The following is a 55,632-nucleotide window of genomic DNA, read 5'->3' as shown; positions in this document are numbered from 1 at the left end:
CGCCACGGCCCCCGCGGCCAGCGCCAGCAGCAGCCCGCCGACGAGCCACCGCGACACCGGGGCCTCGGCGGGCGCGGGCACGCGGGGCGCCTCCGCCTCCAGGTCCGTCACCAGCAGCGCGCGCGTCTCCTCCGAGGACAGCGTGCGCGCCGGCCCGGGCGCCTCCACCCCGGACAGCTCCAGCGCGCCGGCCGCGTCCACCACGGCGCGCAGCGCGTCCAGCACCGCGTCCATGGACGCGAAGCGGTGCTCGGGCCGCTTCTCCAGGCAACAGCGCACCAGCGCCTCCAGCGGCGCGGGGATGGCCAGGTCGGGCCGCAGCGCCCGGAAGTGCGGCGGCAGCTCCTTGTGGTGCGCGAACACGAGCTCCAGCGGGTCGGTGGCCACGAAGGGCACCCGGCCCACCAGCATCTGGTAGACGACGATGCCCAGCGAGTAGACGTCGCTGCGCGCGTCCGCCGCGCCCCGCGCCTGCTCCGGCGCCCGGTACGCGTGGGAGCCGGGCAGCGTGCCCGACTGGGTGATGTCCGGAACCGACAGCCGCCCCTGCTCCGACAGGACGGGCGCCCCACGCCCGAAGCCCCGCACCTTCACGTGCTCGTGCCCGCCGTCCGCGTCCCGGGAGACGAGGACGCTCTCCGGGGTGAGCGCGTGGTGCACCACCCCCGCCCGGTGCGCCGCCCGCAGCGACCGCGCGATGCCCCGCGCCAGCTCCACCGCGCGCGGCCACGCCACCGCCCCGGCCTCCAGCCGCTGCCCCAGGGTGACCCCCTCCACCAGCTCCGTGGCCAGGTAGACGGCGCCGTCCTCCATGCGCCCGAAGTCGATGACGGTGACGGTGTTCGGGTGGTGCAGCCGCGCGGTGGCCCGCGCCTCCGCCAGCAGGCGCTGCTGGAGCGCCGCGTCCGCGTCCGCGCCCACCACCTCCAACGACACCACCCGCTCCAGCGGCAACTGCACCGCCCGGTACGCCCGCCCCTGGCCGCCCTGGCGCAGGGGCGCCAGCACCTGGAAGCGGCCCTGGAGCACCTGGCCGACCCGCGGGTCTCCTCCGGCCACGCCGGTGGAGGAAGGATGAGAAGTCTGCGTCTGCATGAAGAAACCTCGGCCGGACCGTCCCATGGGGCCGTCACGGCGGCGTCGAGCCCCCGTCACGGGGCCGACAACACGGGGCAACAGCTCGACACTCGTGCCCCATCGACTCACGCCCCCAGCGGCTGACCACCCCGAGGGCACTCCCAGTACGTGAACTCGCAAACCTCCCGCGCCTCGTCGCAGGGCACCTTCGCCACCGTCATCAGGTGGCACGGGTGATGCGGCCCCTCGGGGCCACCCGCCTCCTGCGCCTCGGGCGCCACCCCGTCCCGAGCCAGCGGCGCCGCGCCCACCCGCGGTGACGTGTCCCGGAAGACACCCGGCGACGACCGCTCGACTCCGACAGGTGCCCCGTCCGACAGCCCCGCGCCTCCCGGCAGCAGTCCCGGCAGGGTGCCCAGCACCGCGCCCAGGACGTACAGCTTCTTGTTCATGAAACCCCCTTGCCGGAGGGACCCCGCCGGCCACGCCCGAGAGCGCGCGCCAGTACCGGTTCCGCGGCAGGGACGTCACTAGCCGGGGGGTCTGACATTCCCCGCGCTTCCGGACAGGGTGGCCAACGGACCCGCCCTCCAGGAGGGGTGAAGCGTCGGGTATCGGAGTGTCACCACATGCGGCTAGGATGGCGCGCCTTCGGAGCCGTCACCGCCCATGCCATTCCAGATCAACGTTCACGCGCAGGACCACATCCTCGAGGTCGTCTATCCCCCGCAGGTCACCTCGGAGGACCTGGCCGAGTACCTGGCGGAGGTGAAGAAGGCCATCGTCGGCTTCGGCGGCGAGTGGTCCGCGCTCGTGGACCAGTCCCAGTTGCGGGTGATGCCTCCGGACGTGGTGGGCGCCATGGCGACCCTCAACGCCTATGCCCAGCTGCACGGCATGAAGCGCTCCGCGCGCATCGTCACCGACGCCCCCTCCGGCCTCCAGGCCTGGCGCATGACGAAGCGGGCCATGCTCACCATCCCCACCCGGACCTTCGAGACCCGGGCGGACGCGCTGGAGTGGCTCCGCAATCCGGACGCCGACTGACGCCTTGCACCGAAGTCGAGGCTTCCGTGTTCCACGGGCCGACTTCACTTATAGTCCGCCCTCCGTCCCCCGGGGCGCACCCCTCTTCACCACCAGGAGTCGTCTCTTCATGTCCCCCACCCGGAATGGCGCCGCCCGGCTGTTTGGCGCGCTGCTTTGCACCTTCACGTTCGCCGCCTGTCAACCCGCCCCGGAGAGCACCTCCGGCGAGCCCACGCCCCCGGAGACCGGTGAGTCGGAGAACCCGGTCATCTACGGCACCGACAACCGCACGGACGTGTACGCGCACACGGACGCCACGCTGCGCGCCCGCGCGGAGCAGGCCACCGTCGCGCTGATGAGCCCGTCGGGCTTCAACGCCACGAACCCCGACAACGTCACCTTCAACGGCTCCAACCTGGGCACGTACGAGAACCTCTGCACCGACCAGCGCTTCCGCTCCGACCCGACGGCGGCGTGGTGCTCCGGTACGCTCATCGACGACGACCTGGTGCTCACGGCGGGCCACTGCGTCACCAGCGCCGCGGAGTGCTCGGGCACGCGCTTCGTCTTCAACTACTACCGCACGTCCGCCAACGCCCTGAAGACGGTGACGACGGCGGACATCTTCTCCTGCCAGTCCATCGTCGCGCGCCGGCAGTCGACGTCGGGCGGTCGCAACCTGGACTACGCCATCCTCAAGCTGGACCGCTCGGCCGCGCCGCGCTTCACGCCCGCCCCCATCCGTCCGGGCAACACGGCGATGACCGCGGGCGCCAACGTGGCCGTCATCGGCTCCGGCAGCGGCATCCCGTTCAAGATCGACTCGGGCGGCTCCGTGCGCAACGCGCGCGCCAGCACCCTGGACTTCTTCGTCGCCAGCACGGACACCTTCGCCGGCAACTCCGGCTCCGGCGTGTACGAGACGGCGACCTACACCGTGGCCGGCATCCTGGTGCGCGGCGAGACGGACTACATCGCCCGCGGCAGCTGCAACATCGTCAACACCTGCTCGGAGTCGGGCACGGACTGCGACGGCGAGGAGATCACCTACGTGCGCCCGGCCATCGACGCCCTGTGCGCCGTGGTCAGCAACGAGCGCCTGTGCGGCACGACGAACCCGCCGACGGGTGGCACCTCGTACGCGTACTCCGCCAGCAACACCAACAGCGCGTCCATCAACACCGTCAACAAGACGGTGGCCCTGACGGCCGGGCAGAAGATCACCGTGGGCACCTGCGGCGTGACGGGCGCCTCCGTCACGGGTGACTCCTACCTGCGCTTCTTCGGACCGGCGGGCACGGAGCTCGCCTCCAACGACGACGAGTGCGGTGGCAACGGCTCCAAGCTGAGCTACACGGCGACGGCGGCGGGCAACTACGAGATCCGCGCGGGCTGCTACTCCACGGGCGCCTGCTCCGGCACGGTGGCCTGGGTCATCGAGACCGGCACGACCAACCCCACGAGCGGCTCGTTCACCTTCTCCGCCTCCAACACCAGCAGCGCGCAGGCCAACACCGTCAACCGCGACGTCGTCGTCGCCGCGGGCCAGCGGCTGTCCTTCGGCACCTGCTCGGTGACGGGCGCCTCCGGCTCCGGTGACACCTTCCTGCGGCTGTACAACGTGGCCACGGGCCAGCAGGTCGTCTCCAACGACGACTCGGCCTCGTGCGGCACGCTGTCCTACGCGACGTACTCGGCCACCACCGCCGGCACCTACCAGATCCGCGCGGGCTGCTACGACAACACCTCGTGCAACGGCACCGTGGCCTGGACGCTCCAGTAACGCACGCCGCCGGCAGAACCGCAGTCCCTTCCGCGGGCGGCCTGGAGACGGGCCGCCCGCAGTCGTTTTCCCACCCTCCGGGCCCGCCGGTCCGCGCCTTCCCACGAGCCGGCGACACCCCGCTTCCCCGCCTCGAACCCCGCGCTTGACAGCCTGGGGGCCGGGGTCTAACGCACAGCGACATGAGCACAGCCCGGTTCCCGCCGTCCCCGACGCGTCCCATCCTGAACGAGGGTCCGTTCCGCGCCCTGCTGCTGGAGAACATCCACCCGTCGGCCTCGGAGCTGCTCGCGGCGGAGGGCTTCCAGGTCGAGCGGACCTCGTCCGCGCTCAAGCCCGCCGAGCTGGCGGAGAAGCTCAAGGGCGTCCACCTGCTGGGCATCCGCAGCAAGACGAACGTGCCCCCGGAGGCGCTCGTCCACGCGGACGACCTGCTGGCCATCGGGGCGTTCTGCATCGGCACGAACCAGATCGACCTGCCGGCGGCGAACACGCACGGCATCCCGGTGTTCAATGCGCCGTTCAGCAACACGCGCAGCGTGGCGGAGATGGTGGTGGCGGAGGTCATCGCGCTGACGCGGCAGCTGTTCGACCGCAGCCGCGAGGTGCACACGGGCCAGTGGCGCAAGGTGGCCACCGGCAGCCACGAGGTGCGCGGCAAGACGCTGGGCATCGTCGGCTATGGCCACATCGGCTCGCAGCTGGGCGTGCTGGCGGAGTCGCTGGGCATGCGCGTGCTCTACCACGACGTGATGACCAAGCTGCCGCTGGGCAACTCGCGCGCGGTGGACACGCTGGACGAGCTGCTGGCGAACTCGGACTTCGTCACGCTGCACGTGCCGGCGCTGCAGTCCACGCACATGATGATGGGCGCCGAGCAGCTGGCGAAGATGAAGAAGGGCGCGTGCCTCATCAACGCCAGCCGTGGCACGGTGGTGGACATCGCCGCGCTGGCGGCGGCGCTGCGCTCCAAGCACCTGGGCGGCGCGGCGGTGGACGTCTACCCGGAGGAGCCGGAGGGCAACTCGGACGGCTTCGTCACGGAGCTGCAGAACCTGCCCAACGTCATCCTCACGCCGCACATCGGCGGGTCCACGGAGGAGGCGCAGGCGTCCATCGGCAAGGAGGTGGCCACCAGCCTCTCCAAGTTCTTCCGCACGGGCGCGACGACGGGCGCGGTCAACTTCCCCATGGTGGAGGTGCCGCTCATCCCCGGCACGCACCGCATCCTCAACGTCCACCGCAACATCCCGGGCGTGCTGCGCGACATCAACCGCATCGTCTCCGACCTGAACGCGAACATCCACGCGCAGGTGCTCAGCACGGACGCCAACATCGGCTACCTGGTGATGGACCTGGACCAGGACGTGTCGCGCCAGGTGTGTGACGCCATCGCCGGGCTGAAGACGGACATCAAGACGCGCATCGTGTCCTGACGTCCGCCGGGCCCGCGCGCCTCACGCGTCCAATATCTTCCCGGGGTTGAGCACGCCCCGGGGGTCCAGCGTGCGCTTGAGCACGCGCAGCAGGGCCAGCTCCGCCTCGGAGCGCGAGTAGCCCAGGTAGTCCTTCTTCAACAAACCCACGCCGTGCTCCGCGGAGATGCTGCCGGCGTGCTTGCGCACCAGCTCGAACATGGTGGGGTCCGCGCCCTTCGTGTGGGCGAGGAACTCCGCCTTGTCCATCTCGTCCGGCTTCATCACGTTGACGTGCAGGTTGCCGTCGCCGATGTGGCCGAAGAGGCAGATCTCCCAGCCCGGGTAGCGCGCGCTGAAGACGGACTCCAGCTCCGCGCAGAAGGCCTCCAGTCCCGCCACCGGCAGGGAGATGTCGTTCTTGTGCGGCAGGCCCGTGGCGGACAGGGACTCGCTGATGCTCTCGCGCAGGGCCCACAGCTCCGCGGCCTGCGTCGCGCTCTGCGCCTGGGTGCCGTCCGTCACCAGGCCCCGCTCGAACAGCGACCCCAGCCAGGCCTCCACCGCCGCCGCGTCCCGCGACTCGGCCTCCAGCAGCACGTAGCAGCCGCTCCCGGCCTCGAAGGGTGAGCGCAGCTTGCGGTGGCGCTGCACACGCGCCAGGCACCGGTCCGTGAAGAACTCGTAGGCGGAGATGAGGAAGGTCGTCTGCTGGCGCGCGTCGCGGAACAGCCGCAGCACCGCCGCCACGTCCGGCACGGCGAAGAGGAACACGTCCTGCCTGCCTGGGAGCTGCGTCAGCTTGAGGGTGGCCTCGGTGATGACGCCCAGGGTGCCCTCGCTGCCGATGAACAGCTGGCGCAGGTCCAGGCCGGTGTTGTTCTTCTCCAACGCGCCGTTGAGCTCCAGCACCGTCCCGTCGGCCGTCACCACCTGGAGCCCCAGCACCCACTGGCGGGTGAGGCCGTAGCGGATGACCTTCACCCCGCCCGCGTTGGTGGCGATGTTGCCGCCCACGGTGCTCGAGCCCTTCGAGGCGAAGTCCACCGGCCACGTCAGGCCGTGCTCGGCGCAGTGGCGGTGGACGGCCTCCGTCACCGCGCCCGCCTGCACGCGCACGGTGTTGCCGAGCAGGTCCACCGGCCCCATGCGGGACATGCGCTGCAGCGACAACACCACCTCGCCCTTCGCCGCCACGGCGCCGCCCGCAAGCCCCGTGCGCCCGCCGGAGGGCACCACCGCGACGCCGTGCCGGTGGCACAGGGCGAGCAGCCGGGAGACCTCGTCCGTGGTCCGGGGCAGCGCCACGGCGCTCGGGGCCGGGGCGTACACCTTCGTCCAGTCGCGGCCGTACTCCTTCAGCTCGTCCGGCTCCCGCGTGAGGAAGTCGGACGGGAAGCCCTCGGCGAGGGCCTGGAGGAAGTCGACGGGGAGCGCGGCGGTGGACATGTCCCAGGCGTATTGCAGGTGGACCGCCGTGACAAGGTGCGGCGAAGCCCCGCTCGCTCGGGCGGTCGCGAGAAAACGCCGGGGCATCGCCAGGAAAAGGACCTCGGTGCGTCTACAGGCCGACGCTCCTCCCGGGAGCCGTCCCCGTGGGTATCCCACCCCGGTGCCCGTGCCTGGAGCCCTCGCGATGACGTCGCGCCGAATGGTCCGCGTCCTGTCCGCCCTGCTCACCCTCACGCTGCCTCCCGTGGCGCTCGCCGCCGTGGAGGCACCGCAGCTGAACAAGCCGTACAAGTTCGTGACGGTGGACAGCTTCCTGGTGCGCGACGCGACCAACGTGGAGCTCACCGGCATCCTGGAAGGGGAGAGCACTCCTCGGACGATCCGCTTCTACTACGCCTCCGGCAACAGCAGCACCGACTCCAGCCAGCACATGAGCCGGTGTGACCGGATGGCCCTGCTGGCCATGAACAAGCCGGGCCTCTATCTCCTGGAGCTGGTCCAGTTGGACTACACCCCCAACCAGACCACCTGTCGGCTGACCCGGCGCGCGGCGACGCAGGCGCCCTGAGGCCCGGGAAGGACCATCCCCATGCGTGTGATGCGAACCTGCTGGCGCGCCCTCGCGCTGGCCCTGGTGGCACTGGTGTGCGCGTGCGGCGACGCGCACGGACCTCCCACCGAACCCGCGCCGCCGGACGCGGATGGCGACGGACATCCGGACCGCGCGGACTGCGCGCCCACGGACGCGAGTCGCTGGAGGCTCGTGGGCGGCCTGTATCCAGATGCGGACGGCGATGGCGCCACGGGCCCTGGAGGTCCGGTCGAGGCGTGCGTGGGCGCGACCCTCACGGGCTACCGCGAGTCCGAGGGCCCCGCCGACTGTGACGACCACGACGCCACCACCCGGCGGACCCTCACGTACTGGAGGGACGTGGACGGAGACGGCGTGGGCGCGGACACGAGCCTCGACCTCTGCGAGGGCAGGCCCGTGCCCACGGGCTACGTGCTCGCCATGGCGGACTGCGCGCCCGAGGACGCGACGAGGTCCGTCCTCCGGGGGTACACGTTCCGCGACCTGGACGGGGATGGCCACTCCGTCCCCGGGGTGGGGCTGGTGTGCTCGCCGCCGGGTTCGCTCCCGCCGGGCTACCAGCTCACGCCCGCGCCGGGCGAGCCGGATTGCGACGACGCGGACCCGCGGACCTGGAACCCGGTGGTCCTCTACGTCGACACGGACCGGGACGGCTACGGGACGGGGGACGCGAAGTCGATGTGCATGGGAGAGACGCTGCCACCGGACCACGCGCTCCAGGGCGGCGACTGCGCCCCGGAGGACCCCGCCACCTGGCAGTGGCTCGCCTTCGACCACCGCGACGTCGACGGGGACGGGCACACGACCCCATCGTCCGGGAGGTGGTGCAGCGGCGCCACGCTTCCTCCAGGGTTCCTCGTGAATCCCTCCGGTGACGACTGCGACGACCACGACGCGACCGTCCAGAAGCGCTGGGCCGTCTTCGTCGACACGGATGGCGACGGCGTGGGCGCGGGCGGGCAGCGCTCGCTCTGCGCGACCACCACCCTGCCCCAGGGCCATGCCCTGACGGGGACGGACTGCGCGCCCACCGACCCGCTCCGCTGGCAGGTGCTGGCGTATTCGCACCGGGACGGCGATGGCGACGGCCACACCATCCCCGCGCAGGGCGCGCTGTGCGCGGGGGACTCGCTCCCCGCCGGCTACGCCACCAGCCCCCAGGGCCAGGACTGCGACGACACCCGGGCCACCGTGCACACCGCCCTGCGGGTCTGGAGCGACGTGGACGGCGACGGCGTGGGCGCGGGAGAACCCCGACTGCTCTGCACCAACGGCACCCCGCCGCCGACCTACTCGACCGAGGGGACGGACTGCGCGGAGGAGGACGCGACCCGCTGGCGCGTGCACACCTACTTCCACGTGGACCGGGACGGGGATGGGGCCACCACGCCGGAGCGCGGCCAGCTCTGCGCGCAAGAGACCCTCCTCGCGCCCTACTTCACCTCCGCCACCGGCGCGGACTGCGACGACACGGACGCCTCGCTGACACACTGGGACGTGCTGTACCCGGACCAGGACGGCGATGGCGTCGGAGCGGAGCCCCGGAGGGTGATGTGTATCGGCGGCGCCCTCCCGCCGGGATTGTCGCAACGCGGTGACGACAGTGACGACATGGACCCAGCCGTGACGGAGGACCCGGACGACGACCTGCTGCTGGAGGTCATCCTGGATTCGTGAGCTCGCCGCCCGGTCGGCATCCCCACCGACCGGGCGCCTCACAGACAGCCCCCGCAGTGCGCCATGAGACAGACTCAATTCATGGCTTGCGTTCAGACACATCCGAGGCCATTGTGTTCGACGGCGTGGGACACCACGCCTTCCATGACCTCTTCTCTCTGATTGCCTCTCGCGTCATGACGCGACCTCGCTCCCGCCCATCCCTGACACAGGGGATGACTGGATGAGCGATATCCCGTGAGCGTCCGCGAAGCAGGCAACCCACCAGACCTCGACCCCACGTCCGCTCGCGCGCCACCGCGCGTGTGACGGCGTGTCTCCAGTCCTCACCACGCGCCCTGGCGCGGAGCGCTCCTCGTGTGCGCGGTGAGGTCCACGCGAATCCTTTGCTCGCAGAGACCTGTATGCATTCCCAGAAGCGCAAGCTCACGTATCACGTCGCCACCACCCTCGATGGCTTCATCGCCCGCGAGGATGACTCCTTCGACTGCTTCTCCAACGTGGGAGACCACGTCACGGACTACCTCACCATGCTGCGTGCCTATGGCGCCGTGGTGATGGGCCGGAGGACGTATGAGATCGGCTTGAAGTTCAACGTGACGGACCCGTACCCGTTCCTGGACACGTATGTCGTCTCCCGGAGCCTGAAGGAGGCTCCGAATCCCCGGGTGAACCTCATCTCCGGAGACGTCGTCGGCGCCGTTCGCGCGCTGAAGGCGCAGGAGGGCAAGGACATCTACCTCGCGGGAGGCGGCGACCTGGCCACGCAGTTGCTCACGGCGGGGCTCGTCGACGAGGTGCTCATCAAGCTCAACCCGCTCGTGCTCGGCACCGGCATCCCCCTGGTGACGCGGCTGCCGTCGCACGTCCCGCTGGAGCTGCTCTCGACCAAGGTCTACCGGACCGGCGTCCTGCTGCTCCAGTACGCCGTCAATCCTTGAACCCAGTCCCGAGGACCGGGGACTCCGAATCCCCGGTCCTCACGTGCCGCGCGGAGGACCTCCTTCCCCCGAGTCGGGAGCGGCGGGCCAGGCGCGCAGGATGTATCCGGCGCGCGTCTGCGAGAACCACTCCACCTTGCCGGTGAGTGTCTGGGTTCCCCGCGTGATGCGAAGGCGCCTCCACACGGGGACATCCCGGTGGAGCCGCGCGTCCTTCGCGGACCACCACGTTCCGCCCGCGGCGGCCACCACGCGCGCCATGCACCGGTCCACCTCCGCCGGTGACAACCAGCGCAGTTGCTCGAGGATCCACAGGGGCCGCATGGGCACGGAGGCCTTCTGTCCGGTCACGGCCTCGAACACCTGGCGGCCGTCTACCTCGGGGACGAACCAGACGCCCGAGGGCCGCAGCACGGCATGCCCCGCGTACGTGTGACGCCCCTCTCGGGATTCGGCCGGGTAGATGACCACGTCCTCCGTGAGGACACCGGCCCGGGCGGCCCCCGCCAAGGGCGGCAGCCCATGCAGCGCGACCAGGGTGATGACACGCTCACCGTCTCCCTGGTGGCGCAATCGAAGCCGGCGCTCGCCCTCCACCCGTACCGTCCGGAGCAGCGACGTCAGGTGGAGCGACTCGGGCCGGAGGGAGGACAGCGACAGCTCCACCGTCTCGCCGACCCTGGGCTTCCAGATGAGCCGCTCGCTGGTGAGCCGCACCTGACCGGAGCGCGAGACGAGCGCGACGAACGTGCCCGAAAGCCCCAGGAACAGCCCGGCCGAGAGGACGTCCGGTGAGCCCGTCCCCGGAGCCGCCCGCAGCGTGAACAGCACGAAGAGGCCGTGGGCCAGGCAGGCGAGGAGCGCCACCAGCGCCCAATGCACCGGGGGCCACGCCCTCAACGGCAGCGTCTCGTAGACGACCACCTCCCGCTCCGCGAGCGCGAACGAGGACTGTCGACACACCAGGCCGTCCAACCGCGCCAGCTCCTCGTCGAGCACCGGCGCTCCCGACACGGGCGCGAGCGACGCCAGCCGGCGACGGACCAGCGCCTCCAGCCGGGCCCGCCGGTCGAGCAGCTCGCGCACGACGACCAGGATGCGCGTCTCTCCGGGCCACCCCTCCGACTCCGCGCGGCGGCGCGTACGCTCCAGCGCCTCGGCCACCTCCGGCGCGCTCCGCGCGCGCTCCGCGACCAGCTCCGGGTGCGCCCGCAGCCGCGACTTCCAACGCCCCCCGCGCAGCACGCCCTCCAACAAGGCCTCCCGCGCCAGGGCCCCCTCCAGGACCTCCGCGCGCCCCTCGAGTTGGAGGCGGACCGCTTCAGCCGACTGGGCCTGGGCTTCCCGGAGCATCCTCTATCTCCAACCGTTCACGATGCGCGCGGTGGCATCTCGCTCGCCGGGCGGCACCGGGCCCGCGATGACTTCCTCGCCGTGCGTGAGGTGGAGCTGCTGCTCCAGCGGGACGGTCCGGTCGACACGCGTGCCCTCCGCGGGCCAGACCGCGCCCCCCAGCGCGTTCGCCACCCCCACCAGCATCGCGTCCAGCTCCACCTCCGTCTGCCAGAGCAGGCCTTCCAACACCCAGTCCAACGGGACGGGCCCCCCGTCCAGGTCCCGCTTCGCCACGTTGCGGAGGAGCGTGCGCCCCGCCTGGTCTCCCGGGAAGAAGTAGACCCCGCGATGCAGCAGCACGACCTGCCCCTCGCTCCAGGCGCCATGGCGACGCAGCATGGCCGGGAAGACACAGGCCACCACGGGCAACGAGACGCGGGCCGCCTGCTCGCGAAGCTCCGGCGCGGAGAACAGGGTCAACAGCACCCGCAGGCGCTCCGCTTGTCTGCGCGAGGGACGCGGCAGTTGGACCTGCTGCCCATCCACCAGCGACAACTCCACCCGTCGCCCATCCACCAGCCGCGCGCTCTCCGGGCGGACGTCCTCCAGGCGCAGCGCAACGGCATGCCTGCCGCCACGGGGAATCCACACCAGCCGCGAGGGGGTGATCCACATCGAGGTGGAGGCCACCGCGGAGGACCAGAAGGCCGCGAACAGGACGGACACGACCAGCCCGGGAACCAGCGTCTGACTGACCGCGAAGGAGAGCCCGGTGGTGAACAGGACACCCTCGAGGAGCAGCCACACCAGCGTGGGCACGACCATGCGTCCCCAATGCAACGTGGACTCATCCCGCCCGTCGATGCGGAGCGAGAAGGGCTCGGTCGGCTCGCGTCGCAGGTCGGGCTCCTCTTGGTGGAGCTGCTCCAACAAGCGCAGGCGCTGCTCGAGCGACGCCTCGGAGGGCAGGAGGTACGAGAGCGACTCCAGCCGCCCGGTCACCTGCCGCGCCAGCCGCTCACGTCGGAGTCGCAGGGTCCGGATGACCTTCAGGATGGGCGCGTCCTTCGGCCAGCCCTCCAACTGCGCGCGGCGCTCCGTGCGCTCCAGCGCCTCCGGTAGCGCGGCCTCCCGCTCCAGCAGCCCGGTGACGAGGGAATGCTGCTGGAACAACCGCCATCGCCAGTCCTTGGGGCGGAGCAACGCCTCCAGCTCGCGCGTCTCGCGCAGGACGGACTCGATGAGCTCCACCCGGCCTTCCAACTGACGACGCGCGGACGCCTCGTCGGTCAGGACCTCCACCACCACCGGCTGGACTCTCGAGCGCTCGGCCATCGCCAGACAGCATAGCGGGGGTGGCCACTCTCTCGGGAGCCGCGCGGGCGGAGCCGGACCTTCGGGACGTGGCGTCCGCCGCCGCGCCCAGCCCCGTGCCCAGCACGTACAGCGCGACGGCGGCGAAGACGAGCAGGACCACGATGATGTGGACGGGCCTCAGCTCGGGCATGACCCCCGCGTCCCCCTCTTCCGACGTGCGCCTCGGCCCCTGGCTCGCGCCTCCCCCGGTCGCGAGCGATTGACTCCGCCCCTCACTCGCCCCGCTGCTCGCGCTCCAGCCGCCGCTGTCGCTCCCAGAGCTGGATCTCCATGGCCATGTCCCGGACCTCGTCCGACGTCGGTCGCGGCGACTCCGGCCACAGCCCCATCCCCCCGTCTCCCGAGGAGAGGGCCGCCACCTCTTCCAGCTCCGGGAACAGCGTCCGCGTCGGCGGCGGGATGTACAGCGGCCGCGGCGCCACGGAGGGCGCGGGCCAACCGGGCGCGACGTCGGGAGGCTCGGCGCCTTGGTCGACCGCCGCGGCGCTGCTCGGGGTGGGCGCCACCATGGGTGGCGGCAGGGTCGACACGGGCCCGTGCACGCGCTCCTGGGCGCTCGGCGGGAGCTCGGAGGTCGGCAGCGTGACGATGCCCAGGGTGGTGAGGATCTTCCTCCCCAGCTCCTGACGCCGCTCCACGATGGCCTGGGTCACGGACAGGCCCCGAGGCAGCACGGCCAGGGAACTCACCAGCTCACGGGTCGCGTCGTCCAGCGGTGGCGCGCACACCTCGGATGGGGACATGCGCTCGGACGCCGATTCTTCCTTCGGGGCCGCGGAGCCACCCACCTGGGGAACGGGCTCCGGTCCCTGCGCAGCGGGCGGAGGCGCCTTGGCGACGGCCCGCCGTGGCGGACCGTCGATGGAGGCGGCCTTCGATGACGCCAGCGCCGAGGAGTCCGGGACGGCCCCGATCGGCCAGGACGGCGTCATCCTCCCAGGAGGAACCCACACGTCGCCCAACACCCGCCCTGGCGGAGAGATGCGCCGAGGCGAGACCGCGGGGAGGCCGTCCCTGCGCCCACGCGACGCGGGCCGGGCGGCGATGGGCCGGCACGCCAGGGGTGATGGCCCGCGCGAGGTGGACGCCGCGTCCGGCCCCCGGGCCGCGCCGCGCACGTCCGGACGCGCGGGCCCGTCTCCCACGAGGTGCGGCGCCACCTTGCGCACGCGGGCGCCCCAGTCCACCGGAGGGGCTGCGCCGCCGCGCGCCTGGGCGTCCCGCGACCAGGACGCCGGCGGCGGGGACACGATGCACGGCGCCGTCAGGCTCACCGGAGTCGCCGGCCGCGGCTCGAGCGGCGGTGCCTTCACCGGGCCGGTGACGAAGCGAGACTCCGCGAGGGCCGCGGCGAAGTCACTCTCCTCCTCGGAGAACACGGACCGCGCCCAGGCCTTCATCCGTCCGGCGAGCGTGCGCAGCCAGGCGAGCCGCGGAGCGGTGTCGGAGCGCTCAGCCACGGGAGATGGCCCCGAAGACCAACGTGAGGGAGTCGATGGCGATCTGCTGCCCGAGCTCGTCCAGGGGCGAGGCGCGCCACGTCTTCGGCCAGGCCTCGCCCAGGTCCCAGCGCCGCCGCTCCGTCCGACCATCCGACGCCAGCAGGAGGACGGAGACGTTCTTGCGCAGGGGCGCGCCATTCATCGACGCGAGGAACCAGCGCCACAGCTCCGACGACCGGGTGACGCCATGGCGCAGCGTCAGGTCCCCCAGCGCCTCCGGCGGGAGCGCGCACCGCGCCTGGGCGTCCGGGGGCCTCGGCCCGACGTCCGGGGCGGAGCACCGCGTGAAGTGCCCCTCGTTCACCCCGTCGATGGACAGCTTGACGCTGTACGCGCGGAACGGGTCCACCCGCGCGCCCGTGTCCTGCTCCAGCGCCGCGACAGCGGCACGGGCCTCAGCCATGGGACACCTCCTCCACCTCCGCGCCTCCGGCACGCTGACCGACGCGGAGGACGATGAACTCCGCCGGCTTCACCGCCGCCAGTCCGACGACGGCGATGGGCTGTCCGGCGTCGATGCGCTCCCGGGTGTGGGGCCGCGCGTCGCAGCGCACGAAGAACGCCTCCTCCGGCGTGCGCCCCATCAGCGCGCCGTCGCGCCACAGCCGCAGCAGGAAGGCGTGGATGTCCCGGCGGACGGCCTCCCACAGCAGGGGCCCGTTGGGTTCGAACGCCGTCCAGCGGGTGCCCCGCGCGATGGAGGCCTCCACGAAGTTGACGAGGCGTCGCACGTTGACGTGGCGCCACTCGCTGGAGACCTCCGCCACGGTGCGCGCGCCCCACACGCGAAAGCCTCCGCGCGGGAAGGGGAGGATGCAGTTGATGCCCACCCGGGCCAGCACCCCCTGCTCCTCCGACGACACGTCGCGCACCACCCGGAGGACGCCGCGCACCAGCTCGTTGACGGGGGCCTTGTGCACGCCCCGGGTGACGTCCGTGCGCGCGTAGACACCGGCGACGTGGCCGGACGGAGGGACGTCGACCAGCGTCCTGCCGTCGCCGAACGGGTCGACCAGGGTGAGGAACGGGAAGTAGGTGGCGCCCGCGCCGGCGTCGGAAGCGCGGACACGCAGGCCCCGGGCGAGCCGCTCGACGTCGTCCAGGTCCCCGGGGGCGTCGAGGATGGCGACGCGGTCGCGCATCTTCTCGCAATGGGACAGCAGCACGTCCCAGGACGCCAGGTCGGTGAAGCCGGGCGCGGCGACCATCGCGACCTCCCCCACCTCCTCGAGCACACGCAGGCCTCGGAGCTCGCGCGCCTCGCCGATGTTGACGATGAAGCAGCGCCGGCCGCCGTTCTCGAAGAAGCCATGGACGGCGCGCCCGAGCGCGGTGCCCGCGGAGCCCGGGGGCGCGTACTCGCGGACGAACTGGGCCCAGCCGTTGACGGGCACGGCCTGGTGGAGTCGCGCCCCACGGACCGGCGCACACCCCACGAAGGCGGCGGTGGTCGTGGCCACGGCGTGGATGGAGCGGGTGGCGCCCGGGACCTCCTCCCCGTGGATGCCCGGCGTCAGGTCGTGGGGCACGTCACTCCTCCTTCGGCGGCAGGCGGATGAGCAAGGGCTGCGGCTCCGCGGCGAGCGCCTCCGGGGCCAGCGCCAGGAGCGCGCCGTTGGCGCGCACCTCCAGCCGCCCCAGCGCGTCCACCGGCGGCACGCGGGGGAAGCGGAAGCAGCCCTGGTCGTCCGTGCGGGTGGTGAGGCGCAGCGCGGGCAGCTCCACCAGCGCGCCGGGAATGGGCACGTCGCCCGGGCCCACGACGCAGCCGAGCAGCGCCTCGGCGGGCCCCGCCTGCGCGACGACGGGGAGGCGCACGGGCTGGAGGACGGGCCCGGGCCGCTCGCGGCGCACGGGCACGCGGACGCGGAAGGCGGGACGCGGCGCGACGCGCAGCCCCGTCCACACGGAGGTGGCCACGGGGGTCAGGTCCACCTCGAAGTCCGGCTCCTCCATCGCGGCGAAGACCAGCTCACCCAGCAGGCGGTGCGCCGCCTCGGGCGACGCGGCCCCCGCGGTGACGAGGTAGCAGACGGAGATCTGCAGCGGCGTGCGCCGGCCCGCCCGGGCCTGGGGCGCGGGCCCCAGCTCGAGCAGGTACAGACACACGCCCCGCTCGAGCGAGTCGCGGTCCGGGACGCCGAGGAACACGGGCGTCCCGCCGGCGATGCGGCCCACCCAGGCTTTCAAACGTTGATCGACCTCGTCGATCATCCGGGCCCCCCGCGTTCTCTGTGGGCCGGTGCTCACACGGGCGCGGGGCGCGCCACGCGTGAAGTCCGGGGGAGCAAGGTGGCATTGGCGGTGGATCGCCGGAAGTGGCCCTGGGGAGCGAGCGCGAGTCCACGCCTCAACACGCCTCGACAGTGGACACGGCATCCGTCACACGGCGCACACCTCCGCCGCGCCAGGTGCTCGTCGCGCACACCTCGCGCGTGGGCAGGCGGCCTCGTGATTCCCGTGTGGCGGGATAGCTCCAGTGCCGCCACCGTGAGCCCCCTTCCCATGCGGGACACGGGGCGGCGCGGCAACACCGTCACCTGGTGCACACCCGTCGCGCGGCACGCCCGGCCGTGGACAGTGGACTCGGCGCACTCCTGGAAAGTCCCGTGGGACCTGGGGGCGGCTTGCGCCGGGCTCGTCATTTTCGACGTCGTGGCTTCCGTTTCCGCCCCGGGCGCCGAATGATGGTCGCCGGGCCGGAACATCCTCCGTGGAACACCTCATGAAGATGGCGACACCTTCGACAAGACGCCGCACGACAGTCTTCCGACATGGTCCGGCGCTCGCCGGGCTCCTGGCGCTCGGCGCCGTCACCTCCGCGCATGCCCAGGAGGGCGGCGCGGAACCCTACCGCTTCGGGGTGCTGCTGGACGCGGGCGCGCCGCACGGCGTGGGGCTGTCCGCGGTGCTCAAGCCCCTGCCGTGGCTGCGGGTGCACGCGGGGCCCACCACCAACACGCTCAGCCTGGGCGTGCGCGGCGGCGTCAGCATCCTGCCGCTGCAGACCTTCATCGCGCCCTCGCTCAACGCGGAGGTCGGCCACTCCTTCGGCGCGGACTACAAGGAGGTCGTCGACTGGCTGGGCGCCACGCCCAACCGCAACTACGACTCCATCCGCGACGTCAGCTACGACTACGTCGCCGGCACGGTGGGCCTGGAGGTGGGCGCGGCCAGCCGCTTCAACTTCTACCTCCACCTGGGCCTGAGCTACGTGCGGATGGGCGTGGACGACGCGAGCGCGCTCCTCCAGGACGCCACGGACGACCCGGACGTCACCGCCCGGAACCTCACCATCCGCGCCACCGTCCCCTCCGTGAAGGTGGGCTTCATCTTCTACTTCTTCTGAGTCCGGAGCCCGACACCCATGAGAACGAACGCCTTCCGCGCCGCCCTGCTCGGCGCCCTCGCGCTCCTCACCACCGGCTGTGAGTCCCTCTTCTTCATCGAGGCCGAGGCCGAGGAGATCTGCAAGACGCAACCGAACGTCGACTTCCCCGGGGCGCCGCCCCTCACCCTGAGCCTCGAGCACACCCTGGAGTTCCCGCTGGGTGACGTCGACGCGCCGCTGCCCGAGGACGCCGACGTGGAGACGGAGCTGAAGCTCAAGGTCTTCGAGGTGACGGCCAGCACGGACCTGAGCGGCATCGAGCGCGCCAGCGTCTCCGTGCGCAAGCCCGGCTCCTCCGAGGAGATATTGCTGGGCGAGTTCCACCGCACCAGCACCGCGCCCACGCGGACGCTGCGGCTGACCAGCAGCGGCGCCGTGGACCTGCTGGACCTGTCGCGCGAGGACTCGCTCGACTTCGTCTTCGAGGCGCGCGGCTCGCTGCCCACCGAGGACTGGTCCGCGAAGCTGCAGGCGTGCGCGGGCGTGCGCGCCAAGGCGAACTACTTCGACCTCGTCTTCTAGCCACGCGCCGTCCACCGGCCCCGGAGGCGACGCTCCGGGGCCCGCCGTCCTTCCATCCCGCTGCACGCTCCCGGACACTCCGGAGGGCGCGCCCCACGCCTGCGCGACACATCCCGCGCGACGTGCCGCCCCGGGGCATTGTCGGAGGCCGACGCCGGCACTACCACGCCGGGCACACGCCCTCTTCCCGGAGCAGTGCCCCTCATGATCGTCGGCCGGAGACTCTCCTGGCGCATCCTCCTGCGTTACACGGGCCGGCCCGTGGCGATACACGTGCTCTTCGCCCTGGTCGTCGTCTCCGGCTACCGGCTGTTCGCCGCGGACTGGCTGGCGATGCCCGCGCTGCCGGTCACCCTGCTCGCCGCGGCGCTGGGGGTGCTGCTCGGCTTCCGCAACAACTCCGCCTATGACCGCTGGTGGGAGGCGCGCTCGCTGTGGGGCGGCGTGGTGAACTGGTCGCGCACGTTCGCGCGGCAGGTGCTCACGCTGCTGCCCCGCCCCAACCCGGAGCGCAACCTGCCCCTGACGGAGGAGGCCCTGGGCCTGGTGAGTTCACGCCTGCTGCGCACCGCGGTGGAGCTGCCCAGCCCGCTGCTGACGGCCACGGGGAGCCGGGCCAGCGACGGCGCGGTGAGGGATCGCTCCGGCCGGGCGCGGATGCCCTCCCGGGACGCGGCGCCGCCCCCCGCGAAGGTCTCCGCGGTGGACACCACCCCGGACGCCCAGGCCATGCCCCGGGGCGTCATCACCGGCATGGTGGAGGACATCACCGAGGACGCGCGCGAGCTGATCTACGCGCAGATGGGGTTCGTCAACGCCCTGCGCTGCCACCTGCGCCGGCAGGACCCGCTGCCGGAGATCATCGCCTTCTTCCGCCCCCCGGTCCTCGAGGCCCTGCGCGAGGAGCAGAACGTCCCGGCCGCCATCCTCCTGTGGATGGCCACCCGCGTGCGCCGCATCTACGGCCAGGTGTCCGACGCGCAGCAGGTGCTCTTCCTCCACGTCACCCTGGACAAGACGCTGTCGGAGCTGACCAACCTGCTGGGCGCCTGCGAGCGCATCAAGAACACGCCCCTGCCGCGGCAGTACGACAGCCTGCTGTTCGCCATGACGCGCGCCTACCTCGTCCTGCTGCCGCTGGGCGTGGTGGAGGACCTGGGCTGGCTGACGCCCGCGGTCACCGCCATCATCGCGTTCCTCTTCGTGGGCCTGGACGAGGTGGGCCGCGACGTGGAGACGCCCTTCGAGGACGACGTCAGCGACACGCCCATGACCGCGCTGTGCCGCACCATCGAAATCAACCTGCGGCAGATGCTGGGAGAGCCCCAGCTCCCCCAACCCGTCCAGCCCCAGCGGGGCCTGCTCTACTGAGCGTGAGCGACGACCGGCGCCACCGCGGCCGCGGGCTGAACGCCCAGGTACTCACGCCGCGTGCCCAGCAGGTTGTCGAAGAGCGGGTGCGTCACGCACCAGTTGGCGTTCTGGTCCCGGCCCATGTGGTGGTCGTAGTGCCAGGGCAGGTGCTCCTTGGCCCACTGCGGGTCCAGATGCGCGCGGCGGTGCACGCGGTAGTAGTTGACCGCGCAGGCCCAGAGGGTGCCCACGAAGAAGGGCGCCACCGGGAACAGCGGCGCGTGCGCGAGCGCCAGCGCCATCAGGCCCACCACCTCCTTGGCCTTCGCGGACCACGTCCACAGCGAGCGCATGTACTCCTCGTCCACCATGTCGTGCTTGCGCGACGCCGCGTGGTGTTCGCTCCAGTGGAAGTGCCAGAAGCTGTCCTGCTTGCGGCCCATGCCGTGGAGCACGTACCGGTGGAGCGCCCATTCCCCGAAATTGGAGTACGCCCAGCCCAAAGGAATGCCGATCATCGTTGCCTCCAGCAGGGCATCCGGCCGACGCCCCGCCCCCAATAATGACGATGTGGTCACTCTTTTTCTATCACGCAACGTGTCGGAGCGCATGATGACGAGCCGAGGAGAGACTCGGGGCAAGGGAGCGGACACACGCCCGGAGGCAGCCCGGCGTCCGGGACCGCCCGGTGGTCGCCGCGAGACACACCGGCGAGAGCGGACGAAGGAGCTGGAGGACGCGGCGCTGCGGCTGTTCGTGGAGCGCGGGCTGGACCTCGTCACCATCGACGACATCACCCAGGCGACGGGTGTGGCCAAGGGGACGTTCTACCGCTACTTCGAGGACAAGGCGGCGCTGGTGGACGCGCTCCTGGCGCCGGTGCGAGGCGAGCTGCTCGAGGGGTTGGAGGCCTGCGGGCGGGCGCTCGAGGTGGCGCGCGACGTGGAGGCGATGTTCGAGGCGTACCGCGCGGTGGCGGCCGTCATCGCCAGCGCGCTCTTGCAGTACCCGGGGGTGGTGCGCCTGTATCTCCAGGAGAGCCGGGGCCCCGCGGTGGGCGCGCGCACGAAGGTGGCGGAGCTGTCGAAGCTGGTGGCCCGCCACGCGGTGGACATCACCCAGAAGGCGCACACCCATGGCCTCCTGCGGCCGGTGCGCGCGGCGGTGAGCGGGCTCGCCGTGGTGGGCGCGGTGGAGCGGCTGCTCCTGGCGGTGCTGAGCGAGGAGGACATCGGCAATCCGCTGGACCTGCCGGACGCGCTCACCACGCTGGTGCTGGACGGACTGCGAGTGCCTCCGGGGGCACGTCCCGCGCGCCGGAAGTTGGACGGGGGGCCCAAGCGCCCTTAAGGGTGGGGCGTGGCGCGCAAGCGGGCCCAGGGCGGCTTCAGCATTCCGTGGTGGGCATGGCTGGCGGTGGCCGTGCTCGTGCCCGTGGTGCTGCTCAACGCGGCCGTCTCCTGGTTGGGGGACACGCACGTGGCGCCGCTGTCGCTGAACTTCATGGAGATGAAGGTGAACGCGCTGCGCAGCTACGCGGCGCACCGCACGTCGTGCCTGTTGGACGGGCACGAGGAGCTGGAGCCCCTCATCGACGCGGCCGAGCGGCGACACCGGCTCCCTCCGGGCCTGCTGCACGCGCTGGTGCAGGTGGAGTCCGAGGGGCGCGTGCATCGCATCTCACCCGCCGGGGCCATGGGGCCCGGGCAGCTCATGCCGACCACGGCCGCGATGCTGGGCGTCAAGGACCCGTTCGACCCGGAGCCCGCGCTGGACGCGAGCGCGCGTTACCTGGCCGAGCAGTTGCGCCGCTTCCGCGACGTGCGGCTCGCGGTGGCCGCGTACAACGCGGGGCCGGGCGCGGTGAACGGCCGCGTGCCCCGCAACGGCGAGACGGAGTACTACGTGCCCAAGGTGCTCGCGGCGTGGGAGCGTACGAAGCCACCCGCGCCCGCGCCGCGCCCCGCGAACGTCGCGCGTCCCGTGCTCGCGAGCGTCGCGAAGTCCGCCCGCGCCCCGGAGGAGGCTCCGGTGGCGACGAAGCCCTCCAGGCCCGCGCGCCCCCCGGTCCAGGCGAAGCCGTCGGAGCCTGTCCGGCCGCTGGCGAGCGCCTCGCGACCCGCCGCCGCGAAGTCGCCATCTCCGGTTCGCCCTGGTGCTGGAGCGAAGCCCGTCACGGCGTCACGCCCGGTGACTGCCCCCGCGAAGGCTTCGCCCCCGGTTCGGCCCGCGACTGGAGCACCGTCCGCCGTGGCATCACGCGCGGGCGCGCAGACGGCGGCCCCCGCGAAGGCTTCGCCCCCGGTTCAGCCGAGCGCCGGAGCCGAAGCCCCCGTGGCATCACACGGGAGTGCGCGGGCGACGCTCCCCACGACGGCTTCGCCACGGGCCCGGCCCGCCACCGGAGCAACGTCCGCCATGACGTCACGCCTGGGGCCCCAGACGGCAGCTCGCTGAAGCCTCGCCTCGCTCACCCCGAGGATGGGGGAAGGCGCCCCGTTGGCGTGCATCACGTCCGGGCCACGCCCAGGAAACGGCCTCCGCGCTCGACCTGCCCTTCGGGGGTCGAACAGGATTCCTCCTCGCCCCCTCTCAAACGCCCTGCTGCGCATCACGACGTTCATCGTCGTGTCGGCGCTCGCCGCGGCGGCGTGGTTCGCGGATGACATCCGCAAGATGCTCGGCCGCGCCACCGGGGAGTGCCGTATGAACTCCCCGATTCGCCGTGACGGCGGCGCCCATTCGCGCCACGCGAGGACCGCATCGGTCGGATGACCGACCTCCTCCCGATGACCGACCTCGGACGGATGACGGACGCGCAAGGCCAGACAATCGTGAGACGAGGGGACATTCCGCCACACCCCGCGAGGTCTCAATGAGCAAGCGATTGCGATTCATCCTCGGCGCAGCCCTGACGTTCCTCATGCTCGCCGCCGCGGGCCTGACGCTGTTCGGCGACAACATCCGCAAGCTGTTCGGCCAGAGCAGCTCCTCGCTCGCGGGCAACTCCGACGCCGCGCCCGTCGCCTACGGCAGCGCCTTCCAGCGCAAGAAGATGTCCAGCTTCGGGTCGAATACCGACGGGGACCCGCCGCCCCAGTCCCGAGAGCCCGCGCCGCCGCCCAACACCTTCACGCTCACCGCGACGGAGACCCAGTCCACCTTCGCCGTGGACGTGGACACCGCGTCCTATGCCCTCTTCCGGCGCACCCTCCGCGAGGGGCAACGGCCTCCCCCCTCCCAGGTCCGCGTCGAGGAGTGGGTGAACTACTTCGGCTACCGCGTCCCGGAGCCCACGCCCGAGGAGGGCGCCTTCCACGTCGCGCTGGAGGCCGCGCCCTCGCCCTTCTCCCCCAAGCAGCACATCCTCAAGATCGGCCTCCAGGGCCGCCACATCTCCCCCGCGCAGCGCAAGCCCACGCACCTGGTCTTCCTGGTCGACACCAGCGGCTCCATGGGCGGCGCCGACCGGCTCGGGCTCGCGAAGACGGCCATGAAGCTGGCGGTCTCCAACCTCAACCCCGCCGACACGGTGACCATCAGCACCTATGCGGGCGACGTGCGCACCGTGATGGAGACCACGCCGGCGCGGAGGCGCGAGGACATCGAGCGGGCCATCGACGCGCTGAACACCGGGGGCGGCACCGCCATGGGTGACGGCCTGGAGCTGGCCTACCGCCACGCCGCGACCCTGGCCGGACCGAACCGCGTCGCGCGGGTGGTGGTCCTCACCGACGGCGACACCAACCTGGGCCGCAACCTCACCGCCAGCACCATGCTGGAGGCCGTGAGCGGCTACGTGAAGGAGGGCGTCACCCTCTCCACCATCGGCTTCGGCATGGGCAACTACCGCGACGACCTGATGGAGAAGCTGGCGAACAAGGGCAACGGCAACTGCTTCTACATCGACTCGGAGAAGGAGGCCCGGCGCGTCTTCCAGCAGCAACTGGCCGGAACGCTGGAGGTCATCGCCCAGGACGTGAAGGTGCAGGTGGAGTTCGACCCCGCGGCGGTGCGCGGCTATCGCCTGCTGGGCTACGAGAACCGCGCCATCGCGAACTCGGACTTCCGCAACGACCGGGTGGACGCGGGCGAGATTGGCGCGGGCCACACCGTCACCGCGCTGTACGAGGTGGAGCTGACCGGCGAGGGCGAGCACGTCGCCACCGTGCGCGTGCGCTCGAAGCGTCCGGGCGGCACCGAGGGCGCCGAGCAGCGCTTCTCGCTCGAGCGCGCCCAGGTGCACGAGACGCTGGGCCAGGCCTCCTCCGACCTGCGCTTCGCCGTCGCGGTGGCGGGCGCCGCGGACCTGATGCGCGGGGTCGGCACCGAGGACGAGGACCGGGGCTTCTCCCGCGTCCAGTCGCTCGCCGAGGACGCCACCGACGGCCGGCCGGACCGCGAGGAGTTCGTCTCCCTGCTGCGTCAGGCCCGCACGCTGACCGCCCAACGCGTCGCCACGACGCCCTACTGAAGCGCGCGCGCCGCCGCCGCGTCCAACCACACCTCCGCGTCGCGGTGGAGCTGGAGGAAGGACGCGGGGCAGCGCGGCGTGACGGGCCCCTGCACCATCGCGCGCACCGCCTCCGCCTTGCCCTCACCGAAGGCCAGCAGCACCGCGCGCCCGGCCTGGAGCAGCGCGCCCATGCCCAGCGTCAGCGCCTCCATGGGCACGCGGCCCGGGTCGTCCCCGAACAACATCAGGTTCGCCACCCGCGTCTCGCGGCTCAGCCGCGTGCGGTGACACGCCGCCACCAGCGACTCCCCGGGCTCGTTGAAGGCGAGGTGTCCGTTGGCGCCGATGCCCAGGAGCACCAGCCCCAAGCCCCCCGCCCGGACCAGCGCGGCGTCGTAGCGCGCGCACTCCGCCTCCAGGTCCTCCGCCACGCCGTCGAGGAAGTGGATGTTGCCGGGCGCCAGGTCCACGTGCCGGAAGAAGTGCCGGTCCATGTACGCGCGGAAGCTCCCACCGTCGGTCGCGGGCACGCCCACGAACTCGTCCAGGTTGAACGTCCGCACACCCGACAGCGCCAACGCGCCTCGCCCATGCAGCGCCACCAGCTCGCGGTACACGTGGAGCGGCGTGCGGCCGGTGGGCAGGCCGAGCACCAGCGAGGGCCGGGCACGGACCGCCTCGGCGAGGCGCGTGGCGCATGCGGCGGCGGCCTGTTGTTCGGAGTCGAAGACGCGGATGTTCACGACCAGCCCTTCCCCTGCACGCCTCGCGGCGTCCGCGAAGATAGGGCGTCCCCACGCCGATGCGAGCCCTCGCGCACCGCCCCTTCACCGCGTCGTGACATGCCTCCCTCTCCGTCCATCGCCACCCCACGCATTGTTCCACTAGTACACGGATGCGGCGCGTCATCGCGCAGGAGATGCCATGCGGGCTCGCAGGAGGGCACGCGCGCGCGCGATAGAGTCGAGACATGGACCCCTTCGTCAGCCTCGACGCCACCGCCCAGGCCGAGCTCGTCCGCCGCCGGGAGGTCACCCCGCTGGAGCTCGTGGACGCGGCCATCGCCCGCATCGAGCGCTGCAACCCGAAGCTCAACGCCGTGGTCCAGACCCAGTTCGACACCGCGCGCGAGCGGGCCCGGGGGCCGCTGCCCGAGGGCCCCTTCACCGGCGTGCCCTTCCTGCTCAAGGACTTGATCGCCGCGCAGCGGGGCCAGCCCCTCACGGGGGGCTCGCGCTTCATGAAGGACTTCGTGCCCGACCACGACAGCGAGCTGGTGAAGCGCCACCTGCGCGCCGGGCTGGTGGTGCTGGGCAAGACGAACACGCCGGAGCTGGGCCTCCTGCCCACGACGGAGGGCGCGCTGTTCGGGCCCTGTCGCAACCCGTGGGACGTGGCGCGCTCCGCGGGTGGCTCCAGCGGCGGGGCGGCCGCGGCGGTCGCCAGCGGCATGGTGCCCTTCGCGCACGCGTCGGACGGGGGCGGCTCCATCCGCATCCCCGCGTCGAACTGCGGCCTGTTCGGCCTCAAGCCCACGCGGGGCCGCAACCCCACCGGCCCCGACCTGGGTGACGCGTACCACTGGATGATGGCCGAGCACGCCGTCACGCGGACGGTGCGCGACAGCGCCGCGCTGCTCGACGCCACCGAGGGTCCCGACCTGGGCGCGCCCTCGCTCGCGCCGCCCAGGAACCGCCCCTTCCTGATGGAGGTCGGCGCGCCCCCGGGCCGCCTGCGCATCGGGCTGTCGCTGCGCAACGCGGTGGGCGCGCCCGTCCACCCCGAGTGCCTGGCCGCCGTGGTCGCCGCCGCGCGGAGGCTGGAGGGCCTGGGTCACTCCGTCATCGAGGCCACCCTCCAGGTGCCGGGCGAGGAGGAGCTGGGCCAGCACTTCATGACGACCTGGGCCGCGGGCGTCGTCTACGGGCTCGACGCCATGGCCCGGCGCCAGGGCCGCGCCGTGGAGCCGTCCGACGTCGAACCCTTCACCTGGGCGCTGTATCGATATGGCCTGTCCCAGGGGCTCGCCGCGTATCTCCAGGCCGGAGCGGAGCTGCAACGCTTCAGCCGGGCCTTCGCCCACCGGTTCGACGAGGTGGACGCGTGGCTCCTGCCCACCGTCACCGAGCCCGCCCCGCTGCTGGGCTCCTTCGAGGCCCCCGCGGACGAGCCGCTCCAGCCGCTGTTCCGCGCGGCGGCCTTCACGCCCTACTGCCCCATGGCCAACATCGCGGGCAACCCGGCGATGAGCGTCCCGCTCCACTGGAGCCCGGAGGGCCTGCCGGTGGGCGTCCAGTTCATCGGGCGCTCCGGCGACGAGGCCACGCTGTTCCGGCTGGCCGCGCAGTTGGAGGCCGCACACCCGTGGACGCACCGGCGGCCCGCCGTGTCCGCCTGAACCACCCACCGTCGCGTCCGACGGCGAGCACGTTGACTGTTTTACCAAGGGCCCGGCGCGTCTTCCGTCGGGCGTTCGAGCAAACTTCCGCGCACGCGCGGGCGGCGTCGCGATACAACTTCTCCTCATGAAAGTCGCCGTGCTCACCGGCGGGGGAGACTGCCCCGGCCTCAACGCCGTGATTCGCGCCATCGTCCGCCGTGCCTCCGCCCATGGGTTCGAGATGATGGGCCTGAGGGATGGATGGAAGGGCCTGTTGGAGGACAACCACTTCCGCCTCACCCGTGAGACCACCTCCGGCATCCTCCACCGGGGTGGCACCATCCTCGGCACCTCCCGCGTCAACCCCTTCAAGGTGGAGAACGGCCTGGAGCGCGTGAAGCGCGCCGTGGAGCGCAATGGCATCCACGCCATCATCGCCATCGGCGGCGAGGGCACGCTGTCCGCCGCCACCCGCATGTCGCAGGAGGGCCTGCGCGTGGTGGGCGTGCCGAAGACCATCGACAACGACCTGAACGGCACCGACTTCACCTTCGGCTTCGACACCGCGGTGGCCATCGCCACGGAGGCGGTGGACCGGCTGCACTCCACCGCCGAGTCCCACAAGCGCGTCATCGTCTGCGAGGTGATGGGCCGCCACGTGGGGTGGATCGCCACCTACGCGGGCATCGCCGGCGGCGCGGACGTCATCCTCGTGCCGGAGGTGCCCGCGGACCTGGAGCGCGTGGCCGAGCACATCCAGCGCCGCCACGCCGGCGGCCGCAGCTTCTCCATCGTCGTGGTGGCCGAGGGCACGCGCATCAAGACGTCCCCGGACCAGAACGAGCAGTTGGTCACCAGCGGCGCGCTGGACGAGGCGGGCCGGCCGCGCCTGGGCGGCGTGGGCAACATCGTCGCGCAGGAGATCGAACGGCGCACCGGCTTCGAGACGCGCGTGTCCGTGCTCGGCCACATCCAGCGCGGCGGCGCCCCCACGGCACACGACCGCGTGCTCGCCACCCGGTACGGCGTGCATGCGTGCGACATGGTCGCCCGCGGCGAGTTCGGGAAGATGGCCGCGCTGCGCGGCAACGAAATCGTCAGCGTGGAGCTGTCCGCGGCCACCAAGGAACTCAAGAAGGTCCCTCGCGAGTTCTTCGAGGTCGCCCAGGTCTTCTTCGGCTGACGCAGTGCACCATCCCGAACATCGAGGGCAGGCGAGCCTCGGTGGTCGGCGCGCATCCGGTAGCATCGGCTCCCTCTTCTTCCTCCGCGAAAGGGATGGTGCCGATGCTTCCAGGCCGCATGATGGACTTCCCGCTCACGCTGACCCACTTCCTGGAGCGCGCCCGCACGTACTACCCGCGCTCGGAGATCGTCAGCCGCAACCCGGACAAGTCGATGCATCGCTACACGTACGCGGACTTCGTCCGGCGCACGTGCCAGTTGATGAACGCGCTGAAGCGGCTGGGGGTGAAGCCCGGGGACCGGGTGGCGACGTTGAGCTGGAACCACTTCCGGCACCTGGAGGCGTACTTCGGGATTCCGTCGATGGGCGCGGTGGTGCACACGCTCAACCTGCGGCTTCACCCGAACGACCTGGGCTACATCGCGCGGCACGCGGAGGACACCGTGGTGTTGGTGGACCGCTCGCTGTGGCCGCTGTTCGAGAAGTTCGCGGCGTCGGTGCCGAGCCTCAAGCACGTCATCGTCATCCCGGACGCGGGCCCGGCGCCGGAGGGGACGCTCGACTACGAGGCGCTGCTGGCGGCGGAGTCGCCGGAGTTCGAGCTGCCGAAGCTGGATGAGGACTCGGCGGCGATGCTCTGCTACACGTCGGGGACGACGGGCAACCCGAAGGGGGTGCTGTTCAGCCACCGCTCCATCGTGCTGCACACGCTGGTGTGCTGCATGCGGGATTTGACGGGCATCGGCGAGGCGGATTCGGTGCTGCCGGTGGTGCCCATGTTCCACGCGGCGGCGTGGGGGCTGCCGTTCGACGCCATCCTCACGGGCGCGCGGGTGGTGTTCCCCGGGCCGCACCTGGACCCGCCGTCGCTGCTGGACCTGATGGCGGAGGAGAAGGTCACCATCGCGGGCGGCGTGCCCACCATCTGGCTGGGCATCCTGGCGCTCCTGGACCAGGACCCGAAGAAGTGGGACCTGAGCGCGATGCGCACCATGTTGATTGGCGGCTCGGCGGCGCCGCCGTCGCTCATCGACGGCTTCCGGCAGCGGCACGGCCTGGAGGTGACCCACGCCTGGGGCATGACGGAGCTCAACCCGGTGGGCACGATGGCGAAGGTGAAGCAGGAGCTGCGCCACGCGGACGCGGCGACACAGTTGGGCGCGCAGGCGTCGCAGGGCTTCGCCCTGCCGTTCGTGGAGACGCGGGTGGTGAGCGAGTCGGGCCAGAAGCTGCCCTGGGACGGCGCCACCATGGGCGAGCTGGAGGTGCGCGGGCCGTGGGTGGCCTCGTCGTACTTCAGCAACGAGGGGCAGGACCGCTTCACGTCCGACGGCTGGTTCAAGACGGGCGACGTCGTCACGATGGACTCGGACGGCTACGTCCGCATCTGCGACCGGAGCAAGGACGTCATCAAGTCCGGGGGTGAGTGGATCTCGTCGGTGGCGCTGGAGAACGCGCTGATGAGCCACCCGGCGGTGCTGGAGGCGGCGGTGTTCGCCGGGCGCCACCCGCGCTGGGACGAGCGTCCGCTCGCGGCGGTGGTGCTCAAGCCGGGACAGACGGCGACGAAGGAGGAGCTGGCCGCGCACCTGTCGAAGCAGTTCGCCAAGTTCTGGCTGCCGGACGACTACCTCTTCGTCCCCCAGGTCCCGCGCACGTCCACCGGCAAGTTCCTCAAGACGAAGCTGCGCGAGGACTACGGTGACCACCTGATGAAGAACCCGGCCAGCGCGGCGGGGTGAGCGCCCTCAGTCCGGCGAGTCGATGAGCTGGAGCTTGCGCGTCCTGCACACGTCCTCGAAATCCTCGCGGTTGAAGGTGACGAGGGCGTGAAGGCGGTTCTTGGGGTTGAGCAGCATCAGGCGGACCACCCGGTCCACCAGGCTCAAGGCGCGGTAACCCGCGCCACGCTTCTTCAGCTCGTCGAAGCATTCCCCCAGCGCCTGCTCCCGCATCTTCCTGTCGAACAACATCGACAGGCGGTTGCGCTGTCGCAGGAGCTTCAAGTCTCGCTCGAGTTGCTTCATCGACTCGCTCCGCCGCGCCATGCGCGTGGAGACCGTCTCGTAGAGGATGGGCCAGGGGACGACGAGTTGGTTCGTGGCCGCGCCGAAGAGCTTCTCGAAGATGGCCACCGCGTTCGCGTGGTGGCCATCTCTCGAATCGTAGAGCGCGAGGAGGAAGCAGGCGTCGACGCAGACGTTCATGCGTCGTCCTGCTCTTCTCCCGCGACTTCGGAATAGCCGACCCAGGCGGCAGGCCGCCTGCTACCGAACAGCCACCTCCCGCTCCACTTCCCATCCTTGTCGGGCCCCACCAGGTAGGCCCGCCCCTTCTTCCCGACGATGGGCTTGAGCGCGCGCTTGAGCTGGAGCGGCGTCAGCTCCGTGGTGAACGTCGCCATGCCGTCACCACACTCCCGCGCATCCAGCTTCGCCAACCACCGATAGAGGTCGTCGTAGTTGCCGCGAAGCCCCAGGTCGAATGAAAGCCAGTACCGTGTCATGCCTCGTCCTCGCCGGGGGGGAGCGATATCCGATGAGACACCCGCTCGCGGCGGCTCACGTCTCTCACCTTCCAGGTCGTGGCGTCTACTTCCTACCTGACGCGGAATGACGAGGGTTTCGGGCGTCACGGTCAACGAATCGACGGGTGGCTGCATGCAGTCTCACAGGCTGGACGGTTTGCCCCCTTCCCGGGGGCATGCAGCACCGCTCTGCAAGGGGTACGCCTCACGCCCACAGCAACCAAAGACGAGGGGCCGCGCCCTTGACGGAACGCGGCCCCTGGTCGTGACGGGGATGCCCCCCGTCACATCATGGCGCGGCTCAGGTGCCGCCGAGGCAGACGCCACCGCAGGTGGGCTCGACCTGCCCCTCCGGCCGCAGGAACAGGTCCACCTGCTCGCGGCCCTGGGCATTGCGGCGCACGCCCTCGTGCACCGGGTTGTCCTGCTCGGGCAGGTTCGCCACCGTGCCCGGCAACGGCGACGGCAGGCCGAAGTCGAACTGCACCAGCGCCGACGTCTCCACCGTCCCCTCCTCCGAGGGCAGGAAGGGCACCCGCCACGTCGCCGGGAGTTGCTGCGTCAACCCCATGGCCCGCGAGTGCAGCTCCGTGGCCACGTTGGGCACCTGCGCATCCCCCAGGCCGTACTGCACCAGCACCCGACGCGACGCCGGGCCCCCCGCGTACAGCGCGTCCAGGACGTGCGGCGCGTAGGTGATGGGGTCGATGCGGTCGAAGCTCGTCTGCGTGAGCGCCGCGAACTTCTGCTGGTCCAGCGCATCCGGCACCGCCTGCGCGATGGCCTGGAGGAACATCGAGAAGGGCTTCGCCCGGAACATCATCAGCGAGAAGTTCGCGCCGCCCACGCTCAGCACCGCCCGCGAGACATGCGGCGCGAGCGCCAGGTACGTCCCGCCCAGGATGTGCCCCTGGCTGATGCCGTAGTAGTAGGTCTGGTCCGGGTCGTAGACGAGCACCCCGCCCTCCTTCAGCTCCGCCACGTCCTTCAGCGTCGTCCGCGCCGCGTACGTGACGGCCATCTGGTTCACCATGCCCTGGTGCACGCGGTCGGTGAACCGCAGCGTCTGCGCGGGCTGCTGCGCCATGGCCCCCAGCACGCCCGGCGCGTCCGCCTGCGACATGCCCCACCAGTCCACCGTCATCACCACCATCTTCGTCGCCTGCACGAAGGGCCGCACGAAGGAGCCATCCGCCTCGCCCTGGCTGCCGAAGAAGCCGTGCCCGAACTGGAGGAAACGCACCGGCGCCACCGACTGCCCCCAGACGCTGCGCGGAATCTGGAGCGTGAAGGGCACCTCCGCGTCTCCGTTGCGCGTCACCCGCCCCTGCGCGTCACGCGCGAGCAGCGCCCCGGGCTGCGCCGACTCCATGAACAGCGGCACCCGCAGCGTCCCCTTGATGCGACGGAAGATGTTCGCGTCGACCTCGTCCTTCACCTCCGTCACCGTGACGACCGGAGGCGTGGCCGCCATCGCCTCCATCGACAGTCGACGCACGTCGAGCATGTCCCGCGTGACGGCCTCCTCCGTCTCCGTCGTGAAATCCCACGCCAACTGGAGCTCCTCGCGCGGCACGCCCGCCGAAGCCAGCATCGGGAAGATGGCCTCCTCGTAGTGACGGGCCAGCGGCGCCAGCAACGGGTCCCCCGTCGTCTGTCCGTCGCGGATGCGGCGGAAGCCCTCGGGCACCGGGACGGGCGTACCGTCCTTCGCCTTCAGCCCTCGCAACGCGACGATGTAGCGCGCTCCGTTGCGCAGCCGCTCCACCGGCCGCACCAGCAAGGCGCGACGCGCGTCCTCGCTCGCGCGCGGGTCCAGCTCCGCGAAGTGCAGCACGCCCTTTCCCGCCTCCACGTCCCACAGCACCGTCGCGCCAGACACGGACGCCGTGGGCGCTGCCACCGGCGGAAGGTTCGTCGCGTCCACCCCGCCGGGGAACACCGCCAGCAACTGCGAGCCATGTGAATAGCCATCCGCCGGATGCAGGTCCGTGAAGTCGAACGCGGACCCGTCCCTGGCCTTCAACTTCGCGGACGCGGTGAGCGTCACCCGGTGCCCGGACGGCAACGACGCGTCTTCCTTCAGGAAGTAGTCCGACGGGAACGGCAACAGACAGTCATGCTCCGACGCCAGCGGGTTGCAGCCCTCCGGCACCACCAACGGCGGCAGCTCCTCCGCGCCCGAATCCGGCGTCCCCGAGTCAGGAACCCCTGAATCCGGTACCCCCGAATCCGGAGTCCCCGAGTCCGGGCGAACGTCCTCGTCCTCCGAGTCCGAACACGCGGTGACCGACAGCAACGAGAACAGCAGCGCCCACGCGCCGCGCTTCCTCATCCGCTCCAACATGGTTGATGGCTCCTCGCGAAACACCCGTCGTGATGTCACGAGGATGTAACCGAAGCCCCTGTCTGCAAAGCATTGTCTGACGACACACCGCGCCACGCACAGACAGGACATGCACCGGGTGCGGCCCTCGGTTCGCACGTGGCGGACTCGGTGGCGCACCCTCCGTGAGAGGCATTGCCGCACCTGTCTTCCAGAGGACGCCCCGAAGCCGGCCCCGGACGCGTGGTTGTGATTCCCCGTGCGCCCATCGCGCAATCGGGGCGTACTGCCGCGCCGCCGCGAGCATCACCGACGACACATGTCTCATCGTTGTTTCAGTCTGCGATTGCACCGCTTGCACGAAGTCCCCATAGAGCACGCCTCGGGGCATGAAGCGCCGTTCATGTCGTGGGCCCGTGGTTCGGCGGGTGCGCCGCTCGACAAGCGTTACCTGGTGGACGAGGTCCGAGCACCTGGAGGCACAAAGAGGCGAGCCCCGCCAGTCCAGGTTAAGTTGGGCGCACCATGCCGTCCGTGAAGCAACTGCGCCCGTTCGCCCTGGCAACCCTGGAGGCCTTCCTCGACGCCTCCGGTCCGGTGGTGCTCGTCCAACAGCCGCCCGAGCCCGTCTTCCAGCAGGTCGCGATGCGACTGGGAGAGGCGCGCACCGTGGGCATGGCGCATCGAGCGCGGTTGGTGGATCGCCTCTTCGTCATGCTCCGGGGCTTCGACGCGCTGGAAGTCCACTTCCTGCGGCCCGTGGTCGACGGGCAGGAGCTGACCGTGGGGCGCATCGAGGGTTGCGCGCTGGTGGTGCCCGACCCCTCGGTGTCCAAGCATCACGCCACGCTCCGGTGGCATGCGACGGCGGGGGACTGCTCGGTGCGGGACGTGGGGTCGATGAACGGCACGTGGGTCAACACGTCCTCGCTCACGCCCGAACAGGACTTCATGCTCACCGACGGCGACGCCCTGGGTTTCGGCGACGCCCAGTTCCTGTACCTGCGCACGGAGACGCTCCACGCCCACCTGCGCATGGCCAGCCCCGGAGCCCGGAGCTGACGGGAATGCCGCGACCGGCCCGCGCGTAGGCTGACCGCTCGGCCCCGGGCCGGGCGCCTGTCGTTCCCCCGAGGCATCCCACCTCTCCCAACCCTGGCGACTTCGTGCGGCGCGGCGCGCCGGCCGTTGCTATGAATCCCGCCTTCGAGTCCGCTGGAGCGCATCGATGGTCAGGCCGTTGCTTCTCTCCCTGCTCTATGTGGCGACGTGGGGAATCCTCCGGTCCCTGTGGCCGGGCCTGCTGCAGGGGTGGCGTCGCTGGGTACTTGGCCCCCTGGCCGTGGTCTCCGTGGGGGTCTGGCTCTACCCCCTGATGGTGGGGCGACAGGCGGACGTGCCCTCCGTGCTGCGCATCGGCTCGGTGGGGATGACGATCGCCGCCGTCATCGTGGTGCTCGTCGGAGGCCCGCTGGTCCTGCTGCGCCGGTGGCTGGAGCGCCGCTCCCGGGCCGCCGCGCCACGGGCCCCCGCGCCGGCGCCGGAGCTCGCGGTGGAGGTGCCCCCGAGTCCGCTGGCTGGCGGCGCCATCAGCCGTCGCAACCTGTTGACCCACATGGGGCGGGCGGTGCCGGTGCTGGCGGCGGGGACGAGCACGGCGGGGCTGGCCAACGGCTCCTCGGGCTTCCAGGTGAAGGAGGTCGAGGTGCGACTGCCGAACCTCCCTCCCGCGTTGGATGGGTTCCGCATCGGGCAGATCACCGACGTCCACGTCGGCAACTTCATCGAAACGCGGGACCTGCGCGCGGCGGTGGCGGCGATGAACGCGGCCAAGGTCGACCTCCAGGTGATGACGGGGGACCTCATCGACGACCTGGACCAGCTCGACGACACCATGGCGGCCCTGGCGGAGTGCCAGGCGCCGCACGGGATGACGGCGGTGCTGGGCAATCACGAGCATTGGCGCGGGCTCGACGAGGTCCTGGGCGCATACGCGGCGCTGGAGGCGAAGGGCGCGCCGGTGCGGCTGCTGGTGGATGGCTCGCACGTCTTGGAGCATGCCGGGCAGCGCGTGCGCGTGGTGGGCGTGGACTACCCCATGTCCGGCCGGAGCCACCGGGTGAAGGCGGAGCGCATGCAGCGCTCCGCCGAGGTCGCGTTCCGGGACGTGGGGCGCGACGAGGTGGTGCTCTGCCTGTCACACCATCCGGACTTCTTCGACCTGGCGGCGGAGCGTGGCGCGCGGCTGACGCTGTCCGGACACACGCACGGCGGACAGGTGGCGGTGCTGGGCATGCCGGCGTTCTGGTTCGCCTTCAAGTACATGCTGGGCCGCTACCGCAATGGCGACCACCAGCTCTACGTGTCCGGCGGCACGGGCCACTGGATGCCCTTCCGACTGGGCGTCCCGGCCGAGGTGACGGTGCTCACCCTGCGCGCGGCGTGAGAGGATGGGGGCGAAGCCTCCGCGATGCCCTCCCCCCTCCACGCGCCTCCCCGACTCCCCCTGGATTGGTCGCCCTGGCAGCCGCTCGAGGGCGCGGGGAAGAACGCCGCGCTCTCCACGCGGCCCGGGCTCTACCGCATCCGACGCAGCGGCCGGCATGACCTCGATTACATCGGACAGACAGGTGGACGCGGGGGGCTGCGCGCGCGACTGCGAATGCTGAAGGGCGTCTATGCCGACGCCATGCCCTATCGGGACCCACACACCGCGGGGCCAGCGCTCTGGGCCTTGCGGCGCCTCGACGACATCCGCTTCGAGGTCTCCGTCGCAGAGGTGGAAGGCCCGGCCCCCTGGCGCAAGGGATTGGAAGCGCTCGCCATCGCGCAATACCGACAGCAGCAGGGTCGCTCGCCCTGGGTGAGCTTCGGGCGAATGCCTGTCGGCTTCCGGATGTCGAGCGCGAACAACACCCGCCTCGTGACACGAGGACTGCGCTTCCGCGGAGGGCCGACCGAAGACAGGCTCGACTGTCACGAGCCAGGAGTCGCGCCGGCTGGGACGCTCGAGGGCCCCGTCGAGGGCCCCACCTGGGGTGGACACGCGTGGACGCCATGGACACCCGTCACGAGGCTGGCGGCCACGTTGGAGCCCGGTGTCCCGGGGCTCTACCGCATCCGAGCGTCGACGCAGCGGGGACTCGTCTACGTGGGTGAAGGCGACGTCTCCGAGCGCGTCGCCGCGCACCTGGCCAAGGCTCGCAAGCGAGGGCATCGCCAGGCCACGGCCTTCCGCGCACTGGAGCGACTCGAGGTGTCCTGGGTCCTCGATGGGACATGGCGCAAACACCAAAGGCTGGAACTGGAGAACGACCTTCTCGCCTCGCACCTGCTGGTGATGGGAGGATGTCCGGCAGCCCAGTTCCTGGGCTGATTCGCAGTCAACGCTGGGGGGCAGATGAAACCGGTATCGCGTGCACTGGGAAATGCGCTCCTCGCGCATCACCGAAAGACCACACAGCTCCATCCCCCCGGGCCACATCTGGTAACGGAGCACTACACGATTTCCTACGGAGAACTCTGCCAGCAGGCAGGAGCCCCCTACGTGGTCCGACAGGTCGGGCAGCTCCTTCTGGAGGTCGCGGAATGGTGCGAGCGCTCCGGGTTCCCAGCCCTCAATGCCCTCGCGGTGAATGCGACCAGCGGAATGCCAGGAGATGGTTACGACGGGGCCGGAGGGTTCGCGCTCGTCAACTGGCCCGATGAGGTCGCCCGGAGCATTCGCTTCACGGGCTATCCTCCCGTGATTCCCTGAAGGAGCTGCTCACCCTCAACGCGGCCCGGGCTGCTGCCCGTACGTCTTGAACTTCTCCAGCACGCGCGCCATCTCCGCGTCGTCGAGCAGCACGGGGGTGCCCACCTGGAGCGCGCGCCAGTACATGGCGGCGAGCGTCTCCACCTCCACGGCCAGCTTGAAGACCTTCGGCAGGTCCGCCCCCACCGCCACCATGCCGTGGTTGCCCATGAGGCACGCCTTGCGGCCGTCCAGCGCCTCCAACACGTGGCGCGCCAGCTCCGGCGTGCCGAAGGTGGCATAGGGCGCGCAGCGCACGTCCGTCCCCCCCGCCGCCGACACCATGTAATGGAACGGCGGGATGCCCCGGTGCAGACACGCCAGCGTGGTGCAGAACATCGAGTGCGCGTGCAGCACCGCCCCCACCTCGGGCTTCGCGGCGAGGAGGTCCCGGTGGATCTGCCACTCCGACGACGGCGCCCGCCGCCCCTCATGGCTCCCGTCCAGGCGCATGAAGACGATGTCCTCGGGCACCAGCACGTCGTAATCCATCCCCGTGGGCGTCAGCAGGAAGCCTCCGTCCACGCGCTGGCTCAAGTTGCCGGACGTGCCCTGGTTGAGCCCCGAGGCATTCATCTTCCGGCACGTCTCGATCATCGCCTCGCGCAGCGCACGGTGCCCCGGCTCCCCGCTCACGACGCCCTCCCCGCCCGCTCCGGGAACAGGGAGCGCAACCCGTCCTCCGAGGCCGGACACACGCCGCGCTCCGTGACGAGCGCCGTCACCAGCCTCGCCGGCGTGACGTCGAAGCCGTAGTTCGCCGTGGGGCTCCCCTCCGGCGTCACCCGCACCGTCACCACGTCCCCCGACGGAAGCCGGCCCGTGATGTCGCTCACCTCCGTCCCCTCCCGCTGCTCGATGGGGATGTCCCGCACGCCGTCCTTCAACGTCCAGTCGATGGTGGGCGACGGCAGCGCCACGTAGAAGGGCACGCCCGTGTCCTTCGCCGCGAGCGCCTTGAGGTACGTGCCAATCTTGTTCGCCACGTCCCCCGACGCCGTGGTCCGGTCCGTCCCCACGATGCACAGGTCCACCTGCCCGTGCTGCATCAGGTGGCCTCCCACGTTGTCCGCGATGACGGTGTGCGGGACGCCGTGCTGCCCCAGCTCCCACGCCGTCAGCCCCGCGCCCTGGTTCCGGGGCCGCGTCTCGTCCACCCACACGTGGACGGGCAACCCCGCGTCATGCGCCAGATACACCGGCGACAGCGCCGTGCCCCAATCCACCGTGGCCAGCCAACCCGCGTTGCAGTGCGTGAGCACCTCCAACCGCCCCCGCCGCCCCTTGCGCTCCCACGCCGCCTCCAACAGCTTCAACCCATGCCCGCCGATGGCGCGGTTGATGGCCACGTCCTCGTCGCACACCTCGGCCGCGCGGCGCTTCGCGGCGGCCGCTCGCCCGGACGCGGGCAGCGGCGTCAACAGCCGGCGCATGTCCTCCAGCGCCCAGTGAAGATTGACCGCGGTGGGCCGCGTGGCCCCCAACAGCACGAGCGCCCGCTCCAGCGCCCCATCCGAGGCGTCCTCGCGCAGCGCGAGCCACACGCCATATGCCGCCGTGGCGCCGATGAGCGGCGCCCCCCGCACGCGCATCGCACGGATGGCGTGCGCCACCTCGTCCACCGTGGACAGCCGCGCGGTGACGAAGGCGTGGGGGAGCCGCGTCTGGTCGATGATGCCCACCGCCTGGCCGTCCTCCTCCAGCCAGACGGTGCGCATGGGCTTGCCGTGGACCTTCATCGGTCCAACATCCGGCCGGCGACGGCGGACAGCTTCTGCGCCATCTCCGCGTCCCGAGCCTCCGGCGCGGTGATGAGGGCGTGGTCCAGCGCGCGCTGGCAGCCCTGCCGACACGGCCCCTCGTGCGTGCCCAGCAGCGGCACCACGTTCCTCACCAGCCCCCGCGCCTTCCCGGCGTTGCCCAGCAGCACGGAGACCACCTGGTCCACCGTGACGGCGTCATGCTCCGGGTGCCAGCAGTCGAAGTCCGTCACCATGGCCACCGTCGCGTAACAGAGCTCCGCCTCCCGGGCGAGCTTCGCCTCCGGCATGTTCGTCATGCCGATGACGTCACAGCCCCAGCTCCGGTACAGGCGGCTCTCCGCGAGCGAGGAGAACTGCGGCCCCTCCATGGCGAGGTACGTGCCGCCCCGGTGCGCGGTGATGCCCAACCCCTCGCACGCGGCGACGACCGCCTCGCCCAGCCGCGAGCACACGGGCTTCGCCATCGACACGTGCGCGACCAGCCCCGGCCCGAAGAAGCTCTTCTCACGGGCGAACGTGCGGTCGATGAACTGGTCCACCACCACGAAGGCCCCCGGGGCCAGGTCCTCGCGCAGGCTGCCCACCGCGGACAGCGACAGCACGTCCGTCACCCCGCTGCGCTTGAGCGCGTCCAGGTTCGCCCGGAAGTTGATGTCACTCGGGGGAATCCGGTGGCCCCGGCCATGCCGGGGCAGGAAGACGACCTGCGTGTCCGCCAACGTGCCGAAGCACAGCTCGTCGGAAGGCTCTCCGAACGGCGAGGACACCTTCTTCCAGGTGACGTCCTTCAGACCGTCGATCTGGTACAGGCCACTGCCACCGATGATGCCGATGACGGGCCGCGCGGCGTGGGACATGGCAACCCCCTGTTCGAGTCCGCTTCCGTGAAGGCCCCAGCGTAGCGGACCCCGTGCCATCCGTCCCGCGCCACACCCCCGGTCCCAGTTGACTCCCTCGGCTGCCCTTCTATATTCAACCCCATGGTTGAACATAACGCCGCCCGGCTCGACGACACGTTCCACGCGCTGGCGGACCCCACGCGCCGCGCGATGTTGCGGAGCCTGTCCCTGCACGAGCGCAGCGTGGGCGAGCTGGCGGCCCCCTTCCAGATGTCGCTGGCGGCGGCCTCCAAGCACATCAAGGTGCTCGAGCGCGCCGGGCTGGTGCGTCGCGAGGTGAAGGGCCGCACGCACGTGTGCCGCCTGGACGCCGCGCCCCTGTCGGACATCCAGGAGTGGCTGCGCTACTACGAGCAGTTCTGGGGCGAGCGGCTCGACATGCTCGAGGCGCTCCTGCGCGCGGACACTCCCACGCCCCCGTCTGCTCCCACCCCCCGCAAGAAAGGACGCCTCCGATGAGCCCTCCGCCCATCCAGGTCCAGTTGCGCCGCCACTTCGCGGCCGCCGCCGAGCGTGTATTCGATGCCTGGCTCGACCCGGCCATGCTGCGCCAGTGGATGATGGGTCCCTCGGTCCGGGACGAGGTCGTCCTGCGCGTCGCCGTCGACGCGCGCGTGGGCGGCACGTTCTCCTTCTTCGTCCGGCGCGGGGACCTGGAGCTGGACCACGTGGGGACCTATCTGGAGCTGAGCCGCCCGCGGCGGCTCGTCTTCACCTGGGCCGTGCAGGTCGGCGCCGCGCCCCTGGCCGCCGAGGACCTCAGCCAGGTGACCCTGGACTTCGAAGCCCGCGACAACGGCTGTGTGTTGACGCTCACGCACACGATGGATGTGAAGTGGGCCGAGTACGCCCGTCGCACCGAGGCGGGCTGGACCACCATGCTCGGTGGACTGGACCGGGTGCTGTCCTCGGAGGTTCCCCATGGGTGAGTTCGGCACCGTCCCGGAGCCGCACGCGGTGCGCATCGAGCGCGTGTTGCCGGGACCCATCGAGCGCGTCTGGGCCTTCCTCACCGAGTCCGACAAGCGCGGCCTGTGGCTGGCGGCCGGGGAGATGGAGCCCCGGGTGGGCGGGCGCGTGGAGCTGCGCTTCTTCCACTCCACGCTGTCCCACGAACCCACGCCCCAGCGCTTCTCCCGGGGCGGTGGTGCGGAGGGACATCCGCAGAGTGGCCACGTCACCGCGTGGGAGCCGCCCCGCCTGTTGCGCTACACGTGGGGCGAGCAGTCCGGCGCCGCCTCGGAGGTCACGTTCGAGCTGAGCGCGCGGGCGACCGAGGACGTGCTGCTCGTGGTGACGCACCGGCGGCTCGTCACCCGGGGCGAGCGGGTCATGGTCGCGACGGGTTGGGACACGCACCTGCGACTGCTCTCGGACCGGCTGGAGGGCCGCGCGCCGCGGGGCTTCTGGTCCACGTTCGAGCAGGTGGAGGCGGAGTACGCGAAGCGCCTGCCGGCGGACTGAGTCACCGGGGGCTCGCGCGGCCGTACGCCCATGGCCGCGCGGCCTGACGCGCTCGCGAGGACGCTCCATTTTGTCGGGGAGACCCTCTCAACCCGGAGGCCCCATGAAGGTCCAAGAGGTCATGACGAGCAACCCCGTCACCTGCATGCCCGACACGGGCATCGAGCAGGCCGCGCGGTGGATGGTGGAGTGTGACTGCGGCGCGCTGCCGGTCGTCGACGAGAGCAACCGGCCGGTGGGCATCATCACCGACCGGGACATCACCTGTCGCATCGTCGCCAAGGGCAAGGACCCCTACATGCTCGACGTGAGGGACGCCATGTCCACGAACGTGGCCACGGTGTACGGCGACGCGAGCCTGGAGGAGTGCATGGAGTTGATGGAGGAGAACCAGGTCCGGCGCATGGTGGTGCTCGACGACGACGAGGCCCTCTGCGGCATGGTCACCCAGGCGGACCTGGTGAAGCACCTGCACGCGGAGGAGACGGCCGAGCTGATGCGCGAGGTCTCCATCGGGACGCCCGCACCCTCGCAAATCCACTGAAGCCCTCGGGCGGGCGGGAGCGCCTCACCTCCCGCCGAGCGCGAACGCGGCCATCCGCCGCACGCGCTCCGGCCCGGAGCGCTCCAGCACGTCGTTGTGTCCCGCCCCCGGCACCGTCTCCACCGTCGCGTGGGGGAAGCGCGCGCCGAGCCGCCGTCCCATGTCCACGGGGATGAGCGTGTCCTCCTCGCCGTGGATGACGAGCACCGGCAGGGAGAGCGCGGGCGCCTTCGCCCACGAGTCGAAGCGGTCCCTCGCCAGCCAGGAGGTGGGCAGGAACGGCAGCATGAGCGCGCCTATGTCCGCGATGGAGGTGTATGGGGACACGAGCATCACGCGGGAGCCATGGCCCCGCCGCGCCATCTCCACCGCCACCCCCGTGCCGAGGCTGCGTCCGCTGAGCACCGTGCGCTCGGGCGGCACGCCCTGCTGGCGCAGCCGCGCGAGGGCCGCCTCCGCCGCCGCGTAGATGCCCGCCTCCGTGGGCTGTCCGGGCGACGCGCCGTAGCCGGGATACTCGACGGCCAGGAAGCCCAGCCCGTGCTGGTGGAACACGGCGCCCAGGTCGAGCTGGTCCAGCAACTGCTCCCCGTTGCCATGGAAGTGCACCACCGTGGGCGCGCCCTCCGGCGCGGGCAGGTGGAGGATGTCCACGTACGCGCCGCCCTCCAGCGCCAGTTCGTCGAAGCCCTGGTTCCTGGGGAGGGGGATGGGCGCCTTCGGCGCGGGATACAGCAACGAGCGCTGGAGGAAGAACATCGCCGCGCACACCCCCACGTAGAGGATGGCGAGGAGGGAGCAGAGGATGAGGAGCATGCGGCGCGGGCGGAGACGGGGCATGGACAGAGCCCCAGTCTGCCCTAAGCGAACAGTCCCAGGGGCGTGGGTGGCGTGAAGCCCGGGAACACGCGGTCCAGGGCCACCCCGGGGCGGCAGGCCGTGAGCACCTCCGCCAGCGGCGCGCGCACGTCCGTCCACGCCGGCACGTCGCGCCCGTCCTGGAGCCGGTCCTCCGTCAGCGCCTGGAAGCGGCCATACACGCGTCCCCCCTTCACGCCGCCCCCGAGCACGAGCATCGCGCCGCCCACGCCGTGGTCGGTCCCCCGGCTGCCGTTCTCCCGCACGGTGCGACCGAACTCCGTCAGCACCACCACCGTCACCTGGTCCAACCGGGGTCCCAGGTCCTTCGCGAAGGCGGACAACGCGCCCGCCAGCTCTCCGCAGCGATTGGCGAACATCCCCGTCGCCGCGCCCTGGGCCGCGTGCGTGTCCCAACCGCCCATCTCCGTGACGGCCACCTCCAGCCCCATGTCCCCCCGGATGAGCCGCGCGATGTCACCCAGCCGTTGCCCCAGCGGGCCTCGCGGATACTCCACGTCCGGCGAGGCGGACAACGCGCTCAATCGCCCCGCGTCCAGCGTCGACAGGGCATCGAAGGCCTCCTCCCCCGTCGAGCGCAGCGCCTCGTCCACCGCGCCCGCGTAGAGCGCGGAGAAGCCTCGCGCGGCCTGCTCGCCGCGTTTGCCCGGACGCAGCTTGAACTCCTCCAGCCGCCCCAGCGCGAGCGCCCCCGAGCCCCCGAACAACGCGCGCGGCAGCGTGGGCTGCAACGCCACCGCGCGCAGCGGCGCGCCCGCGGCGTCGGACTCCAGCGCGCGGTTGAGCCAACCATCCGCCGTCGACTTGCGGTCCGGCGTCCCCGACTCGACGGCGTCCTGCGCGTCGAAGTGCGAGCGCATCGGCGTGGGCAGGCCGACCCCATGCAGCACCGCGAGCCGGCCCTCCGCCCACCAGGGCCGCAGCGGCGCCAACCGGGGATGCAGGGCGAAGTGCCCGTCGAGCGCGAGCGCCGCGTCGGGCCCCGTCGCCTTCAGCGCCAGCGTGGGCCGCGCGCGGTGGTACGCGTCGTCCGCGACGGGAGGCACCAGCGACAACCCGTCCACTCCGCCGCGAAGGAACAACGTCACCAACGTGCGTCGGGGCGCCGGTGTCGCGAGCGCGACCCGAGGAGCGAAGACGAGGCCCACGCCCGTCAGGCCGAGGGCACGCAGCAGGGCACGGCGGGAGAAGGTCGCGCTCATTGCTTCTGGAACTCCGGCGAGCCGAGCAGCAGCCCGGCGATGAGGGGCACATCCACGGGGGCGGGTTCGCCCTCCGCGCTGGCGGACTGCGCGCGACGCGACAGCGCCGAGAGGATGGTGGCGCGCGTCTCCTCCGACGGAGGTGTCCCCAGCAGCGCCACCCCGAGCGCGTCCACCCAGCCCTCCGCGGTGGGGCTGGTGGGCGTGGCCAATGACGCGAGCGCCACGCGCGTGCCGGGCAGCCGACCGGACACCAGGTCCAGGCTGAAGTTGAGCCGGGCCACCAGCGCGCCGCTGTTCACCCACGGCGCGGCGACCTCCGGGAAGCCCGTGGGCGCCGGCGCCCGGTAGAGCGGCTCGCCCATCCGGGCCAGCGCCTGCACCAGCCGGGGACGCACCGTCACGTCCGCGCGCGTGGCGCGCAGCGCCGACACCACGAACTCGAACGGCGTCTTCACCTTCGCGCCCCGCGCCTCCGGGGCCCAGAACTCCGGCGACCACACGAGCGCGCGATACACCGTGCGCAGGTCCCCGTCCGAGTCCAGGTACGCCTTCGCCACCCGCTCCACCAACGCGGGCGGCGGCGCGTCCGACACGAAGCGGCGAGCGAGCTTCAGCGCGAGGTGGCGCGCGGTGGCGGGGTGGCGCGCCAGCAGGTCCAACACCCGCTCCCCATCCTCCACGCCCCCGCGCGCGGGAATCGCCTGGCCGAGCACCTGCTTGGCCGCGGTGTCGTGCGCGCGACGACGGAAGGCGAACTCCGCGTCCTTGCGAGGACGTCGGATGCTCCAGCCCGTGAAGCACCGCGCCACCTCGCGCACGTCCGCCTGCGTGTAGCCGCCGTCCACCCCCAACGTGTGCAGCTCCAGGAGCTCGCGCGCGTAGTTCTCGTTGAGGCCGAGCTTCGGCGGAGACGCCTCGTCGTCATCCCCGTCGTCGTCCATCTCCATGTCGAGCGTCATCGACGCCCGGCGCCGCGCCAGCCGCTCGCGCGGGTCCGGCATGCCGTCCCGCGTGCTGCGCCAGTTGTCCAGGTAGAAGAGCATGGCGGGGTGCTTCGCCGTCGCGCCGAGCAGGTCCCGGAAGCGGCCGAAGACATGCGGGCGGATGACGTCCCGCTCGTACGACGTCACCATCCACCGCACCGCGCCCTTGTCCGCGGACACGTTGAAGTGGTTGAACCAGAAGTCCACCAGCACCTCTTCCAGCGCGTTCGGCCCCTCCACCGCCCGCAGCACCTTGGCGGCGGACAGCTCCAGGCCGATGAGCACCGGACGCTGCGTCTCCCGCCCATCCAACAGCGCCTGCTCGCGCCCCTTCTTCGCCGGGTAGTCCCGCAGCAGCTCCCGCGTGGACAGGGTCAGCGTGGGCAGGTCCCGCAGCCGCGCCTCCAGCGCCGGGGACGGCGCCGCAGCCACGCTCGCCAGCCTCGCCTCCAACCAACCCCGCACGCCCAGCCGCCGCGCCTCCTCCAGCGACGCCGGGGTGGGCCCGAAGGCCAGCCGTTGCAGCAGGTGCACCTCCGCGTCGGGTCCGAACGCCAGCGCCGGCTCCGACGCGGAAGGGAGCGGGTGCGCACCTTTCGCACATGACAACAGCACCACCAGGAGGGGGCAGAGGGACGCGATGCGCATGGGCATGGGCTCCAACCCCCGAACGGGCCGGAAGTTACGTCCCGCCTCGACGACGCGCCGCATCACCCCTGTCCACCTGCCCTCCCTGGTAGGCGGGTCGCCTAAATCAGACCCGATGTCAAACATCACTTGCCACGCGACGGGCGCGGGTGGCGGCCCACGATGTTGCTTGAACCTCGACCTCGGATGTTCTTCGTATGCATGCCAACGACAAGGATGGGTGTGCCCGGCCCCCGTCCCCTGCCCACGTGAGGCGTACATGCGCGTACCCCGGCGCGCCTCCCTCTCCCTGGTGCTGTGCCTGACCCTGGTGGGGGGGTGCTCGAGCTTTGGTTCGGATGACGACGCTGGCGGCTCCTCCGGAGGCCTCGAGGGGCCCTTCGTGCCGCTCGTGGACCTGCGGGCGGACGTGAACCGCGACGGCGTGGTCGACGTGAGCGCTGGCGGTGACGACGAGGTGGGCGAGGACACGTGGAGCGCGGAGCGCGGCGCCATCTTCCTGGCGAACCTGGACGACGACGAGAACCGCTGTCCCTTCAGCATGTCCCCCAGCAGGTTGAGCGACGACGCGCTGGCGGGGTGCCATGACGCCGCGGACTCGGTCGTCAACGGCGAGGACGACCTCGAGGACCTGGCGCGGCTGCGCGTGGTGGCCTGGCCGCAGGCGCCCAGGTCGACGCTGGCCACGGTGAGCGTGATTGGCGCGGGGCGGGACAAGGTGCGCCTCTTCAAGCGGACGTCCGGCGGCTTCACCTCGACGCGCCTCGCGTACGTCCAGACGCTGACGACGACGGAGCTGCGCCGCGGCGTGGAGTTGGCCATCGAGGCGAACGACATCGTCCGGGACCCCGCCAATTGGGATGGCTTCGTGGACGTCGTCCTCTCCATCTCCCACGCGAGCGCCCCGGAGAACGTGTTCCTCGACACGGTGCGCATGCGGGTGGCGCCCGTGGTGATGTTCCACCACCTGTCGCCCGCGCGGAACGTGTTCGTGTCCCGGCTGGAGGGTGACCCGGAGTCGGACCGCTTCCGCGCGGACCTGGGCGGCGCGCTCACGAGCGCCGGCGAGCCGATGACGATGTCCGAGTTCGCGGTGGATGACCTGTGGACCCAGGACTACTTCGAGCCCGCGTACATGGCCATGCCCGCGGCGGGCGGACGGCAGCACGCCATCCAGGTCAACTACCGCGCGGCGAACGTGAACTGGGACCCGGACTTCGCGACGCTGCGCAAGGCGGGCCGCATCGTCTTCTGGCTGCGCGGCCCGGACCAGGCCGCGGTGCAGCAGTACGAGGAGGGCATGTCGCGCGAGTCGCAGACGCTCAACTCCTTCGGCAACACGGAGGTCATCCCGCCCTACGAGCTGGGCGGGACGAAGTATCCGCTCGGCCGGCTGCTGCGCGGCCGCGGCCCCGACTCCGAGCCGGACTTCCAGCCCGACCCCAGCTTCACGCGCATGCTGGAGGCCCAGCGGGTCCAACCGCCGGTGTACCTCGACACCTCCTGGCTCGCGGTGGCCCACGTGGACGAGACGGTGAGCTTCCTGCCCGCGGACACGCCGCGCGGCTGGATTGCCCTGGTGGCGGACCCCGCCCTGGCGCGGCGCATGCTGATGGCGGTGCTGGAGCAGGGCCATGGCGACGCGAAGCTCTTCGTGGGCAAGAGCTGGGGCTTCGGCCGGCCGGCGGAGGCGACGGTGGAGGAGCTGCTGGACAACGCGTCGGTGATGGACTCCACGGCGCGGGCGGCGCTGGAGATCGACTCGCAGTTGACCGTGCTGCGAGAGGAGACGGGCCTCACCGACGACGAAATCGTCCGGGTCCCCTTCCTCTTCCAGGACTTCGCCAACGGCGCGGGCGCGCTCCAGCCCGGCACCGTCAACCTGCTGTCGGTGTCGCGCTCGCTCGTCATCGCGCCGGACCCGCATGGGCCGCTCGTCGGCGGGCAGGACCCGTTCAAGGTCCAGCTCGAGCAGGCGCTCGCGCCCTACGGCATCCGCGTGCACTGGACGGACACCTGGGAGCTGTATCACCTGGGAGGCGGCGAGGTGCACTGCGCGACCAACAGCGCGCGCGCGGTGCCGTCGACGAAGTGGTGGGAGGGCGGACGATGACGCGCTCGTGGATTCGCGGCCTGGGCGCCGCGCTGTGGCTCCTGTCCGCCTCCGCGCTGGCGCAGACGGCGGGGAGTGATTCGCTGGGGGCGCTGCGGGAGGAGGTCATCCGCGCGCGCCAGCAGACGCCGCAGGCCTTCACGCGGCTGGAGGAGGCCATCGGCCGGGTGACGCTCCTCGACTCGCGCAAGCGCGGCACGCTCGCCTCCGTCTCGCCCCTGTTCACGCAGTTGGGTCCGGAGGCGCTGTGGCCCATGGTGGAGCGCATCGCCTTCGACGCGAGCCTGGACCAGCCCGCGTGGGCCTCCGCGCAGCTGGCCCTCAAGGTGGGGCTGGTGGAGGCCACGGGCGCGCTGAGGGACGCACGCCTGTTGCCCCTGTGGAAGGACCTGCTGGAGGGCCCCGAGGAGCGGCGCCCGGTGCGGCGCGTGGCCGCGGTGGCGCTGGCGAAGCTGGACTCACCGGAGGCCGCCGCGCTGCTCATCACCCTGTCGCACCAGGAGGGCTCGCGCGGGTGGCTGGTGCGCGAGGCCATGGGGCAGTGCCGGCGGCTGGTGGTCGCCCAGGCGCTGGCGGAGGCGCTCGGCACGCGCCCGGCGGCCACGGAGGCGCGCAGGCTGGCGCAGGCCCTGGGCGACGTGGGCTCCGCGTGGGCCTGGAAGACGTCCCAGGCGCGCGCGCGCGCCGAGGAGGGCGAGGTGCGACGCGTGGCCGCCCAGGCCCTGTTGGGCGCGTGGCTCGCCTACGAGGGAGACGTCCGCCTGGCGCTCACGAACGCGCTCCTGCGCGTCGACGCGCCGGAGACGCAGGCCCTCATCGACGCGGCCCAGACGCGGCAATCCGGGAGCGGCGCCGCGGCACTGGCCTCGCTGGCCGAGCGCCTGCGCAACAACCCGCTGCGCTGAGCGCTCAGGGAGACTCTATCTCCATGCGGTAGCCCACCCCGCGCACCGTCTGGATGGCGAAGCGCGAGGCGCTGTTCCACCCGAGCTTCTTCTTCAGGCTGGAGACGAAGTTGTCCACGGTGTGCGGGTCCACGACGACGTCACGGCCCCACACCGCGTCGAGGATGTCGTCGCGGCGCAGCACGCGCTCCCGCTCGCGCACGAGGAAGGCCAGCAGGTCGAACTCCGTGCGCGTCAGCTCCACGACCGCGCCCTCCAGCGACTCCACCTTGCGCCGGTCCAGGTCCAGCTTGTAGCCGCCGAAGCGCACCAGCTTCGAGGGCGCGCCGCCGCCCGCGCGGCGCACGAGCGCCCCCACCCGCGCCAGCAGCTCCCTCAGCCGGTAGGGCTTGCCCAGGTAGTCCTGCGCCCCCGCCTCGAAGCCGCGCACCACGTCGTCCTCCAGCGTGCGCGCGGTGAGCATCAGCACCGGGCTGGTGACGCCCTCCTCGCGCAGGGCGCGGCACAGCGAATAGCCGTCCCCGTCCGGCAGCATGACGTCGAGCAGGATGAGCTGGAAGGCGCGGCGGGACAGGTGCTCGCGCGCCTCGCGCACGCTGGCCGCCTCTTCCACGGCGTAGCCGCCCTGGTGCTCCAGGCTGTCGCGCAGCGCGAGCCGCAGGTTGGGGTCGTCCTCGACCAGGAGGATGGTGGGGCTGGGCTGGGTCATGTCGTCGCGGTGGGGGGGAAGGTGAGTTCGAAGGTGGTGCCCTCGGCGCTGGAGGCCACGACGCGCAGCGTACCTCCGTGCAGGCGCATGATGCGGCGGCACAGCGCGAGCCCCAGGCCGCTGCCGGGCACCTCGCGGCCCTGGCCGGGCAGCCGGACGAACTCGCCGAAGACGCGCTCCCAGTCCGTCGCGGGGATGCCCACGCCGTTGTCCGAGAAGCGCACCCGACCGCCCGGCAGCGCCTCCACGCGCAGGCGCACGGGGTCGCGTGTGTTGTACGCACACGCGTTGCGCGCGAGGTTGGAGAGCAACAGGCGCACCAACTGCGCGTCGGCCCGGAGCGACAGCTCGCCCACCTGGGCCTCCAGCGCCACCGGCACCTTCGACCAGGACTCCAGGTCGCGACGCAGGAGCGACACCAGCTCGTCCAGGCGGACCGGCTCCAACCGGGGCACCCAGCGGCCCTTGTCGATGCGGTTGAAGGACAGGAGGTTCTCCACCAGGAAGCCCAGCCCGTCCGCCTCGCGGACGATGCGCCCCGGGTAGTCGCGTGCCTCCGCGCCCTCCGCCAGTCGCCACTCCAGCGTCTCCGCCAGCAGCCGGATGGAGGCCAGGGGCGTGCGCAGCTCGTGCGACACGGTGGCCACGAAGTCGCTCTTCAACTCCAGGAAGCGGTACTTGCGGTGCTGGGCGAGGAAGGCCAGCGCGGCGATGCCCAGCGCCAGGCCCGCGCACGCCACCACCATGCCCGTCTTGAGGCGGTAGCGCCGCTCCAGCGCGTCCTCCGCCCGCGCCCACTCCGGCGTGTCCACCGACAGCGGCAGCCCCTCCAGCGGGAGCAGCGCCGCGTCGCCCAACAGCCGCACCCGGCCCTGAGCGTCCAGCAGCCCGCGCTCGCGCATCTCCCGCGTGAGGGCGTCGAGCAGCGCGCCCGCGTCCACCGCCACGCCGCGCACCTGGTTGCCGCCTCGCGGCTCCAGGTACCACCCCGCGCGCACCAGCGCGGGCCCCGGGACGGACTCCGGCAGGGCCAGGGGCCCGTCCGCCAGCTCCCGCGCGCGCGCCTCGAAGTCGTCCACCGGCGCCCCCACCTTCCGGGAGAGGGCCACCACGCGCTCGCGCAGGAAGGCGAAGTCCCCCGGCGTGAAGCGCGAGCGGCGCGACAGGAGCAGGCGCTGGAGGCCCTCCATCCGACCGCCCTTGCCGTCCGCCAGCCCGTCGCGCACCAGCGCGTGCATGAGCTGGGGCACCGGGTCTCCCCGCTCCGCCAGCGCTTCCAGCACCACCAGCAGGCCCGGCACGTCGCGCGTGGAGGCGAGCACGTACTGCGCGCGGTGCTGGAGCAGCCCCATCAGCGCCACCGTGGAGCCGCGTCGGTCTCCCCGCGCGAGCGCGACCTCCACCGCGCGCGTGCGCGCCAGGCGCTCCGCCCACGGGTCCTCCAGGTCGTCCGCCACCTCCGTGCCCGCGCGCAGCCGCGCGTAGCGCTCCCGGGCGGGCGTGGCGTCCCCGGTGTCGTGGAGCGAGAGCCGGGGCAGCACCTGGGCCCCGCGCTCGCGGAGGTACAGGCCCGCGGCCGGGGCCAGCGGGTCGCCCACCGCGGCGTCCAGGGAGGACTTCGCCGCCTCCAGGCGGTCCCGCAGCGACTGCGCGAGCGACGCCCGGGCGTACTGCTCCAGCGCCTCGCGCCGCGACTGGAGCGACTGGCGCGCGTCCTCGCGCTCGGTGGCGAAGATGCGCTGCAGCGAGCCCAGGCCCCAGGCCAACCCCACGAGGCCGACCACCAGCGCGACGAGCAAGGGGAGCAGCCTGCGGAACATTCGCGCCTACTTCCCCGGCCCGGGGACGTTGTCCATGTCCATGTTGGACAGCGTCGACGCGGGTCCGTAGAGGTCCTTGCGGTGGTCCAGCGCTCCGGCCTTCTTGATGAGCGCGCCCAGCTCCACCACGTCCGGCCGCTCCGTCAGGGGCGCCCCCACCTCCTCCCAGAGCGCGTGCAGCCGCGCCCAGTCGAGCGAGCGCGTCCAGTACGAGCCGCGCAGCTTCTCCGCGAACGCCGCGGCCACGTATGCCAGCCGCGTGGCGGGGGCCACCTTCGCCGCGCTGGAGCGCAGGGTGCTGGACGGCATCAGCATCTGCACCCGGCGCCACATGGTGTTCTCGCCCTGCTCGTAGAGGATGCGCAGCGTGCCGAAGGCGATGGCGGGCCGCAGCAGCTTCACCTCGTAGATGGCGGTGACACACGCGCCCTTCGCCAGGGGGACCGGCGTCTCCTCGTCGTCGTCCGAGGGCTTCTCCGGCGTGGCGCTCTGGTTCTCGTAGCCCACCAGGCGGTAGCGGGACACCGCGCCGCGCTCGAACTCCAACTGCACGCCCACGTCGGAGAGGGCCTCGCGCGCGCAGACGCTCACGCGCACGACGTGGTAGCCCTTGCGGCTCGGGGACGGGAAGCCCTCCACGGTGAGGAAGAAGAGCCCCACCTGCTCGCCCGAGGGCCCCAGGTCGAAGCTGTTGACGAAGTCCTCCACCCGCACCGACTCCTCGGCGGGGAGCGTGTCCCGCTCCAGGTAGCCCCGGGCCAGCGCGTACGAGGCCGTGCTCATTTGGAAGGTGTAGGTGGAGACGCGCTCCTCCTCCGTGTCGATGGTCGGGTTGACGCCATGGCCCCGCGTGTCCGAGTCCCGCAGGGGCTTGCTCCCGGGGAACATCTGCGCGAACGCGCTGGCGCCGTCCCGCGGCGGCGGGTTTTGCGGCAGCGCCCAGGGCGGCGCGCGGTCCCGGATGTCTCCCACGCGCGGCGCGGCCATCCACGCGACCCCGTCCGACTCCAACCTCAGCGGGGGCGCGAAGGGCGCGAGCGGCTGGAAGGTGGAGCCGGAGACCGCGGCCAGCGCGGGGTGGAGCGCGACGGGGGCCTCGCGACGGGGGCCCGCCTTCACCTCCACGTCCGTGCGCGTGACGGGAGAGAACGACTCCTTCTCGAAGCGCAGCGCGTAGCGCCCCGGCGGCAGGCGCAGCGTATAGAGGCCGCGCGCGTCCGTGGTGGTGACCCGCTCGCCCTGGAGCACGGGCGAGGCCGCGGACACCTTCACGCCCGCGAGCGGCTGCTGGCTGAGCGCGTGGAGCACGGAGCCCGTGAGCGAGCCCTCCTGCCCCAGCGCCGGCAGGGCGAGGAGCACGAGGAGGCAGCAGAGCCAGCGCGCGGATGTGGACTTCATCGTGACGACGACCCGTCTGCCCCGCCAGGGGCCTTTCCTCCGAGACCCTCCCAGCGTGCCGCAGGTGGCCCCCGGCTTCATCATGGTTCCATCACGAGGCGGGGCCCCGGCGAGCGGGCTACTTCTCCGGCTCGAAGGGGACATCCAACACGGGCCGGGTCTTCGCGTCCGGCAGGTCGAAGTGCCACCACTCCATGCGGTTGGGCGAGAAGCCCGCGCCCTCCATCGCCTCGCGGAGGACCTCCCGGTGCTCGCGCGACGCCTCGGTGCCACCGGCGTAGCCCTGGTGGGCCGCCGGCGTGAAGGTGTCGAAGGGCGTGGGCATCTCCACCTCCTGGCCCTCCAGCGTCACCAGCGTGAGGTCCACCGCCCCGCCCCGGTTGTGGTTGGAGCCCTTGCGCGGGTCCGCCACGTACCCGGGCACGGGCATGATCTTCCACATCTCCCACTGCACCGCGCGGGGCCGGTAGCAGTCGTAGACCTTGAGCCGGTAGCCGCGCGGCCGCAGCACGTCCGCCGCCGCCTTCAGCTTCTGGGCGGACTCCGGCAACAGCAGGCACCGCGCCGTGTCCGGATACACCTTGCGCTCGAGGAAGTTGTCCGCCGTCGCGTAGCGCAGGTCCAGCACCAGGTCCTTCACCACCGTGGTGGCGTCCACGAGCGGCGCGGCCTTCGCGGCGGCCGGCTTCGCGGACGGGGCGGGCTTCCGGGCCGGTGGCGTCACGTCCTCGGCGAGCGCCGCGCTCCCCAGCGACAGCCCCAGCACCACGCCCCACGTCCGCGTCGCCATCGTCATGCCCCCACCGTGTAGCGCGTCGGGTCCGGCACGCCCGCCTCCTCGAAGCCCTTCTTGCGCAGGAGGCAACTGTCGCACCGGCCGCACGCGGCGCCCTGCGCGTCCGGGTCGTAGCAGGAGTGCGTCATCCCGTAGTCCACGCCCAGCTTCACGCCCTCGCGGATGATGTCCGCCTTGCTCAGGCCGGACAGGGGCGCGTGCACCGTGAAGCGCGCGCCCTCCACGCCCGCCTTGGTGGCCAGGTTGGCCATCGCCTCGAACGAGCGGATGAACTCCGGCCGGCAGTCCGGGTAGCCGCTGTAGTCCACCGCGTTGACGCCGATGTAGAGGTCCGTCGCGCCCACGACCTCCGCGAGCCCCAGCGCCAGCGAGAGGAACAGCGCGTTGCGCGCCGGCACGTACGTCACCGGGATGCCGTGGTCCATCTCCTCCGCGGGCCGGTCCTTGGGCACGTCGATGTCCGCGGTGAGGGCCGAGCCGCCCACCTGCCGCAGGTCGATGGACACCACGCGCAGGTCCTTCACGCCCATGGCGCTGGCCACCGCGCGCGCCTTCTCCAGCTCCACCGCGTGCCGCTGGCCATACGCCACCGACAGGCACACCGGCTCGAAGCCGCTCGCCCGCGCCATGGCCACGCACGTCGTGGAATCCAGCCCTCCGGAGAACAGCACCACCGCCCGCTTCGTCATCAGTCCCTCCGTACGCCCTGAACCTTGTACGCCGTCTTGCACGAGGTGGGATTACACGTACAGGAGCCGGGCAGGAAGAGGTCCGTCAACGTGCCGCACGCCAGCGCCACGTCGTAGCCGTTCTCCGTGGGCGCCGGGATGCTGCCGTCGGGGATTCCCCCGTCGAAGCCGCCGCAGCTCCGGTCGAGCGCGGTCGCCTGGCTGTCGCTGAAGAGCGTCACGCTCAGCGCCTCCTCGATTTGCGAGTCCTTGCAGTCCGTCCCACACGTGGAGCGGGGCGCCGTCGCGCGCAGCGTGGACGTGACGCCCTGGCCCTCGAACTTCGCCTCGCGGTCGAAGCCCTGCACCGTGAACCACCCGGCGGTGCCCGCGTCGTCGCGGGAGAAGGTGCCCTCGAAGCGGAAGACCCCCGCGTCGTCCACCAGGGCGAACTCCGGCATGGAGGCGTCACAGGTGGTGTTGGCCCGGTCGAGGCGGGCCTCGAACTGGAACGTGCCCACCAACTGGGAGCCCGGGAACACCGGGTCCGAGGAGCAGGCCATGGCCGCCGCGACGGCCGCGACCGGCAGCGCGGCGATGACAAGACGCTTCAGGTGCATACGGCGCGGGAGGCTACACGGCTACCCGCGTCCGAGCACGGAAAGGGCCACCGCCTGGAAGGCCCCTCCCCGGGCGAGCACCGCTCCCACATCCACCCGCGACGGGTCACTCCCCCGCACCTCGTCGTCCAGGCGCGCCAGCACGCGTCCGGCCGCGAGCGACGCGGGCACCGCCGCGAAGGCGGCCACCGCCGCCGCGTCGAGCTCCGGAACGGCGCCCGGCCGAGACAGCTTCACGCCCGCCTCCCCCAGCGCCAGCGCCAGGGCGCACAGGTAGCCCAGCTCCACCGGGCCGAAGCACGCCAGCGCGCCCGCGCCCAGGACGAGCTCCCCGGGACTGGAGAGGTACGCCTCCACACCGCCGGTGGGGTCCACGCTCACGCCCAGCCCCCCCGCGCCCAGTGAAGCCAGGAGCGGGCGCAGCGCGGCGAACAGGCGCGGGAAGCGCTCGTCCGACACCCGCAGCGCGCCCTCGGGGAGCGGGTGAGCGAAGCCCCCGGGCACCGGCAGCGGCACCACCGACACCGCGGCGGTCGTCGCCGTGCTGGAGGCCAGGGCCGCGCCGATGCCGTCCGCGCGCTCCGCGGCCTCCGCCTGCCCGAGCCCTCGCAGGGCCTCCGCGAACAGCGTCCAGCCATCCATGTCCAGCGGCTGGGCGCGCAGGAGCGTGGGCCACAGCCGGGCGGCGAGCGGAGCACCCTCGGGCACCGGAGACAGCCGCTCGGCCGACAACCGCAGGACCTCCGGAGACAGGCGCCCCGCGTCGAACAGCCGCTCGGCGAGCCGCGCCGCGGGCGCCACCAACTGCGCGTCCAGGTAGCCCCGGAGGATGGACTCCAGCACCGCCGGCTCGTCCGTGAGCCGCTCGCGCAACTGGAGCGCCTCGCCGGTCCGGCCCCGCTGCTCCGCCAGCCGCGCGCGGCGCGCCAGCCGCTCCTCCGTCTCCGGCAGCGCCTCCAACTGCGCGGCGGCGTCGGCCACCTGTCCCAGCGCCTCGTAGGCGTCCGCCAGCCGCTCGCGGTGGGGCATGGCCGCCTCCGGGCCCTCCTCCACCGTCAGCCGCTCCGCCAGCGACACGAAGACCGCGGGCTCGCGCGCCTCGTCCACCAGCGCCAGCAGGTTGCGCAGCGCCCGCGTCATGGCGCCGTCGTCCTCGAGCGCGCGCTCGAACGCGGCGCGGGCCTCCTCCGGCCGGTCCAGCGGGCTGAGCAGCAGCTCGCCCTGCTCCAGGTGCAGCCCGGCGCGGGCGCGGGCGTCGTCCTCCCCTGCGATGAGCCGCGCCAGCGTGCGCGCCGCGGCGTCGAAGCGCCCCAGCTCGACCTCGAGGGTGTGGCGCTCGCGCAGCAGCCCCTGGCGCCGCGCGGGCCACCCCTCGGCGGCCATGGCCAGCGCTTCCTCGCGCGCGTCCACCGGCAGCGCGCGCACGCGCTGGAGCACCGCCTCGGAGAGCACCTCCGGCAGTTCCCCCAGGTGCGGCAGGAGCAACGTGAGGCGCGGCGCGAAGCCCGGGTCCGACGCCAGCTCCTCCAGGGCCCGCAGCCGCTGGAGCACCGGGGAGCGGGCCGAGCGCAGCACCTCGTCGCGAAGGGCCACGGCGAAGGCGGCGTCGCGCGCGACGGACAAGCCCGCCAGCTCCAGCAGTCCCTCCGCGTCGCGCTCCTCGCGCAGGCCGTCCGCGAGCGCCGAGGCGTGCGCGGCGTCCGCGTCCGGCAGCGCGGCCAGCGCCCACAGCGCCTCGCGGGTGCGGGCCTCGTCGCCCGCCTGCGCGGCCATCGCCAGCGCGTCCGTGAGGTCGCCCGCGGCCATGGCGGGCGCGAAGCCCACGTCCAGGGCGCGGGAGAAGGCCCCCAGCCGGCCGAAGCGCTCCGCCAGCTCCGAAGGGGCCAGCATGTCCGGGGCCTCGGCGGCGATGCGCTCGATGACCTCCAGCGCCTCGCCGTGCTCGTTCGCCTTCTCCCAGAGGTCCGCCGCCTCCAGGAGCAGCGGCGGCCGCTCCTCGGGGGCCGCCAGCCGCGCGGCCTGGAGCAGCGCGCGGGCGGCCCGGGGCGCGTCGCCCGAGGCGCGGTGCAGGTGCGCCACGCGCAGCGCCGCGTCCACGTCC

The 55,632-nt window shown here is 72.1% G+C and carries 50 protein-coding genes and 1 pseudogene (1 of these 51 only partly in view); 24 read left to right on the top strand and 27 right to left on the bottom strand.

Translation table 11 applies throughout. From position 1 onward, the window contains the following. Positions 1-1,095 carry the 5' portion of a serine/threonine-protein kinase gene (locus tag LZ198_RS36535; RefSeq protein ID WP_267145505.1) on the bottom strand. 27 nt of this gene lie to the left of the window's left edge, so the window shows 1,095 of its 1,122 coding nt (coding positions 1-1,095); the start codon lies at positions 1,093-1,095; its stop codon lies off the left edge, out of view. Between the two features lie 107 nt (positions 1,096-1,202). Next, complete coding sequence (locus LZ198_RS36530; protein ID WP_253976766.1) at positions 1,203-1,529, bottom strand: hypothetical protein; 327 nt, start codon at positions 1,527-1,529, stop codon at positions 1,203-1,205. A 217-nt stretch (positions 1,530-1,746) separates the two neighbouring features. Here LZ198_RS36530 and LZ198_RS36525 point away from each other — a divergent pair, with 217 nt between their 5' ends. From LZ198_RS36525 to serA, 3 genes are all read left to right on the top strand, one after another. Then, positions 1,747-2,124, top strand: coding sequence for a SpoIIAA family protein (locus tag LZ198_RS36525; protein ID WP_253976765.1), 378 nt, complete (start codon positions 1,747-1,749; stop codon positions 2,122-2,124). 109 nt (positions 2,125-2,233) lie between these two features. Continuing rightward, positions 2,234-3,889 (top strand): serine protease, encoded by a 1,656-nt coding sequence (locus tag LZ198_RS36520; protein ID WP_253976764.1) that lies wholly within the window; start codon positions 2,234-2,236, stop codon positions 3,887-3,889. Positions 3,890-4,071: 182 nt separating this feature from the next. Continuing rightward, positions 4,072-5,325 (top strand): phosphoglycerate dehydrogenase, encoded by a 1,254-nt coding sequence (gene serA / locus LZ198_RS36515; RefSeq protein ID WP_253976763.1) that lies wholly within the window; start codon positions 4,072-4,074, stop codon positions 5,323-5,325. Between the two features lie 21 nt (positions 5,326-5,346). Here serA and LZ198_RS36510 read toward each other — a convergent pair whose 3' ends face one another. Further along, complete coding sequence (locus tag LZ198_RS36510) at positions 5,347-6,753, bottom strand: FAD-binding oxidoreductase (RefSeq protein ID WP_253976762.1); 1,407 nt, start codon at positions 6,751-6,753, stop codon at positions 5,347-5,349. 187 nt (positions 6,754-6,940) lie between these two features. Between LZ198_RS36510 and LZ198_RS36505 the strand changes: the two genes are divergently transcribed. The 3 genes from LZ198_RS36505 to LZ198_RS36495 all read left to right on the top strand — a co-directional run bounded on the left by LZ198_RS36505 (position 6,941) and on the right by LZ198_RS36495 (position 9,966). Beyond that, positions 6,941-7,324 (top strand): hypothetical protein, encoded by a 384-nt coding sequence (locus LZ198_RS36505; RefSeq protein WP_253976761.1) that lies wholly within the window; start codon positions 6,941-6,943, stop codon positions 7,322-7,324. 21 nt (positions 7,325-7,345) lie between these two features. Continuing rightward, positions 7,346-9,025: a hypothetical protein gene (locus LZ198_RS36500; protein ID WP_253976760.1), complete on the top strand. Its 1,680-nt coding sequence runs from the start codon at positions 7,346-7,348 to the stop codon at positions 9,023-9,025. Positions 9,026-9,429: 404 nt separating this feature from the next. Then, entirely contained in the window at positions 9,430-9,966 is a 537-nt protein-coding gene (locus tag LZ198_RS36495; protein ID WP_253976759.1) for a dihydrofolate reductase family protein, read from the top strand. 39 nt (positions 9,967-10,005) lie between these two features. Here LZ198_RS36495 and LZ198_RS36490 read toward each other — a convergent pair whose 3' ends face one another. From LZ198_RS36490 to LZ198_RS36465, 6 genes are all read right to left on the bottom strand, one after another. Then, entirely contained in the window at positions 10,006-11,319 is a 1,314-nt protein-coding gene (locus LZ198_RS36490) for a hypothetical protein (RefSeq protein ID WP_253976758.1), read from the bottom strand. A gap of 3 nt (positions 11,320-11,322) precedes the next feature. Beyond that, positions 11,323-12,636, bottom strand: a complete 1,314-nt coding sequence (locus LZ198_RS43315; protein ID WP_267145504.1) for a hypothetical protein — start codon at positions 12,634-12,636, stop codon at positions 11,323-11,325. A 254-nt stretch (positions 12,637-12,890) separates the two neighbouring features. Further along, the gene (locus LZ198_RS36480; RefSeq protein ID WP_253976757.1) at positions 12,891-14,138 is read right to left on the bottom strand and encodes a hypothetical protein; all 1,248 of its coding nucleotides are present in this window, start codon (positions 14,136-14,138) and stop codon (positions 12,891-12,893) included. Further along, positions 14,131-14,583 (bottom strand): phage tail protein, encoded by a 453-nt coding sequence (locus LZ198_RS36475; RefSeq protein WP_253976756.1) that lies wholly within the window; start codon positions 14,581-14,583, stop codon positions 14,131-14,133. Before LZ198_RS36475 ends, LZ198_RS36480 begins: the two co-directional genes overlap by 8 nt. Beyond that, a complete protein-coding gene (locus LZ198_RS36470; RefSeq protein ID WP_253976755.1) occupies positions 14,576-15,709 on the bottom strand; it encodes a phage tail sheath family protein in 1,134 nt (377 codons plus the stop codon). Before LZ198_RS36470 ends, LZ198_RS36475 begins: the two co-directional genes overlap by 8 nt. 1 nt (position 15,710) lies before the next feature. Continuing rightward, positions 15,711-16,394, bottom strand: coding sequence for a carboxypeptidase-like regulatory domain-containing protein (locus LZ198_RS36465; RefSeq protein ID WP_253976754.1), 684 nt, complete (start codon positions 16,392-16,394; stop codon positions 15,711-15,713). Positions 16,395-16,905: 511 nt separating this feature from the next. Between LZ198_RS36465 and LZ198_RS36460 the strand changes: the two genes are divergently transcribed. The 3 genes from LZ198_RS36460 (at position 16,906) to LZ198_RS36450 (ending at position 19,464) form a co-directional block, all read left to right on the top strand. Continuing rightward, complete coding sequence (locus LZ198_RS36460) at positions 16,906-17,529, top strand: hypothetical protein (RefSeq protein WP_253976753.1); 624 nt, start codon at positions 16,906-16,908, stop codon at positions 17,527-17,529. An 18-nt stretch (positions 17,530-17,547) separates the two neighbouring features. Next, complete coding sequence (locus LZ198_RS36455) at positions 17,548-18,093, top strand: hypothetical protein (protein WP_253976752.1); 546 nt, start codon at positions 17,548-17,550, stop codon at positions 18,091-18,093. 204 nt (positions 18,094-18,297) lie between these two features. Next, the gene (locus LZ198_RS36450) at positions 18,298-19,464 is read left to right on the top strand and encodes a bestrophin family protein (RefSeq protein WP_253976751.1); all 1,167 of its coding nucleotides are present in this window, start codon (positions 18,298-18,300) and stop codon (positions 19,462-19,464) included. Here LZ198_RS36450 and LZ198_RS36445 read toward each other — a convergent pair. Next, complete coding sequence (locus LZ198_RS36445; RefSeq protein ID WP_253976750.1) at positions 19,458-19,964, bottom strand: hypothetical protein; 507 nt, start codon at positions 19,962-19,964, stop codon at positions 19,458-19,460. The two genes, LZ198_RS36450 and LZ198_RS36445, sit on opposite strands and share 7 nt — an antisense overlap. A 91-nt stretch (positions 19,965-20,055) precedes the next feature. On the opposite strand from LZ198_RS36445, the gene LZ198_RS36440 reads away from it, so the two are divergent. The 3 genes from LZ198_RS36440 to LZ198_RS36430 all read left to right on the top strand — a co-directional run bounded on the left by LZ198_RS36440 (position 20,056) and on the right by LZ198_RS36430 (position 23,920). Continuing rightward, entirely contained in the window at positions 20,056-20,796 is a 741-nt protein-coding gene (locus LZ198_RS36440; RefSeq protein WP_253976749.1) for a TetR/AcrR family transcriptional regulator, read from the top strand. A gap of 9 nt (positions 20,797-20,805) precedes the next feature. Beyond that, entirely contained in the window at positions 20,806-21,903 is a 1,098-nt protein-coding gene (locus LZ198_RS36435; protein ID WP_253976748.1) for a lytic transglycosylase domain-containing protein, read from the top strand. 418 nt (positions 21,904-22,321) lie between these two features. After that, positions 22,322-23,920, top strand: coding sequence for a vWA domain-containing protein (locus LZ198_RS36430; RefSeq protein ID WP_253976747.1), 1,599 nt, complete (start codon positions 22,322-22,324; stop codon positions 23,918-23,920). Here LZ198_RS36430 and LZ198_RS36425 read toward each other — a convergent pair. Then, positions 23,914-24,645 (bottom strand): glucosamine-6-phosphate deaminase, encoded by a 732-nt coding sequence (locus LZ198_RS36425; protein WP_253976746.1) that lies wholly within the window; start codon positions 24,643-24,645, stop codon positions 23,914-23,916. The two genes, LZ198_RS36430 and LZ198_RS36425, sit on opposite strands and share 7 nt — an antisense overlap. A gap of 227 nt (positions 24,646-24,872) precedes the next feature. Between LZ198_RS36425 and LZ198_RS36420 the strand changes: the two genes are divergently transcribed. From LZ198_RS36420 to LZ198_RS36410, 3 genes are all read left to right on the top strand, one after another. Further along, positions 24,873-26,300 (top strand): amidase, encoded by a 1,428-nt coding sequence (locus LZ198_RS36420; RefSeq protein WP_253976745.1) that lies wholly within the window; start codon positions 24,873-24,875, stop codon positions 26,298-26,300. Positions 26,301-26,427: 127 nt separating this feature from the next. Further along, entirely contained in the window at positions 26,428-27,465 is a 1,038-nt protein-coding gene (locus LZ198_RS36415; protein WP_253976744.1) for a 6-phosphofructokinase, read from the top strand. Between the two features lie 104 nt (positions 27,466-27,569). Next, positions 27,570-29,210: a long-chain fatty acid--CoA ligase gene (locus LZ198_RS36410; protein WP_253976743.1), complete on the top strand. Its 1,641-nt coding sequence runs from the start codon at positions 27,570-27,572 to the stop codon at positions 29,208-29,210. Positions 29,211-29,216: 6 nt separating this feature from the next. On the opposite strand, the gene LZ198_RS36405 is transcribed toward LZ198_RS36410, so the two are convergent. The 3 genes from LZ198_RS36405 to LZ198_RS36395 all read right to left on the bottom strand — a co-directional run bounded on the left by LZ198_RS36405 (position 29,217) and on the right by LZ198_RS36395 (position 32,342). Next, positions 29,217-29,675: a hypothetical protein gene (locus LZ198_RS36405; protein ID WP_253976742.1), complete on the bottom strand. Its 459-nt coding sequence runs from the start codon at positions 29,673-29,675 to the stop codon at positions 29,217-29,219. Further along, positions 29,672-29,974 carry a hypothetical protein gene (locus LZ198_RS36400; RefSeq protein WP_253976741.1) on the bottom strand — a complete coding sequence of 101 codons (303 nt, stop codon included), beginning with the start codon at positions 29,972-29,974 and terminating at the stop codon, positions 29,672-29,674. The genes LZ198_RS36405 and LZ198_RS36400 overlap by 4 nt, the downstream gene beginning before the upstream one ends. A gap of 322 nt (positions 29,975-30,296) precedes the next feature. Further along, complete coding sequence (locus LZ198_RS36395) at positions 30,297-32,342, bottom strand: hypothetical protein (protein ID WP_253976740.1); 2,046 nt, start codon at positions 32,340-32,342, stop codon at positions 30,297-30,299. A 504-nt stretch (positions 32,343-32,846) separates the two neighbouring features. Here LZ198_RS36395 and LZ198_RS36390 point away from each other — a divergent pair. The 3 genes from LZ198_RS36390 (at position 32,847) to LZ198_RS36380 (ending at position 35,697) form a co-directional block, all read left to right on the top strand. Further along, positions 32,847-33,383, top strand: a complete 537-nt coding sequence (locus tag LZ198_RS36390; RefSeq protein ID WP_253976739.1) for an FHA domain-containing protein — start codon at positions 32,847-32,849, stop codon at positions 33,381-33,383. 166 nt (positions 33,384-33,549) lie between these two features. Continuing rightward, entirely contained in the window at positions 33,550-34,767 is a 1,218-nt protein-coding gene (locus LZ198_RS36385) for a metallophosphoesterase (RefSeq protein WP_253976738.1), read from the top strand. A gap of 24 nt (positions 34,768-34,791) precedes the next feature. Then, a complete protein-coding gene (locus LZ198_RS36380) occupies positions 34,792-35,697 on the top strand; it encodes a hypothetical protein (RefSeq protein ID WP_253976737.1) in 906 nt (301 codons plus the stop codon). A 396-nt stretch (positions 35,698-36,093) separates the two neighbouring features. On the opposite strand, the gene LZ198_RS36375 is transcribed toward LZ198_RS36380, so the two are convergent. Genes LZ198_RS36375 through LZ198_RS36365 form a run of 3 tightly spaced genes read right to left on the bottom strand, consistent with a single transcriptional unit; the run spans position 36,094 to position 38,737 of the window. Next, on the bottom strand, positions 36,094-36,753 hold the full coding sequence (locus tag LZ198_RS36375; protein WP_253976736.1) for a class II aldolase/adducin family protein: 660 nt from the start codon (positions 36,751-36,753) through the stop codon (positions 36,094-36,096). Beyond that, entirely contained in the window at positions 36,750-37,856 is a 1,107-nt protein-coding gene (gene mtnA, locus LZ198_RS36370; protein ID WP_253976735.1) for an S-methyl-5-thioribose-1-phosphate isomerase, read from the bottom strand. The genes LZ198_RS36375 and mtnA overlap by 4 nt, the downstream gene beginning before the upstream one ends. Next, positions 37,853-38,737 (bottom strand): S-methyl-5'-thioadenosine phosphorylase, encoded by an 885-nt coding sequence (locus LZ198_RS36365; RefSeq protein WP_253976734.1) that lies wholly within the window; start codon positions 38,735-38,737, stop codon positions 37,853-37,855. Before LZ198_RS36365 ends, mtnA begins: the two co-directional genes overlap by 4 nt. Before the next feature lie 123 nt (positions 38,738-38,860). Here LZ198_RS36365 and LZ198_RS36360 point away from each other — a divergent pair, with 123 nt between their 5' ends. The 4 genes from LZ198_RS36360 to LZ198_RS36345 all read left to right on the top strand — a co-directional run bounded on the left by LZ198_RS36360 (position 38,861) and on the right by LZ198_RS36345 (position 40,787). Continuing rightward, positions 38,861-39,238: an ArsR/SmtB family transcription factor gene (locus tag LZ198_RS36360; protein WP_253976733.1), complete on the top strand. Its 378-nt coding sequence runs from the start codon at positions 38,861-38,863 to the stop codon at positions 39,236-39,238. Continuing rightward, on the top strand, positions 39,235-39,708 hold the full coding sequence (locus LZ198_RS36355) for an SRPBCC family protein (protein ID WP_253976732.1): 474 nt from the start codon (positions 39,235-39,237) through the stop codon (positions 39,706-39,708). Before LZ198_RS36360 ends, LZ198_RS36355 begins: the two co-directional genes overlap by 4 nt. Continuing rightward, positions 39,701-40,243: an SRPBCC family protein gene (locus LZ198_RS36350; protein ID WP_253976731.1), complete on the top strand. Its 543-nt coding sequence runs from the start codon at positions 39,701-39,703 to the stop codon at positions 40,241-40,243. Before LZ198_RS36355 ends, LZ198_RS36350 begins: the two co-directional genes overlap by 8 nt. A gap of 103 nt (positions 40,244-40,346) precedes the next feature. Then, entirely contained in the window at positions 40,347-40,787 is a 441-nt protein-coding gene (locus LZ198_RS36345) for a CBS domain-containing protein (RefSeq protein ID WP_253976730.1), read from the top strand. A gap of 24 nt (positions 40,788-40,811) precedes the next feature. Here the strand turns inward: LZ198_RS36345 and LZ198_RS36340 are convergent, their stop codons facing one another. Genes LZ198_RS36340 through LZ198_RS36330 form a run of 3 tightly spaced genes read right to left on the bottom strand, consistent with a single transcriptional unit; the run spans position 40,812 to position 44,502 of the window. Beyond that, positions 40,812-41,627: an alpha/beta hydrolase gene (locus LZ198_RS36340; RefSeq protein ID WP_253976729.1), complete on the bottom strand. Its 816-nt coding sequence runs from the start codon at positions 41,625-41,627 to the stop codon at positions 40,812-40,814. 20 nt (positions 41,628-41,647) lie between these two features. Beyond that, positions 41,648-42,868 (bottom strand): DUF1501 domain-containing protein, encoded by a 1,221-nt coding sequence (locus tag LZ198_RS36335; protein ID WP_253976728.1) that lies wholly within the window; start codon positions 42,866-42,868, stop codon positions 41,648-41,650. Further along, complete coding sequence (locus LZ198_RS36330) at positions 42,865-44,502, bottom strand: DUF1800 domain-containing protein (RefSeq protein ID WP_253976727.1); 1,638 nt, start codon at positions 44,500-44,502, stop codon at positions 42,865-42,867. The genes LZ198_RS36335 and LZ198_RS36330 overlap by 4 nt, the downstream gene beginning before the upstream one ends. A gap of 259 nt (positions 44,503-44,761) precedes the next feature. Here LZ198_RS36330 and LZ198_RS36325 point away from each other — a divergent pair, with 259 nt between their 5' ends. Together LZ198_RS36325 and LZ198_RS36320 are read left to right on the top strand one after the other, a co-directional pair. After that, on the top strand, positions 44,762-46,615 hold the full coding sequence (locus LZ198_RS36325) for a protein-arginine deiminase domain-containing protein (protein ID WP_253976726.1): 1,854 nt from the start codon (positions 44,762-44,764) through the stop codon (positions 46,613-46,615). Next, on the top strand, positions 46,612-47,520 hold the full coding sequence (locus LZ198_RS36320) for a HEAT repeat domain-containing protein (RefSeq protein ID WP_253976725.1): 909 nt from the start codon (positions 46,612-46,614) through the stop codon (positions 47,518-47,520). Before LZ198_RS36325 ends, LZ198_RS36320 begins: the two co-directional genes overlap by 4 nt. Before the next feature lie 4 nt (positions 47,521-47,524). Here LZ198_RS36320 and LZ198_RS36315 read toward each other — a convergent pair whose 3' ends face one another. The 7 genes and pseudogenes from LZ198_RS36315 to LZ198_RS36285 all read right to left on the bottom strand — a co-directional run. Continuing rightward, positions 47,525-48,229, bottom strand: coding sequence for a response regulator transcription factor (locus LZ198_RS36315; RefSeq protein WP_253976724.1), 705 nt, complete (start codon positions 48,227-48,229; stop codon positions 47,525-47,527). Then, the gene (locus tag LZ198_RS36310; protein WP_253976723.1) at positions 48,226-50,049 is read right to left on the bottom strand and encodes a sensor histidine kinase; all 1,824 of its coding nucleotides are present in this window, start codon (positions 50,047-50,049) and stop codon (positions 48,226-48,228) included. The genes LZ198_RS36315 and LZ198_RS36310 overlap by 4 nt, the downstream gene beginning before the upstream one ends. A 6-nt stretch (positions 50,050-50,055) precedes the next feature. After that, positions 50,056-51,447: a YfbK domain-containing protein gene (locus LZ198_RS36305; RefSeq protein ID WP_253976722.1), complete on the bottom strand. Its 1,392-nt coding sequence runs from the start codon at positions 51,445-51,447 to the stop codon at positions 50,056-50,058. Positions 51,448-51,565: 118 nt separating this feature from the next. Beyond that, positions 51,566-52,237 carry a M15 family metallopeptidase gene (locus LZ198_RS36300; RefSeq protein ID WP_253976721.1) on the bottom strand — a complete coding sequence of 224 codons (672 nt, stop codon included), beginning with the start codon at positions 52,235-52,237 and terminating at the stop codon, positions 51,566-51,568. 2 nt (positions 52,238-52,239) lie between these two features. Beyond that, a complete protein-coding gene (gene queC / locus LZ198_RS36295) occupies positions 52,240-52,932 on the bottom strand; it encodes a 7-cyano-7-deazaguanine synthase QueC (RefSeq protein WP_253976720.1) in 693 nt (230 codons plus the stop codon). Next, entirely contained in the window at positions 52,932-53,531 is a 600-nt protein-coding gene (locus tag LZ198_RS36290; RefSeq protein WP_253976719.1) for a hypothetical protein, read from the bottom strand. The genes queC and LZ198_RS36290 overlap by 1 nt, the downstream gene beginning before the upstream one ends. Positions 53,532-53,552: 21 nt before the next feature. After that, positions 53,553-55,632 (bottom strand): annotated as a pseudogene (locus LZ198_RS36285) (flagellar hook-length control protein FliK); the annotation flags it as partial.

It is taken from the genome of Myxococcus dinghuensis, assembly GCF_024198235.1.
Lineage (GTDB): Bacteria > Myxococcota > Myxococcia > Myxococcales > Myxococcaceae > Myxococcus > Myxococcus dinghuensis.
The sequence above is the reverse complement of the archived record's forward strand: the minus strand, read 5'-3'. Positions and strand labels throughout refer to the sequence as shown.

Excerpts from the sequence above, each read along its gene's own strand:
- LZ198_RS36510 (WP_253976762.1), bottom strand. The coding sequence starts at position 6,753 with ATGTCCACCGCCGCGCTCCCCGTCGACTTCCTCCAGGCCCTCGCCGAG.
- LZ198_RS36380 (WP_253976737.1), top strand. The coding sequence starts at position 34,792 with ATGCCCTCCCCCCTCCACGCGCCTCCCCGACTCCCCCTGGATTGGTCG.
- LZ198_RS36330 (WP_253976727.1), bottom strand. The coding sequence starts at position 44,502 with ATGCGCATCGCGTCCCTCTGCCCCCTCCTGGTGGTGCTGTTGTCATGT.
- LZ198_RS36325 (WP_253976726.1), top strand. The coding sequence starts at position 44,762 with ATGCGCGTACCCCGGCGCGCCTCCCTCTCCCTGGTGCTGTGCCTGACC.
- LZ198_RS36400 (WP_253976741.1), bottom strand. The coding sequence starts at position 29,974 with ATGACACGGTACTGGCTTTCATTCGACCTGGGGCTTCGCGGCAACTAC.
- LZ198_RS36475 (WP_253976756.1), bottom strand. The coding sequence starts at position 14,583 with ATGGCTGAGGCCCGTGCCGCTGTCGCGGCGCTGGAGCAGGACACGGGC.
- LZ198_RS36410 (WP_253976743.1), top strand. The coding sequence starts at position 27,570 with ATGCTTCCAGGCCGCATGATGGACTTCCCGCTCACGCTGACCCACTTC.
- mtnA (WP_253976735.1), bottom strand. The coding sequence starts at position 37,856 with ATGAAGGTCCACGGCAAGCCCATGCGCACCGTCTGGCTGGAGGAGGAC.
- LZ198_RS36405 (WP_253976742.1), bottom strand. The coding sequence starts at position 29,675 with ATGAACGTCTGCGTCGACGCCTGCTTCCTCCTCGCGCTCTACGATTCG.
- LZ198_RS43315 (WP_267145504.1), bottom strand. The coding sequence starts at position 12,636 with ATGGCCGAGCGCTCGAGAGTCCAGCCGGTGGTGGTGGAGGTCCTGACC.
- LZ198_RS36385 (WP_253976738.1), top strand. The coding sequence starts at position 33,550 with ATGGTCAGGCCGTTGCTTCTCTCCCTGCTCTATGTGGCGACGTGGGGA.
- LZ198_RS36290 (WP_253976719.1), bottom strand. The coding sequence starts at position 53,531 with ATGCACCTGAAGCGTCTTGTCATCGCCGCGCTGCCGGTCGCGGCCGTC.
- LZ198_RS36335 (WP_253976728.1), bottom strand. The coding sequence starts at position 42,868 with ATGAGCGCGACCTTCTCCCGCCGTGCCCTGCTGCGTGCCCTCGGCCTG.
- queC (WP_253976720.1), bottom strand. The coding sequence starts at position 52,932 with ATGACGAAGCGGGCGGTGGTGCTGTTCTCCGGAGGGCTGGATTCCACG.
- LZ198_RS36440 (WP_253976749.1), top strand. The coding sequence starts at position 20,056 with ATGATGACGAGCCGAGGAGAGACTCGGGGCAAGGGAGCGGACACACGC.
- LZ198_RS36345 (WP_253976730.1), top strand. The coding sequence starts at position 40,347 with ATGAAGGTCCAAGAGGTCATGACGAGCAACCCCGTCACCTGCATGCCC.
- serA (WP_253976763.1), top strand. The coding sequence starts at position 4,072 with ATGAGCACAGCCCGGTTCCCGCCGTCCCCGACGCGTCCCATCCTGAAC.
- LZ198_RS36445 (WP_253976750.1), bottom strand. The coding sequence starts at position 19,964 with ATGATCGGCATTCCTTTGGGCTGGGCGTACTCCAATTTCGGGGAATGG.
- LZ198_RS36365 (WP_253976734.1), bottom strand. The coding sequence starts at position 38,737 with ATGTCCCACGCCGCGCGGCCCGTCATCGGCATCATCGGTGGCAGTGGC.
- LZ198_RS36305 (WP_253976722.1), bottom strand. The coding sequence starts at position 51,447 with ATGAAGTCCACATCCGCGCGCTGGCTCTGCTGCCTCCTCGTGCTCCTC.
- LZ198_RS36350 (WP_253976731.1), top strand. The coding sequence starts at position 39,701 with ATGGGTGAGTTCGGCACCGTCCCGGAGCCGCACGCGGTGCGCATCGAG.
- LZ198_RS36360 (WP_253976733.1), top strand. The coding sequence starts at position 38,861 with ATGGTTGAACATAACGCCGCCCGGCTCGACGACACGTTCCACGCGCTG.
- LZ198_RS36465 (WP_253976754.1), bottom strand. The coding sequence starts at position 16,394 with ATGATCGACGAGGTCGATCAACGTTTGAAAGCCTGGGTGGGCCGCATC.
- LZ198_RS36420 (WP_253976745.1), top strand. The coding sequence starts at position 24,873 with ATGGACCCCTTCGTCAGCCTCGACGCCACCGCCCAGGCCGAGCTCGTC.
- LZ198_RS36460 (WP_253976753.1), top strand. The coding sequence starts at position 16,906 with ATGAAGATGGCGACACCTTCGACAAGACGCCGCACGACAGTCTTCCGA.
- LZ198_RS36450 (WP_253976751.1), top strand. The coding sequence starts at position 18,298 with ATGATCGTCGGCCGGAGACTCTCCTGGCGCATCCTCCTGCGTTACACG.
- LZ198_RS36340 (WP_253976729.1), bottom strand. The coding sequence starts at position 41,627 with ATGCCCCGTCTCCGCCCGCGCCGCATGCTCCTCATCCTCTGCTCCCTC.
- LZ198_RS36355 (WP_253976732.1), top strand. The coding sequence starts at position 39,235 with ATGAGCCCTCCGCCCATCCAGGTCCAGTTGCGCCGCCACTTCGCGGCC.
- LZ198_RS36390 (WP_253976739.1), top strand. The coding sequence starts at position 32,847 with ATGCCGTCCGTGAAGCAACTGCGCCCGTTCGCCCTGGCAACCCTGGAG.
- LZ198_RS36320 (WP_253976725.1), top strand. The coding sequence starts at position 46,612 with ATGACGCGCTCGTGGATTCGCGGCCTGGGCGCCGCGCTGTGGCTCCTG.
- LZ198_RS36395 (WP_253976740.1), bottom strand. The coding sequence starts at position 32,342 with ATGTTGGAGCGGATGAGGAAGCGCGGCGCGTGGGCGCTGCTGTTCTCG.
- LZ198_RS36500 (WP_253976760.1), top strand. The coding sequence starts at position 7,346 with ATGCGTGTGATGCGAACCTGCTGGCGCGCCCTCGCGCTGGCCCTGGTG.
- LZ198_RS36490 (WP_253976758.1), bottom strand. The coding sequence starts at position 11,319 with ATGCTCCGGGAAGCCCAGGCCCAGTCGGCTGAAGCGGTCCGCCTCCAA.
- LZ198_RS36310 (WP_253976723.1), bottom strand. The coding sequence starts at position 50,049 with ATGTTCCGCAGGCTGCTCCCCTTGCTCGTCGCGCTGGTGGTCGGCCTC.
- LZ198_RS36525 (WP_253976765.1), top strand. The coding sequence starts at position 1,747 with ATGCCATTCCAGATCAACGTTCACGCGCAGGACCACATCCTCGAGGTC.
- LZ198_RS36455 (WP_253976752.1), top strand. The coding sequence starts at position 17,548 with ATGAGAACGAACGCCTTCCGCGCCGCCCTGCTCGGCGCCCTCGCGCTC.
- LZ198_RS36495 (WP_253976759.1), top strand. The coding sequence starts at position 9,430 with ATGCATTCCCAGAAGCGCAAGCTCACGTATCACGTCGCCACCACCCTC.
- LZ198_RS36430 (WP_253976747.1), top strand. The coding sequence starts at position 22,322 with ATGAGCAAGCGATTGCGATTCATCCTCGGCGCAGCCCTGACGTTCCTC.
- LZ198_RS36520 (WP_253976764.1), top strand. The coding sequence starts at position 2,234 with ATGTCCCCCACCCGGAATGGCGCCGCCCGGCTGTTTGGCGCGCTGCTT.
- LZ198_RS36315 (WP_253976724.1), bottom strand. The coding sequence starts at position 48,229 with ATGACCCAGCCCAGCCCCACCATCCTCCTGGTCGAGGACGACCCCAAC.
- LZ198_RS36505 (WP_253976761.1), top strand. The coding sequence starts at position 6,941 with ATGACGTCGCGCCGAATGGTCCGCGTCCTGTCCGCCCTGCTCACCCTC.
- LZ198_RS36530 (WP_253976766.1), bottom strand. The coding sequence starts at position 1,529 with ATGAACAAGAAGCTGTACGTCCTGGGCGCGGTGCTGGGCACCCTGCCG.
- LZ198_RS36300 (WP_253976721.1), bottom strand. The coding sequence starts at position 52,237 with ATGGCGACGCGGACGTGGGGCGTGGTGCTGGGGCTGTCGCTGGGGAGC.
- LZ198_RS36415 (WP_253976744.1), top strand. The coding sequence starts at position 26,428 with ATGAAAGTCGCCGTGCTCACCGGCGGGGGAGACTGCCCCGGCCTCAAC.